General features: G+C 61.7%; 53 protein-coding genes. 26 read left to right on the top strand and 27 right to left on the bottom strand.

Features of this window, described 5'->3' with window-relative positions:
• The coding region (locus tag L6D81_RS26445) for a transposase (RefSeq protein WP_143497295.1) at positions 1-115 on the top strand (115 nt) is incomplete at its 5' end.
• Between the two features lie 56 nt (positions 116-171).
• On the opposite strand, the gene rho is transcribed toward L6D81_RS26445, so the two are convergent.
• From rho to L6D81_RS26430, 3 genes are all read right to left on the bottom strand, one after another.
• The gene (gene rho, locus L6D81_RS26440) at positions 172-1,431 is read right to left on the bottom strand and encodes a transcription termination factor Rho (protein ID WP_007951825.1); all 1,260 of its coding nucleotides are present in this window, start codon (positions 1,429-1,431) and stop codon (positions 172-174) included.
• A 250-nt stretch (positions 1,432-1,681) separates the two neighbouring features.
• A complete protein-coding gene (gene trxA, locus L6D81_RS26435) occupies positions 1,682-2,011 on the bottom strand; it encodes a thioredoxin TrxA (protein WP_003206727.1) in 330 nt (109 codons plus the stop codon).
• A gap of 120 nt (positions 2,012-2,131) precedes the next feature.
• The gene (locus tag L6D81_RS26430; protein WP_236182555.1) at positions 2,132-2,839 is read right to left on the bottom strand and encodes a FadR/GntR family transcriptional regulator; all 708 of its coding nucleotides are present in this window, start codon (positions 2,837-2,839) and stop codon (positions 2,132-2,134) included.
• A 256-nt stretch (positions 2,840-3,095) separates the two neighbouring features.
• Here L6D81_RS26430 and L6D81_RS26425 point away from each other — a divergent pair, with 256 nt between their 5' ends.
• The 5 genes from L6D81_RS26425 (at position 3,096) to ppx (ending at position 7,632) form a co-directional block, all read left to right on the top strand.
• Positions 3,096-3,881 carry a transporter substrate-binding domain-containing protein gene (locus L6D81_RS26425; RefSeq protein ID WP_064379930.1) on the top strand — a complete coding sequence of 262 codons (786 nt, stop codon included), beginning with the start codon at positions 3,096-3,098 and terminating at the stop codon, positions 3,879-3,881.
• Between the two features lie 21 nt (positions 3,882-3,902).
• The gene (locus L6D81_RS26420) at positions 3,903-4,583 is read left to right on the top strand and encodes an amino acid ABC transporter permease (protein ID WP_039765327.1); all 681 of its coding nucleotides are present in this window, start codon (positions 3,903-3,905) and stop codon (positions 4,581-4,583) included.
• A complete protein-coding gene (locus L6D81_RS26415) occupies positions 4,580-5,230 on the top strand; it encodes an amino acid ABC transporter permease (RefSeq protein ID WP_007951832.1) in 651 nt (216 codons plus the stop codon). Before L6D81_RS26420 ends, L6D81_RS26415 begins: the two co-directional genes overlap by 4 nt.
• Positions 5,217-5,954: an amino acid ABC transporter ATP-binding protein gene (locus L6D81_RS26410; protein ID WP_064600296.1), complete on the top strand. Its 738-nt coding sequence runs from the start codon at positions 5,217-5,219 to the stop codon at positions 5,952-5,954. The genes L6D81_RS26415 and L6D81_RS26410 overlap by 14 nt, the downstream gene beginning before the upstream one ends.
• 175 nt (positions 5,955-6,129) lie before the next feature.
• On the top strand, positions 6,130-7,632 hold the full coding sequence (gene ppx / locus L6D81_RS26405) for an exopolyphosphatase (protein WP_236182554.1): 1,503 nt from the start codon (positions 6,130-6,132) through the stop codon (positions 7,630-7,632).
• Positions 7,633-7,698: 66 nt separating this feature from the next.
• Here the strand turns inward: ppx and ppk1 are convergent, their stop codons facing one another.
• Together ppk1 and hemB are read right to left on the bottom strand one after the other, a co-directional pair.
• Complete coding sequence (gene ppk1, locus L6D81_RS26400; RefSeq protein ID WP_236182553.1) at positions 7,699-9,924, bottom strand: polyphosphate kinase 1; 2,226 nt, start codon at positions 9,922-9,924, stop codon at positions 7,699-7,701.
• Between the two features lie 18 nt (positions 9,925-9,942).
• Complete coding sequence (gene hemB / locus L6D81_RS26395; protein ID WP_007951836.1) at positions 9,943-10,956, bottom strand: porphobilinogen synthase; 1,014 nt, start codon at positions 10,954-10,956, stop codon at positions 9,943-9,945.
• A gap of 208 nt (positions 10,957-11,164) precedes the next feature.
• Here hemB and L6D81_RS26390 point away from each other — a divergent pair, with 208 nt between their 5' ends.
• The gene (locus tag L6D81_RS26390; protein ID WP_236182552.1) at positions 11,165-11,821 is read left to right on the top strand and encodes a DedA family protein; all 657 of its coding nucleotides are present in this window, start codon (positions 11,165-11,167) and stop codon (positions 11,819-11,821) included.
• Here L6D81_RS26390 and L6D81_RS26385 read toward each other — a convergent pair.
• Positions 11,802-13,037, bottom strand: coding sequence for a sterol desaturase family protein (locus L6D81_RS26385; protein WP_236182551.1), 1,236 nt, complete (start codon positions 13,035-13,037; stop codon positions 11,802-11,804). The two genes, L6D81_RS26390 and L6D81_RS26385, sit on opposite strands and share 20 nt — an antisense overlap.
• Positions 13,038-13,152: 115 nt before the next feature.
• On the opposite strand from L6D81_RS26385, the gene elbB reads away from it, so the two are divergent.
• Complete coding sequence (gene elbB, locus L6D81_RS26380) at positions 13,153-13,821, top strand: isoprenoid biosynthesis glyoxalase ElbB (RefSeq protein ID WP_236182550.1); 669 nt, start codon at positions 13,153-13,155, stop codon at positions 13,819-13,821.
• 54 nt (positions 13,822-13,875) lie between these two features.
• On the opposite strand, the gene L6D81_RS26375 is transcribed toward elbB, so the two are convergent.
• Together L6D81_RS26375 and L6D81_RS26370 are read right to left on the bottom strand one after the other, a co-directional pair.
• Positions 13,876-14,331, bottom strand: coding sequence for a YaiI/YqxD family protein (locus L6D81_RS26375; RefSeq protein ID WP_179693319.1), 456 nt, complete (start codon positions 14,329-14,331; stop codon positions 13,876-13,878).
• Positions 14,332-14,440: 109 nt separating this feature from the next.
• Positions 14,441-16,336 carry an FTR1 family protein gene (locus tag L6D81_RS26370; protein ID WP_236182549.1) on the bottom strand — a complete coding sequence of 632 codons (1,896 nt, stop codon included), beginning with the start codon at positions 16,334-16,336 and terminating at the stop codon, positions 14,441-14,443.
• A 151-nt stretch (positions 16,337-16,487) separates the two neighbouring features.
• On the opposite strand from L6D81_RS26370, the gene L6D81_RS26365 reads away from it, so the two are divergent.
• From L6D81_RS26365 to L6D81_RS26345, 5 genes are all read left to right on the top strand, one after another.
• Positions 16,488-17,861, top strand: coding sequence for a COG3014 family protein (locus L6D81_RS26365; protein ID WP_236182548.1), 1,374 nt, complete (start codon positions 16,488-16,490; stop codon positions 17,859-17,861).
• Positions 17,862-18,063: 202 nt separating this feature from the next.
• On the top strand, positions 18,064-19,458 hold the full coding sequence (locus L6D81_RS26360) for a COG3014 family protein (protein WP_236182547.1): 1,395 nt from the start codon (positions 18,064-18,066) through the stop codon (positions 19,456-19,458).
• Between the two features lie 15 nt (positions 19,459-19,473).
• Entirely contained in the window at positions 19,474-19,848 is a 375-nt protein-coding gene (locus L6D81_RS26355; RefSeq protein WP_011336502.1) for a YcfL family putative periplasmic lipoprotein, read from the top strand.
• A gap of 36 nt (positions 19,849-19,884) precedes the next feature.
• Positions 19,885-20,472, top strand: a complete 588-nt coding sequence (lpoB, locus tag L6D81_RS26350) for a penicillin-binding protein activator LpoB (protein WP_007951848.1) — start codon at positions 19,885-19,887, stop codon at positions 20,470-20,472.
• Positions 20,473-20,475: 3 nt separating this feature from the next.
• On the top strand, positions 20,476-21,219 hold the full coding sequence (locus L6D81_RS26345) for a penicillin-binding protein activator LpoB (RefSeq protein WP_236182546.1): 744 nt from the start codon (positions 20,476-20,478) through the stop codon (positions 21,217-21,219).
• A 61-nt stretch (positions 21,220-21,280) separates the two neighbouring features.
• Here L6D81_RS26345 and L6D81_RS26340 read toward each other — a convergent pair whose 3' ends face one another.
• From L6D81_RS26340 to L6D81_RS26330, 3 genes are all read right to left on the bottom strand, one after another.
• Entirely contained in the window at positions 21,281-21,913 is a 633-nt protein-coding gene (locus tag L6D81_RS26340; RefSeq protein WP_064600316.1) for a LysE family transporter, read from the bottom strand.
• Between the two features lie 114 nt (positions 21,914-22,027).
• Positions 22,028-22,609, bottom strand: coding sequence for a mechanosensitive ion channel family protein (locus tag L6D81_RS26335; RefSeq protein WP_236182545.1), 582 nt, complete (start codon positions 22,607-22,609; stop codon positions 22,028-22,030).
• Complete coding sequence (locus tag L6D81_RS26330; protein WP_236182544.1) at positions 22,609-24,519, bottom strand: ATP-binding cassette domain-containing protein; 1,911 nt, start codon at positions 24,517-24,519, stop codon at positions 22,609-22,611. Before L6D81_RS26330 ends, L6D81_RS26335 begins: the two co-directional genes overlap by 1 nt.
• 50 nt (positions 24,520-24,569) lie before the next feature.
• Here L6D81_RS26330 and L6D81_RS26325 point away from each other — a divergent pair, with 50 nt between their 5' ends.
• A complete protein-coding gene (locus L6D81_RS26325) occupies positions 24,570-25,031 on the top strand; it encodes a TIGR02444 family protein (RefSeq protein WP_236182543.1) in 462 nt (153 codons plus the stop codon).
• Here L6D81_RS26325 and L6D81_RS26320 read toward each other — a convergent pair.
• On the bottom strand, positions 25,028-26,194 hold the full coding sequence (locus tag L6D81_RS26320) for an AlgP family protein (protein ID WP_236182542.1): 1,167 nt from the start codon (positions 26,192-26,194) through the stop codon (positions 25,028-25,030). The two genes, L6D81_RS26325 and L6D81_RS26320, sit on opposite strands and share 4 nt — an antisense overlap.
• A 192-nt stretch (positions 26,195-26,386) precedes the next feature.
• Between L6D81_RS26320 and L6D81_RS26315 the strand changes: the two genes are divergently transcribed.
• On the top strand, positions 26,387-27,052 hold the full coding sequence (locus L6D81_RS26315; protein WP_236182541.1) for an FKBP-type peptidyl-prolyl cis-trans isomerase: 666 nt from the start codon (positions 26,387-26,389) through the stop codon (positions 27,050-27,052).
• Between the two features lie 60 nt (positions 27,053-27,112).
• Here the strand turns inward: L6D81_RS26315 and rsd are convergent, their stop codons facing one another.
• From rsd to L6D81_RS26280, 7 genes are all read right to left on the bottom strand, one after another.
• The gene (rsd, locus tag L6D81_RS26310; RefSeq protein WP_236182540.1) at positions 27,113-27,571 is read right to left on the bottom strand and encodes a sigma D regulator; all 459 of its coding nucleotides are present in this window, start codon (positions 27,569-27,571) and stop codon (positions 27,113-27,115) included.
• A 185-nt stretch (positions 27,572-27,756) separates the two neighbouring features.
• Positions 27,757-28,308, bottom strand: coding sequence for a disulfide bond formation protein B (locus L6D81_RS26305; RefSeq protein WP_236182539.1), 552 nt, complete (start codon positions 28,306-28,308; stop codon positions 27,757-27,759).
• Between the two features lie 220 nt (positions 28,309-28,528).
• Positions 28,529-29,767 (bottom strand): heme biosynthesis protein HemY, encoded by a 1,239-nt coding sequence (locus L6D81_RS26300; RefSeq protein WP_236182538.1) that lies wholly within the window; start codon positions 29,765-29,767, stop codon positions 28,529-28,531.
• Positions 29,764-30,906: a uroporphyrinogen-III C-methyltransferase gene (locus L6D81_RS26295; RefSeq protein ID WP_236182537.1), complete on the bottom strand. Its 1,143-nt coding sequence runs from the start codon at positions 30,904-30,906 to the stop codon at positions 29,764-29,766. The genes L6D81_RS26300 and L6D81_RS26295 overlap by 4 nt, the downstream gene beginning before the upstream one ends.
• A 16-nt stretch (positions 30,907-30,922) precedes the next feature.
• Positions 30,923-31,690 carry a uroporphyrinogen-III synthase gene (locus L6D81_RS26290; RefSeq protein WP_236182536.1) on the bottom strand — a complete coding sequence of 256 codons (768 nt, stop codon included), beginning with the start codon at positions 31,688-31,690 and terminating at the stop codon, positions 30,923-30,925.
• Positions 31,687-32,628 (bottom strand): hydroxymethylbilane synthase, encoded by a 942-nt coding sequence (hemC, locus tag L6D81_RS26285; RefSeq protein WP_236182535.1) that lies wholly within the window; start codon positions 32,626-32,628, stop codon positions 31,687-31,689. Before hemC ends, L6D81_RS26290 begins: the two co-directional genes overlap by 4 nt.
• Positions 32,629-32,766: 138 nt before the next feature.
• On the bottom strand, positions 32,767-33,513 hold the full coding sequence (locus tag L6D81_RS26280; protein ID WP_236182534.1) for a LytR/AlgR family response regulator transcription factor: 747 nt from the start codon (positions 33,511-33,513) through the stop codon (positions 32,767-32,769).
• Positions 33,514-33,986: 473 nt separating this feature from the next.
• On the opposite strand from L6D81_RS26280, the gene argH reads away from it, so the two are divergent.
• Positions 33,987-35,381 (top strand): argininosuccinate lyase, encoded by a 1,395-nt coding sequence (gene argH, locus L6D81_RS26270; RefSeq protein WP_236182533.1) that lies wholly within the window; start codon positions 33,987-33,989, stop codon positions 35,379-35,381.
• 59 nt (positions 35,382-35,440) lie between these two features.
• On the opposite strand, the gene L6D81_RS26265 is transcribed toward argH, so the two are convergent.
• Entirely contained in the window at positions 35,441-36,100 is a 660-nt protein-coding gene (locus tag L6D81_RS26265; protein WP_236182532.1) for a glutathione S-transferase family protein, read from the bottom strand.
• Positions 36,101-36,223: 123 nt separating this feature from the next.
• Here L6D81_RS26265 and L6D81_RS26260 point away from each other — a divergent pair, with 123 nt between their 5' ends.
• From L6D81_RS26260 to L6D81_RS26250, 3 genes are all read left to right on the top strand, one after another.
• Positions 36,224-36,508 (top strand): hypothetical protein, encoded by a 285-nt coding sequence (locus tag L6D81_RS26260; RefSeq protein WP_236182531.1) that lies wholly within the window; start codon positions 36,224-36,226, stop codon positions 36,506-36,508.
• 191 nt (positions 36,509-36,699) lie between these two features.
• On the top strand, positions 36,700-36,945 hold the full coding sequence (locus tag L6D81_RS26255) for a TIGR02647 family protein (protein WP_007951883.1): 246 nt from the start codon (positions 36,700-36,702) through the stop codon (positions 36,943-36,945).
• 194 nt (positions 36,946-37,139) lie between these two features.
• Complete coding sequence (locus tag L6D81_RS26250) at positions 37,140-39,983, top strand: class I adenylate cyclase (RefSeq protein WP_236182530.1); 2,844 nt, start codon at positions 37,140-37,142, stop codon at positions 39,981-39,983.
• 6 nt (positions 39,984-39,989) lie between these two features.
• Here the strand turns inward: L6D81_RS26250 and rnk are convergent, their stop codons facing one another.
• From rnk to cyaY, 3 genes are all read right to left on the bottom strand, one after another.
• Positions 39,990-40,400 (bottom strand): nucleoside diphosphate kinase regulator, encoded by a 411-nt coding sequence (gene rnk, locus L6D81_RS26245; RefSeq protein ID WP_007951886.1) that lies wholly within the window; start codon positions 40,398-40,400, stop codon positions 39,990-39,992.
• 128 nt (positions 40,401-40,528) lie between these two features.
• Positions 40,529-40,753: a DUF1289 domain-containing protein gene (locus L6D81_RS26240; RefSeq protein WP_236182529.1), complete on the bottom strand. Its 225-nt coding sequence runs from the start codon at positions 40,751-40,753 to the stop codon at positions 40,529-40,531.
• Positions 40,754-40,757: 4 nt separating this feature from the next.
• Positions 40,758-41,090 carry an iron donor protein CyaY gene (gene cyaY / locus L6D81_RS26235; RefSeq protein ID WP_236182528.1) on the bottom strand — a complete coding sequence of 111 codons (333 nt, stop codon included), beginning with the start codon at positions 41,088-41,090 and terminating at the stop codon, positions 40,758-40,760.
• Between the two features lie 239 nt (positions 41,091-41,329).
• Here cyaY and lptM point away from each other — a divergent pair, with 239 nt between their 5' ends.
• The 6 genes from lptM to L6D81_RS26205 are packed head-to-tail and all read left to right on the top strand — an operon-like array spanning position 41,330 to position 45,937.
• Positions 41,330-41,503, top strand: a complete 174-nt coding sequence (lptM, locus tag L6D81_RS26230; RefSeq protein WP_007951888.1) for an LPS translocon maturation chaperone LptM — start codon at positions 41,330-41,332, stop codon at positions 41,501-41,503.
• A gap of 9 nt (positions 41,504-41,512) precedes the next feature.
• On the top strand, positions 41,513-42,760 hold the full coding sequence (gene lysA, locus L6D81_RS26225) for a diaminopimelate decarboxylase (protein ID WP_236182527.1): 1,248 nt from the start codon (positions 41,513-41,515) through the stop codon (positions 42,758-42,760).
• A gap of 4 nt (positions 42,761-42,764) precedes the next feature.
• Positions 42,765-43,595: a diaminopimelate epimerase gene (gene dapF / locus L6D81_RS26220; RefSeq protein WP_236182526.1), complete on the top strand. Its 831-nt coding sequence runs from the start codon at positions 42,765-42,767 to the stop codon at positions 43,593-43,595.
• A 13-nt stretch (positions 43,596-43,608) separates the two neighbouring features.
• The gene (locus tag L6D81_RS26215; protein ID WP_236182525.1) at positions 43,609-44,334 is read left to right on the top strand and encodes a DUF484 family protein; all 726 of its coding nucleotides are present in this window, start codon (positions 43,609-43,611) and stop codon (positions 44,332-44,334) included.
• A gap of 2 nt (positions 44,335-44,336) precedes the next feature.
• Positions 44,337-45,236 (top strand): tyrosine recombinase XerC, encoded by a 900-nt coding sequence (gene xerC, locus L6D81_RS26210; protein ID WP_007951897.1) that lies wholly within the window; start codon positions 44,337-44,339, stop codon positions 45,234-45,236.
• A complete protein-coding gene (locus tag L6D81_RS26205) occupies positions 45,233-45,937 on the top strand; it encodes an HAD family hydrolase (RefSeq protein ID WP_236182524.1) in 705 nt (234 codons plus the stop codon). The genes xerC and L6D81_RS26205 overlap by 4 nt, the downstream gene beginning before the upstream one ends.
• Positions 45,938-46,002: 65 nt before the next feature.
• Here the strand turns inward: L6D81_RS26205 and sutA are convergent, their stop codons facing one another.
• From sutA to glnK, 4 genes are all read right to left on the bottom strand, one after another.
• Entirely contained in the window at positions 46,003-46,329 is a 327-nt protein-coding gene (sutA, locus tag L6D81_RS26200; RefSeq protein ID WP_007951900.1) for a transcriptional regulator SutA, read from the bottom strand.
• A gap of 102 nt (positions 46,330-46,431) precedes the next feature.
• Positions 46,432-46,857 carry a secondary thiamine-phosphate synthase enzyme YjbQ gene (locus L6D81_RS26195; RefSeq protein WP_039765261.1) on the bottom strand — a complete coding sequence of 142 codons (426 nt, stop codon included), beginning with the start codon at positions 46,855-46,857 and terminating at the stop codon, positions 46,432-46,434.
• Positions 46,858-47,072: 215 nt separating this feature from the next.
• Positions 47,073-48,410 (bottom strand): ammonium transporter, encoded by a 1,338-nt coding sequence (locus tag L6D81_RS26190; RefSeq protein ID WP_236182523.1) that lies wholly within the window; start codon positions 48,408-48,410, stop codon positions 47,073-47,075.
• A gap of 37 nt (positions 48,411-48,447) precedes the next feature.
• Positions 48,448-48,786: a P-II family nitrogen regulator gene (glnK, locus tag L6D81_RS26185; protein WP_002555808.1), complete on the bottom strand. Its 339-nt coding sequence runs from the start codon at positions 48,784-48,786 to the stop codon at positions 48,448-48,450.
• Positions 48,787-49,184: 398 nt separating this feature from the next.
• Here glnK and L6D81_RS26180 point away from each other — a divergent pair, with 398 nt between their 5' ends.
• Positions 49,185-49,445, top strand: a complete 261-nt coding sequence (locus tag L6D81_RS26180) for an accessory factor UbiK family protein (RefSeq protein WP_011336527.1) — start codon at positions 49,185-49,187, stop codon at positions 49,443-49,445.
• Positions 49,446-49,938 lie beyond the last annotated feature (493 nt).

Genomic DNA, 49,938 nt, shown 5'->3' with positions numbered 1-49,938 from the left:
CCAGCTGGAGGGTATCAACAATCGAATAAAGGTCATCAAGCGGATGGCGTACGGTTACCGGGACAGCGAATTCTTTTTCATGAAGATCAAGAGCGTGTTTCCCGGCAATCCGTGATGAACCAAAAAATAGCGCCCCCGAAGGGACGCTATTTTCTGAATCAACCGACGATGTTACTTGCGCTTCATCGACAGGAAGAATTCGTCGTTGGTCTTGGTCGTTTTCAGCTTGTCGACCAGGAACTCGATGGCGGCCACTTCATCCATCGGGTGCAGCAGTTTGCGCAGGATCCACATACGCTGCAGTTCGTCGTCGGCGGTCAGCAGCTCTTCGCGACGGGTACCGGACTTGTTGATGTTGATGGCCGGGAACACACGCTTCTCGGCGATACGACGGTCCAGTGGCAGCTCCATGTTGCCGGTGCCCTTGAACTCTTCGTAGATCACTTCATCCATCTTCGAGCCGGTTTCAACCAGCGCGGTGGCGATGATGGTCAGCGAGCCGCCTTCTTCGATGTTGCGCGCGGCGCCGAAGAAACGCTTCGGTTTCTCCAGGGCGTGGGCATCGACACCACCGGTCAGCACCTTGCCGGAGCTCGGGATCACGGTGTTGTAGGCACGGGCCAGACGGGTGATGGAGTCGAGCAGGATCACCACGTCCTTCTTGTGTTCGACCAGGCGCTTGGCCTTCTCGATCACCATTTCAGCCACTTGTACGTGACGGGTCGGCGGCTCGTCGAAAGTCGAGGCAACCACTTCGCCGCGCACGGTGCGCTGCATTTCGGTCACTTCTTCCGGACGCTCGTCGATCAACAGCACGATCAGGTGAACTTCAGGGTTGTTACGGGCGATGTTCGCTGCGATGTTCTGCAGCATGATCGTTTTACCGGCTTTTGGCGGTGCAACGATCAGACCACGCTGGCCTTTGCCGATCGGCGCACAAAGGTCGATCACACGACCGGTCAGGTCTTCGGTGGAACCGTTGCCGGCTTCCATCTTCATGCGCACGTTCGGGAACAGCGGGGTCAGGTTCTCGAAGAGAATCTTGTTCTTCGCGTTTTCCGGACGATCGAAGTTGATCGTGTCAACCTTGAGCAGGGCGAAATAACGCTCGCCTTCCTTCGGAGGACGAATCTTGCCAACGATGGTGTCACCGGTGCGCAAGTTGAAACGGCGGATCTGGCTCGGCGAGACGTAGATGTCGTCAGGACCGGCGAGGTAGGAAGCGTCTGCGGAGCGCAGGAAGCCGAAGCCGTCCTGGAGAATCTCCAGCACGCCATCACCGGAGATTTCCTCACCGCTTTTAGCGTGCTTTTTCAGCAGGGAGAAAATCACGTCCTGCTTGCGCGAACGGGCCATATTTTCTATGCCCATCTGTTCGGCCAATTCGAGCAGTTCGGTAATCGGCTTTTGCTTGAGTTCAGTCAGATTCATATAGGAATGACGTAATCATTTATGGAGGGGGGAAAATTAAGCTTTTGGCTTAATGAGGCCGCGCCGCGGAGAAGGCGACAGGATCGCGTACTTATTCGAAAAGGAGTGCGTCGGCGACGGCTAGCAGGGGGCAGTGGAGAAACCAGTGCGGGGCCGAATGTACCACCTGAGTTTCGGAGCGTCTAGCCCTGAATACGCAAAAAGCCCCGCAATTTGCGGGGCCTTTTGAGGACAGTCTTTACCGCGACGCTTAGATATTGGCGTCGAGGAAAGCAGCCAGTTGCGACTTCGACAGAGCGCCGACCTTGGTCGCTTCCACGTTGCCGTTCTTGAACAGCATCAGGGTCGGAATACCGCGTACGCCGTGTTTGGCAGGGGTTTCCTGGTTTTCGTCGATGTTCAGCTTGGCAACGGTCAGCTTGCCTTTGTAAGTCTCTGCAATCTCGTCCAGAACCGGAGCGATCATTTTGCAAGGGCCGCACCATTCAGCCCAGTAGTCGACCAGGACAGCGCCTTCGGCCTTGAGTACGTCGGCTTCGAAGCTAGCGTCGCTAACGTGTTTGATCAGATCGCTGCTCATGGAATTCTCCAGGTTGTAAGCAAAAAAACGTGGCCCATCATAGCCGCCCTTCCCTTGTTCAGGAAGCCGCAGATGATTGAGTCTTGCTATGGCACTCGATGAGTTTGGGTATAGCTCAAGTCACGCGCTGGCGGGGGCGATGAAGGAAATTCCGGTGCGCAGGGCCGCGTTGCGCACGTGCTCCTGCATGGCTTTCTGCGCGGCGGCGCAGGCCCGGCGAGCGAGGGCGCGGAGGATCTTGCGGTGCTCCTGCCAGGTTTCCATGGCCCGCTCGGCGCGGATGAACGGTAGTTTCTGGCTCTCCAGAAAGATGTCGGCACTGGCGGTGAGGATGCTCAGCATCGCCTGATTGCCGCTGGCCAGCAGGATCCGCCGGTGAAATTCAAAATCCAGTTTCGCCGCAGCCTCGAAGTCGCCGGCGCGCAGTTGCTCGCGCATGGCGGCAACGTTGTCTTCCAGTTCGTCCAGATCAAGCGTGCTCAGCGTCACCGCCGCCAGCCCGGCCGCGAACCCTTCCAGCGCATAGCGCAACTGAAAGATTTCCAGCGGCGACGCCTGGGCGGCAAACGGCCAGGCCGGAGCGCCCTCGCCGCGCGGCAGTTCCAAAGGCGCCTGCACGAACACGCCTTTGCCCGGCTGGATACTGACCACACCCAGCGCACTCAAGGACGACAACGCCTCACGCAACGATGCGCGACTGACACCCAGCTGAACCGCCAGATCCCGCTGCGAGGGCAACGCATCGCCGGGGCCGAAGCCCTGCTCGGTAATCAGTTTGCGGATCGCTTGCAACGCCACTTCGGGTACGGCGCGGGAGATCGAGTTCATGGTTTTCCAGACGAACCAGGCCAAGGTGCGGCCAGTTGTAAAGCTATTCGAGGCATCAGGCAAGTCGTGCCCCGCCGGGGTTCGGCGGCCCAAGCCGATGCGCTATTGCAGTGCGAAACCCGGGCTGACTGTTCAGACCAGTAAGACCGAGCAAACCCGCTAAACCCGTGGCTTTGCATGGCGAAACCGGCGTTTTGGCACGGCCCATGCTCTGTCCGATCGCAGAATTCACTTCCCGCCGATCCGGAGATTGTCCATGACGAAGCGTTACAGCGCCCTCCTCGCCGCCCTGTTTGCCGGTCTGATGCTCAGCCAGGCCCCCGCCCATGCCGACGGTCTGGACGACGTGGTCAAACGTGGCACCTTGAAAGTCGCCGTGCCTCAGGACTTCCCGCCGTTCGGTTCGGTCGGCCCGGACATGAAGCCGCGCGGCCTCGATATCGACACCGCGAAACTGCTGGCTGACCAGCTCAAGGTCAAACTCGAACTGACCCCGGTCAACAGCACGAACCGCATCCCGTTCCTGACCACCGGCAAGGTCGACCTGGTGATTTCCAGCCTCGGCAAAAACCCCGAGCGCGAGAAGGTCATCGATTTCTCCCGCGCCTATGCGCCGTTCTACCTCGCCGTGTTCGGCCCGCCGGACGCAGCCGTCAGCACCCTCGACGACCTGAAGGGCAAGACCATCAGCGTCACCCGGGGCGCCATCGAAGACATCGAGCTGACCAAGGTCGCCCCCGAAGGCGTGACCATCAAGCGTTTCGAAGACAACAACTCGACCATCGCCGCCTACCTTGCAGGGCAAGTCGACCTGATCGCCAGCGGCAACGTGGTGATGGTCGCGATCAGCGAGAAGAACCCCAAACGCGTACCCGCGCTGAAAGTGAAGCTCAAGGATTCGCCGGTCTACGTCGGCGTGAACAAGAACGAGCCGGCGCTGCTGGGCAAGGTCAACGAGATCCTGACCACCGCCAAGGCTGACGGTGCGCTGGAAAAGAACGCGCAGACCTGGCTCAAAGAGCCGCTGCCGGCCGACCTCTGACCGGCGACGCGGGAGACTTTCATGGCCTATCAGTTCGATTTCTTGCCGGTGGTGGAAAACACCGACCTGCTGCTGCGCGGGGCCCTGTTCACCCTTGAGCTGACGGCCATCGGCGCACTCTTCGGGGTTGGCGTGGGTATCGTCGGGGCGCTGGTACGGGCGTGGAACATCCGCCCGTTCTCGGCGATCTTCGGCGTGTATGTGGAGTTGATCCGCAACACGCCGTTTCTGGTGCAGTTGTTTTTCATCTTCTTCGGCCTGCCGTCCCTCGGCGTGCAGATTTCCGAGTGGCAGGCGGCGGTGCTGGCGATGGTGATCAACCTGGGGGCGTACTCGACCGAAATCATCCGCGCCGGCATCCAGGCGATCCCGCGCGGGCAACTGGAAGCGGCGGCGGCATTGGCGATGAGCCGCTTCGAAGCCTTCCGCCACGTGGTGCTGCTGCCCGCGCTGGGCAAGGTCTGGCCGGCGCTGAGCAGCCAGATCATCATTGTGATGCTCGGTTCGGCGGTGTGTTCACAGATCGCCACCGAAGAATTGAGCTTCGCCGCCAACTTCATTCAATCGCGCAACTTCCGCGCCTTTGAAACTTACGCTCTGACCACCCTCATTTATCTGTGCATGGCGCTGCTGATCCGTCAGTTGTTGAACTGGCTCGGTCGGCGCTACTTGTCGAAAAGCAGCGCAAGGAGCAGCCAATGAGCGACTTCACGTTCTGGGACATCCTGCGCAACCTGCTGACCGGCCTGCAGTGGACGCTGGCGTTGTCGTTGGTGGCGTTCATCGGCGGCGGGATCGTCGGCTTGCTGATCCTGATCATGCGCATCTCGAAAAACCCGCTGCCCAGCAGCATCGCGCGCACCTGGATCGAACTGTTTCAGGGCACGCCGTTGCTGATGCAACTGTTTCTGGTGTTCTTCGGCGTGGCGCTGGCCGGGGTGGAAATTTCACCGTGGATGGCGGCGGCAATTGCCCTGACGCTCTTCACCAGTGCTTATCTGGCGGAGATCTGGCGCGGTTGCGTCGAGGCGATTCCCAATGGCCAGTGGGAAGCCTCATCCAGCCTGGCGCTCAATCCGCTGGAGCAACTGCGTTACGTGATCCTGCCGCAGGCGCTGAGGATTGCCGTGGCACCGACCGTGGGCTTCTCGGTGCAAGTGGTCAAGGGCACCGCCGTGACCTCGATCATCGGCTTCACCGAACTGACCAAGACCGGCGGCATGCTCGCCAATGCCACCTTCGAACCGTTCATGGTCTATGGCCTAGTCGCCCTGGGCTACTTCCTGCTCTGCTACCCCCTGTCCCTCAGTGCGCGCTACCTGGAAAGGAGACTGCATGCCTCTGCTTAGAATTTCCGCCCTGCATAAATACTACGGCGATCACCACGTGCTCAAAGGCATCGACCTGAGTGTCGAGGAAGGCCAGGTGGTGGCAATCATCGGCCGCAGCGGCTCGGGCAAGTCCACCCTGCTGCGCACCCTCAACGGTCTGGAGTCGATCAACGACGGCGTGATCGAAGTCGACGGCGAATATCTCGACGCCGCACGCGCCGACCTGCGCAGCCTGCGACAGAAAGTCGGCATGGTGTTTCAGCAGTTCAACCTGTTCCCGCACCTGACGGTGGGCGAGAACGTGATGCTCGCGCCGCAAGTGGTGCAGAAAGTGCCCAAGGCCAAGGCGCAGGAGCTGGCGCGGCAGATGCTCGAGCGCGTCGGCCTGGGCGAAAAGTTCGATGCCTTCCCTGAGCGCCTTTCCGGCGGCCAGCAACAGCGCGTGGCGATTGCCCGGGCGCTGGCGATGTCGCCCAAGGTGTTGCTGTGCGACGAGATCACCTCGGCGCTGGACCCGGAGCTGGTCAACGAAGTGCTCAGCGTGGTTCGTCAGCTCGCGAAGGAAGGCATGACGCTGATCATGGTCACCCACGAAATGCGCTTCGCCCGGGAGGTCGGGGACAAACTGGTGTTCATGCACCAGGGCAAGGTACATGAGGTCGGGGATCCGAAAGTGCTGTTTGCCGATCCGCAGACGCCGGAGCTGGCGAATTTCATTGGCACCGTCGAAGCGACAGCCTGAAGGATCTTCGGGACTTCTGATCGTTCCCACGCAGAGCGTGGGAACGATCATTGAACGATCAGCGTCCGTAGCGGGCAGGGCTTTTATGCGCAGGATCAAGGGTTTGAACCATGCGCGTTGGCGGCAGCGTTTGATCGTGGCACGATGTCGGGGTTATCGACCGAGACCCCAGACCATGCCGCAATCCCAAGCCAAGAATCTGTCCCTGATCGCCGCGATCGACCTGGGCTCCAACAGCTTTCATATGGTCGTGGCCAAGGCCCAGAACGGCGAAATCCGTATTCTCGAACGGCTCGGAGAAAAGGTTCAGCTGGCCGCCGGCATCGACGATGAGCGTCAGCTCAACGAAGAATCCATGCAGCGCGGGCTCGACTGCCTCAAGCGCTTTGCCCAACTGATCAACGGCATGCCGCTGGGCGCCGTGCGGATCGTCGGCACCAACGCTCTGCGCGAGGCGCGCAACCGTGGCGAATTCATCCGCCGTGCCGAAGAAATCCTCGGCCATCCGGTGGAAGTCATCTCCGGCCGTGAAGAGGCGCGCCTGATCTACCTCGGCGTGTCCCACACCCTCGCCGACACCCCGGGCAAACGTCTGGTCGCCGACATCGGCGGCGGCAGTACCGAATTTATCATCGGCCAGCGTTTCGAACCGCTGCTGCGCGAAAGCCTGCAAATGGGTTGCGTGAGTTTCACCCAGCGCTATTTCAAGGACGGCAAGATCACCCCGGCCCGCTACGCCCAGGCGTACACGGCGGCGCGGCTGGAAATCATGAGCATCGAACACGCCCTGCACCGCCTGACCTGGGATGAAGCCATTGGCTCCTCAGGCACCATCCGCGCCATCGGCCTGGCGCTGAAGGCTGGCGGCCATGGCACCGGCGAAGTGAATGCTGAAGGTCTGGCGTGGCTCAAGCGCCGCCTGTTCAAACTCGGCGATGTCGACAAGATCGATTTCGAAGGCATCAAGCCGGATCGCCGAGCGATCTTCCCGGCGGGCCTGGCGATTCTCGAAGCGATCTTCGACGCCCTAGAACTGCAACGCATGGATCACTGCGAAGGCGCCCTGCGTGAAGGCGTGCTGTATGACCTGCTGGGTCGCCATCACCACGAAGACGTGCGCGAACGCACCCTGACCTCGCTCATGGAGCGCTACCACGTCGACCTGGAACAGGCCGCACGGGTTGAGCGCAAAGCCTTGCACGCGTTCGATCAAGTGGCAGAGGACTGGGAGCTGGAAGACGGCATCTGGCGCGAACTGCTGGGCTGGGCGGCGAAAGTGCACGAAGTCGGGCTCGACATCGCGCACTATCACTACCACAAGCACGGCGCTTACCTGATCGAACACTCGGACCTCGCCGGGTTCTCCCGCGAAGACCAGCAAATGCTTGCCCTGCTGGTGCGCGGTCACCGCCGCAACATCCCCAAGGACAAGTTTGCCGAGTTCGGCGACGACGGCGCCAAATTGATCCGCCTGTGCGTGCTGCTGCGTTTCGCCATCCTGTTCCACCACATCCGTGGCACCCAGGCGATGCCGCAAGTGGCGCTGCATGCCAACGGCAACAACCTCGATGTGGAATTCCCGGAGAACTGGCTGGATGAAAACCAGCTGACCCAGGCGGATTTCGGGCTTGAGGCCGAGTGGCTGACGCGGGTGGGGATTGTCCTGACCGTGCATTGAGTAACGGGCAGGCGCAAAAAAGGCGATCCGGATGGATCGCCTTTTTTATTGTTTTGAGAGCTGCGGTCAGCTGCTGACCGGCAGAATCGGGCTGCCCAGCCGCTCCAGCAACGTCGCCTGCGCGCTGCGCGGGTTCTGGTTGCCGGTTGGCGTGTTGCGGATGTAGCGGCCGTCCGATTGCAGGCTCCAGCTGTGGGTGTTGTCGGTCAGGTACAGCTCCAGCTCTTTCTTGACCCGGGTCAGCAGCTTCTTGCCTTCCACCGGGAAACAGGTCTCGACGCGCTTGTCGAGGTTGCGCTCCATCCAGTCGGCGCTGGACAGGAACATCTGCTCCTCGCCACCGTTGAGGAAGTAGAACACCCGGGTGTGCTCGAGGAAGCGGCCGATGATCGAGCGCACGTGAATGTTGTGCGAAACCCCGGCGATGCCCGGACGCAGGCAGCACATGCCGCGCACCACCAGATCGATGCGCACGCCGGACTGGCTGGCCTTGTACAGCGCGCGGATGATCTTCGGATCGGTCAGCGAGTTGAACTTGGCGATGATGTGCGCAGGCTTGCCGTCGAGCGCGAATTGCGTCTCGCGGGTGATCATGTCGAGCATGCCCTTCTTCAGGGTGAACGGCGCATGCAGCAGCTTCTTCATGCGCAGCGTCTTGCCCATGCCGATCAACTGGCTGAACAGTTTGCCGACGTCTTCGCACAGGGCGTCGTCGGAAGTCAGCAGGCTGTAGTCGGTGTACAGACGGGCGTTGCCGGCGTGGTAGTTACCGGTACCGAGGTGCGCGTAACGCACGATCTCGCCCTGCTCGCGACGCAGGATCAACATCATCTTGGCGTGGGTCTTGAAGCCGACCACGCCGTAGATCACCACCGCACCGGCCGCCTGCAGACGGCTGGCCAGTTGCAGGTTGGATTCTTCGTCGAAGCGCGCACGCAGCTCGATGACGGCCGTCACTTCCTTGCCGTTACGCGCGGCGTCCACCAGCGCATCGACGATTTCCGAGTTGGCGCCGGAGCGGTACAGGGTCTGGCGCACGGCCAGAACATGCGGGTCCTTGGCGGCCTGGCGCAACAGGTCGACCACCGGGGTGAACGACTCGAACGGGTGCAGCAGCAGGATGTCCTGCTTGCTGACCACGCTGAAAATGTTCTCGCTGTTTTGCAGCAGTTTCGGGATCTGCGGCGTGAACGGCGTGTATTGCAGCTCCGGATGGCTGTCCAGACCGGTGATGCTGAACAGACGCGTCAGGTTCACCGGACCGTTGACCTGGTACAGCTCGGTCTCGCTCAGGTTGAACTGTTTGAGCAGGTAGTCCGACAGGTGTTTCGGGCAGGTATCGGCGACTTCCAGACGCACGGCGTCGCCGTAACGACGCGAGAACAGCTCGCCACGCAGGGCGCGGGCCAGGTCTTCGACGTCTTCGGAGTCGAGCGCAAGGTCGGCGTTGCGGGTCAGGCGGAACTGGTAGCAGCCCTTGACCTTCATGCCCTGGAACAGGTCATCGGCGTGGGCGTGGATCATCGACGACAGGAACACATAGTTGTCGCCAGGGCCGCCGACTTCTTCCGGCACCTTGATGATCCGCGGCAGCAGACGCGGCGCCGGGATGATCGCCAGACCGGAGTCACGACCGAAGGCGTCGATACCCTCGAGCTCGACGATGAAGTTCAGGCTCTTGTTCACCAGCAACGGGAACGGGTGCGTCGGGTCGAGGCCGATCGGGGTGATGATAGGCGCGATTTCGTCGCGGAAATAGCGGCGCACCCAGGTCTTGAGCTTGGTCGTCCAGTTGCGCCGACGGATGAAACGCACCTGATGCTTTTCCAGCTCCGGCAGCAGGATGTCGTTGAGGATTGCGTACTGACGGTCTACGTGACCGTGCACCAGCTCGCTGATGCGGGCCAGTGCCTGATGCGGTTGCAGACCATCGGCGCCGGCCTGTTCGCGGGCGAAGGTGATCTGCTTCTTGAGGCCGGCAACGCGGATTTCGAAGAATTCGTCGAGGTTGCTGGAGAAGATCAGCAGGAACTTCAGCCGCTCCAGCAACGGGTAGGACTCGTCCAGCGCCTGTTCCAGCACGCGGATGTTGAACTGCAGTTGCGACAATTCACGGTGGATGTACAGGCTGCTGTCATCCAGGCCGGGAATCACGATCGCCGGAACCGCCGCGGCAGGCTCGGTTGCCGGCGCGGGTGGCGCAGGCTCCAGTTCCGGCGGGGTTTCGGTGATCTGCTCGACCACCGGTTGAGCTTCTTTTACGGCAACTTCAGTGAGTCCTTCGGTATTCATCGAATGTTCCTGGGAGGGCTATTTCTGCTCTCGTAACAATTGAGCGGCACGGACAGCAAAGTAAGTCAGGATGCCATCAGCGCCGGCACGTTTAAAGGCGGTCAGGGATTCGAGGATCACGCCTTCGCTCAACCAGCCATTCTGGATCGCCGCCATGTGCATGGCGTATTCGCCGCTGACCTGATAGACGAAGGTCGGCACTTTGAAGGCATCTTTTACCCGGAACAAAATGTCCAGGTACGGCATGCCGGGCTTGACCATGACCATGTCCGCGCCTTCAGACAAGTCCGCGCCCACTTCGTGCAGCGCTTCATCGCTGTTGGCCGGGTCCATCTGATAAGAAGCCTTGTTCGCCTTGCCCAGGTTCGCGGCCGAACCCACGGCATCACGGAACGGGCCGTAATAGGCGCTCGCGTACTTGGCCGAGTAGGCCATGATCCGCACGTTGACGTGACCGGCCAGCTCCAGCGCTTCACGGATCGCCTGAATGCGGCCGTCCATCATGTCCGAAGGGGCTACCACCTGGGCGCCCGCAGCGGCGTGGGACAACGCCTGTTTGACCAGTGCATCGACGGTAATGTCGTTCTGCACGTAGCCCTCTTCGTCGAGAATGCCGTCCTGACCGTGTGTGGTGAACGGGTCGAGGGCGACATCGGTGATCACGCCCAGCTCCGGGAACCGGTCACGCAGGGCACGGGTGGCGCGCTGGGCGATACCTTCGGGATTCCACGCTTCGGCGGCATCGAGGGATTTGAGTTCAGGCGGGGTGACCGGGAACAGCGCCAGCGCCGGAATCCCCAGTTCGACCCATTTGGCAGCCTCTTCAAGCAGCAGGTCGATAGTCAGGCGCTCGACACCCGGCATCGAAGCCACCGCTTCGCGGCGGTTTTCACCGTCGAGCACAAATACCGGCAGGATCAGGTCATCGACCGTCAACACATTCTCACGCACCAGCCGCCGGGAAAAATCATCACGACGATTGCGACGCAGGCGGGTGGCAGGGAACAGACGGTTGGCTGGGGTAAAGCTCACGGCAGACTCCTGAGCCCGCGCAAACGGGCGAGCGTGACAGTTATAGATGGCCATTATGACGGTCGTATGACAGTTATGTGCACCCCTGCGACAGGCAGTCGCTTTCCATTGTCCGTGTAGGAAATCTTCACGTCGAGACACATTTCGACACTTTCCTGAATGTGTCCGAAGGGTTAGGCTGCGCGTTCATTTCGCCAGCACCCAGACAATGCTCCAACAATTTCTGCATGACTTCGGCTACTTTGCCCTGTTTCTCGGGACATTTTTCGAAGGCGAAACCATCCTGGTACTCGCGGGCTTCCTCGCGTTCCGTGAATACATGGACATCAAACTGGTGGTGGTCGTGGCATTCTTCGGCAGCTATGCCGGCGATCAGCTGTGGTACTTCCTGGGCCGCAAGCACGGACGCAAATTGCTGGCGCGCAAACCGCGCTGGCAGATGATGGGCGACCGCGCGCTGGAACACATCCGCAGGCACCCGGACATCTGGGTCCTGAGCTTTCGCTTCGTGTACGGCCTGCGCACGGTGATGCCGGTGGCAATCGGCCTGTCGGGCTATCCGCCAGGACGCTATCTGCTGCTCAACGGTATCGGCGCCGCGATCTGGGCCACCGCCCTGGCTGCTGCCGCCTACCATTTCGGCGCCGTGCTCGAAGGCATGCTCGGCAGCATCAAGAAATATGAGCTGTGGGTGCTGGGCGCGCTGCTGGTGCTCGGCCTGGGCCTGTGGCTGCGTCGCCGGTTCAAGAACGCCCGGCTGGCGAAAAAGGTCTACGAGGAAGAACAGGCCGAGCTACTGGCCAAGGCCGAACGGCACAAAGCCGAAATGACCAACGCCGCCGGCCCTAAGACGCCAGCCGAGTAAGTCGCTGGCGGCAGCCATACAGCCCGATGCCGCTGAGCAGGCTGTAAATGAGCAGGCCGACCCATATCCCCGGGCTGGCCGGCCAGAGCCCGAACTGCGGCGCCAGCCACACCAGCGGCAGGTTCGATGCCAGCCGCAACACTTCCAGCTTCGCCGCCCACGGGCGATTCTCCAGGGCCACGCCCAACACGAACAAACCGAACGCCACCGCGCCCCAGCCCAGCACCAATGCTCCGGTAGGCAGACTGTGTTCCAGATTCATCAGATAACTGCCCAGCGCCACATAGACGCCAAACTGCAACCCCACGTACCACTGCTGACGGCTGTCCAGCGGCACTTCGAATTTGCGGAACTGACTCAAGTCCCGCTTGCTCATCGGGTACTTCGCCGCGACGTCCGCCGGCCGCCAGCCGGTACGCATGAACCAGATCCGGATCTTGTCCCACGTACGCTCGGCCCGGCGCGCATCGTCCCACAGCTGCGCGTAGAACTGCAGGTTGGCCCACAACGGATTCCAGCTCGCCAATGGCGTGGTCACGCCGAAAATCACCGGCTCGTTGTCGTCCTCTTCCTGGAACGAGCCGAACAGACGGTCCCAAATAATGAACACCCCGCCATAGTTGCGATCCATGTAGAGAGCGTTCTGTGCATGGTGGGCCCGATGATTGGACGGCGTGACGAAGCACCACTCGAACCAGCCGAGCTTGGGAATGTGCCGGGTATGGACCCAGAACTGATACAGCAGATTCAGCGCCGCAACGCTGACGAACACCAGCAAAGGCACCCCGAACACGGCCATCGGCAGGTAGAAGATCCAGCTCAACAGAAACCCGGTGCTGGTCTGGCGCAAGGCCGTGGAAAGGTTGTAGTCCTCGCTCTGGTGATGCACCGAATGCGCCGCCCAGAGAATGTTCCGTTCATGGCCCAGGCGATGCAGCCAGTAATAGCAGAAGTCATAGAAGACAAAGGCAAACACCCAGACCCAGACACTGTCCGCCGACAACCTGACCAGCGCCAGATGCTCCAGGGCAAACGCATAGGTCACCAGGCCCACGCCCTTGGTCAACAGGCCGGTGGTGGTCGACAACACCCCGGTGCTGATGCTGTTCACCGCATCGGCCAGGCGATAGTTGCTCATCCCGCGCCAGCGGTCGGCGATGAGCTCCGCCGCAATCAACACGAAGAAAAACGGTACCGCATACAGGATGAAGTTCATGACGCGCCCTGGTCGGAATCTGTAGCACAGATCCTAGGTGTAGCCGCGGCTTGATCCTATGGCAACGAACGACAAATTAGAGGACATTTAACGCCATGAATCTGGAGAGAAACCCATGAGCAAAAAAGTTGCAGTGATCCTGTCCGGTTGCGGCGTGTACGACGGCGCCGAGATTCAGGAGAGCGTCATTACTCTGCTGCGCCTCGACCAGCGCGGTGCCCAGGTGCAGTGCTTCGCCCCGAACATCGCGCAATTGCATGTGATCAATCACCTGACCGGTGAAGAAATGCCCGAGTCGCGCAACGTGCTGGTGGAATCGGCTCGCATCGCCCGGGGCGACGTCAAGGATCTGCGCGAGGCCGATGTCGAGGACTTCGATGCGCTGATCGTGCCAGGCGGTTTCGGTGCGGCGAAGAACCTGTCGAATTTCGCCATCGAAGGCGCTGGCTGCACCGTGCAGCCGGAGGTGCTGGCGCTGGCCGAAGCCTTTGCCGAAGCGGGCAAGCCTGTTGGTTTGATCTGCATCTCGCCGGCGCTGGCCGCGAAAATCTACGGCCCCGGCGTGACCTGCACCATCGGCAACGACGCCGACACCGCCGCCGCCATGAACAAGATGGGCGCCACCCACGAAGACTGCGCGGTGACCGACATCATCGAAGACAAGGCGCGCAAACTGGTGACCACCCCGGCCTACATGCTGGCGCAGTCAATCAGCGAAGCGGCTTCGGGGATCAACAAACTGGTGGATCGGGTGCTCGAGCTGACTCACGAAAACGACGCCTGACCGGAGACCGTGATCGTTCCCACGCTCCGCGTGGGAACGATCAACGGGTGACGATCAAACCTGACGCGCCAGGCGCGTCAGGATCCGGTCCAGCGCATTGGCGAACGCCTGCTTCTCGCGCTCACCGAACGGCGCCGGGCCGCCACTGACCTGGCCCTGCTCGCGCAGGTCGGTAAACAGGTTGCGTGTCGCCAGCCGCTCACCCATGTTCTGCGCGTCGAACTCCTTGCCTCGCGGATCCAGCGCCGCCACCCCCTTTTTCACCAGCCGGTCGGCCAGCGGAATGTCGCTGCAGATCACCAGTTCGCCCGGCACCGCGTGTTCCACCAGATAATCATCCGCCGCATCCGGGCCGCTCGGCACCACGATCAGCTTGACGATCGCCAGCGCCGGTTTGCTCTGCGGCTGCCCCGCCACCAGCACCACTTCGAAGCGGCGCTTGAGGGCGAACTTGACTACCAGCTCCTTGGCCATTTTCGGGCAGGCGTCGGCATCGATCCATACGCGCATCATGATTTCCTCAATCCAAAAACATCGCGGCCAAGCCACGCTCGCACAAGGTCATACACAATCCCTGTGGGAGCGGGCTTGCCCGCGGAGTGAGCGCAGCGAATGCTGTTCAAGCAGCCATGCGGCGCTTTTCAGCCACCCAACTGCGGCCATAAAGCACGATGATCGCCACAATCGCCACGGCCTGCGCCGTCAGCGAATAGGCGTCGGCATGAATCCCCAACCAGTCGAAATCGAAGAACGCCACCGGCCGCGTGCCAAAGACCCCGGCTTCCTGCAACGCCTTCACGCCGTGACCGGCGAATACCACCGACAACGCGCAGAGCAGCGCCGCGTTGATGCTGAAGAACAGCGCCAGCGGCAGTTTCGCCGAACCGCGCAGGATCACCCACGCCAGACCGAACAGCAGCACCAGCGCCGTCGCACCGCCAGCGAGTACCGCGTTATGCCCGGCGGGACCGGCCTGCAGCCACAGGGTTTCGTAGAACAGGATCACTTCGAACAGCTCGCGATACACCGAGAAGAACGCCAGGATCGCGAAACCGAAACGCCCGCCTCCGCCAACCAGACTCTGCTTGATGTAATCCTGCCAGGCCGCCGCGTGCCGACGGTCGTGCATCCACACCCCGAGCCACAGCACCATGACGCTGGCGAACAGCGCCGTGGCGCCCTCGAGCAGTTCACGCTGGGAGCCGCTGACATCGATCACGTACGCCGCCAGCGCCCAGGTCCCGAGGCCGGCGAGCAGCGCCAGCCCCCAGCCGACGTTGACGCTGCGCACCGCCGATTGCTGGCCGGTGTTGCGCAGGAACGCGAGGATCGCCGCCAACACCAGAATCGCCTCCAGACCTTCGCGCAGCAGAATCAACAGCCCGGAGATGTAGCTCAGCGACCAGCTCAGACCGTCGCTGCCCAACAGGCCGGCGGATTCCTTGAGTTTGGCCTTGGCCGCGTCGAGACGCTGCTCGGCCTGCTCCACCGGCAAGCCGTCCTGCAGCGCTTGCCGATAGGCCATCAGGGATTTTTCGGTGTCCTTGCGTACGTTGGCGTCGACGTTGTCCAGCGAGCTTTCGACCAGTTCGAAGCCTTCCAGATACGCCGCCACCGACAGGTCATAGGCTTGATCGTGCTCACCGGCACGGTACGCCGCCAGGCTCTTGTCCAGGGTCGCGGCGGTGTAATCGAGCAATTGCGCCGGGCCGCGCTTGACCTGCGGCGGCTGCGCCCGTTGCGCCCGGAAGATCGCGGCGGCTTGGGCGCCCTCGGCAGCCTGCACTTCGGCCGGGGTCTGGCGGGCCAGATCGGCGATGTTGTAGGTCTTGTCGGATTTGGCCGTGGCCGGATCGGCGCTGAACTGCGCGATGTAGGTCGCCAGATCCCAGCGCTGACGGTCGTCCAGTTGATCGGCAAAGGCCGGCATGTCCGTGCCTTCGACGCCCTGGCCGAGGGTGCTGTAGATCGCGTACAGGCTCAGGTGATCCATCCGCGCCGCGTCGCGCAGATTGGCCGGCGCCGGCGTCATGCCGAGACCCGCCGGGCCGTCGCCGGCACCCGTGTCGCCGTGGCACACCGAGCAGTTTTGCGCATACAGCGGCGCACCACGGGCAGGGTCGGGGGTGATGATCGGGGCCTGACTGACTTCATAAGCCACCGCCAGTTTCGCCCCCAGTTGCCGGGCCTGACGGGCCACGTCCGCGCCATCCTGTTTCGCCGTGATCGCGGCGTGCAAGGCGCTGACACCCTGTTCCAGCGCCGCTTTCTCCGGTTTGGCCGGCAGGCCGGCGATCAGCCCTTGCAGCACCTGGGTGAATTCCAGTTGCTCACGATATTCGCCGTCGTCGATAACCTTGCCGGCCTCGACCGTCGGCGGGTAATCGGCGCTGATGTAATCGAGCAGGTGCAGCGCTTGTGGCGCGCCTTCCACGGTGTCGGCCAGCAGATTGAAGCTGCCCAGGGCGCACAGCGGAAACGCCAGCCAGGCCAGAAATCGGGACGCGGCAGTCATGAATGAGTCTCAAGTGGAAATGCGAAGTTACATATTGTTCACTTCGAGCGCGATTCCCTCAAGCTTTCTCTCCAATACCCGGCACATGGCCACTGCCCACCCCTATAATCCTTCACCTTTCGCCTCTCTGCTCCAGGAAGAGCTGCACTCCATGCGCCAACGCCTGCTACTCCCGGTATTAATCAGCACGATCCTGCAACTGAGCGGCTGCGCGGCTTACCGCAATTACGACCTGGAAATGCAGCAAACCAACGACCGGCTGATGCTCGGCGACTATCAGGGCGCCCTGGATGTGCTGGAGTGGCACAACCCGTGGGAAGACAAGGACCTGCTCTACTACTTCGAGAAGGGTTCGATTCTCAGCTTCGCCAACGCACGCCCGCAGAGCCAGAAAGCCTGGCGCAGCGCAGACCGGATGGTGTTCCAGCGCGAAGAAGCCGTGCCTTCCGCCCCCATGAAGCTGCTCAACCGGTTTGCCTATGAAATGGGCACCATGCTGGTCAACGACAAGCTCAGCCGCTACGAAGGCTACGACTACGAAAAGGTCATGCTGACTACGCAGATGGCCCTCAACCAATTGGGCGAAAGTGATTTCGACGGCGCACGGGCAGACATCAAGAAGACCCACGAACGTGAAGCACTGATCGCCCGCCAGCGGGAGCGCCAGTATGAAGAGCTCGAGGAACAGGCCAAAGGTCAAGGCATCGTCGTGCAATACAAGGATCTGCAGGGCTATCCCGTCACCACCCTGGACGCGCCAGCGGTGATTGAACTGAAGAACGGCTACCAGAGTGCTTTCAGCCATTACCTGGCCGGTTTCACCTATGAAGCGCTGGGCGAACGCGGCCTGGCCGCGCCGGGTTATCGCCAGGCGATCGAGTTGCGCCCGAACACACCCTTCCTCGAACAGGCGCTGCGCAATCTCGACCAGCCGCCGCCCAAGGCCGATGAGAGCGACGTGCTGATCGTCGTTCAGAGTGGCCTGGCACCTGCCCGCAGTTCGGTGAGCGTGCCGATCCCGGTGCGGCTCAATGAAAATCTGGTCATCACTGCACCGATCTCGTTTCCCATTCTGGTGCCGGACACCGTCACACCAGCGTTCGACCACATCCTGGTGGATGGCCGCAAACGACCGCTGACCGTGATCAACAGCGTCACCGACATGGCGTTTCGTACGCTGCGCGATGACATGCCGGCGATCATTTCCCGGGCGATGTTCCGCGCCAACATGGCCGCCATTGCCCAGGCCCAGGAAAACGAACGCAATCCGGCCAAGGCCTCATTAGTTGTCACCGAGCACGACCCTTTTGAGGAGGCCGACACCAGAACCTGGCGCACGCTTCCCGACAAGACATTGGTGGCACGCATACGGCTGAAGAAAGGCGATCATCAATTCAATGCGCCCAATGCACCCGGAGCGTCATCGGTCACCCTGCGCATCGATCGCGAACACCAGTTGGTCAACCTGCGAGTTCTGAGAGATATCGCCAACGTAATCGGCGATGCCAGACTGCCGGATAAGTAATGGCACCCAACTAACCAGTGCAATTAAAAAGCTATTACATAGCCAGCATCGCCCGCTTATAATGCCGCGCCCGCGCTATCGCGATGCGGCATTAAAGCTCCTCTTTTTATGAGGAATTGGCAGGAGGCCAGCGCCACTGCCGATCGGTCCCAGCAGCCCGACCCGCACCCGAGGCTGTCGCTACTCATGGAAGAAGTACCCCATGGCATTTCGCGCCCCCACCCTGATTGCGCTCAGCGCTGTCACCCTGCTGTCCGGCTGTTCGGCGTTTCGCAACTACGATTCCGAACTGGCCCAGACCAACCAGCAACTGGCCACCGGCAACGTCGACGCCGCCCTGACCTTGCTGGAAAAGAACAACACCGGCCCGGACAAGGACCTGCTCTATTACTTCGAGAAGGGTGAACTGCTGCGCGCCAAGGGCGACCTGTCCGGCAGCCAGAATGCCTGGACCAGCGCCGACCAGGTGGTGGGCAAGTGGGAAGATTCGGTCAAGCTCGACACCGACAAGTACCTGGCTCAGTTCGGCAGCTTCCTGGTCAACGACAAGGTGCGCCGCTACGAAGGCTACGACTACGAAAAGGTCATGCTGACCACGCAGATGGCCCTGAACCTGCTGGCGGTCAATGATTTCGACGGCGCCCGTACCGCGATCAAGAAGACTCACGAACGTGAAGCGGTGATCGCCGACCTGCGCGACAAGGAATACCTCAAGAGCGAAGAGGAAGCCGAGAAAGAAGGCATCAAGACCCAATACAAGGACTTGCAGGGCTACCCGGTCGCCAGCCTCGACGCACCGGAAGTGGTCGGCCTGAAAAACAGCTACCAGAGCGCGTTCAGCCATTACCTGGCCGGTTTCGTCTATGAAGCCCTGGGCGAAAAAGACCTCGCTGCGCCGGGCTATCGCAAGGCTGCCGAACTGCGCCCGAACACGCCGCTGCTGGAGCAGGCGCTGGTCAACCTCGACAAACCGGTCAAGAGCGATGACAGCGACATCCTGATCGTGGTGCAAAGCGGTCTGGCGCCGGCCCGCGATTCGATCCGCGTGCCGTTGCCGCTGCCAATCTCCAACAACGTAGTGATTACTCCGCTGTCGTTCCCGATCATCAAGCCTGACACCTCCACCGCGACGTTCGCGCAGATAGGCGTCGATGGCCAACAGGTCGACCTGACCGCACTGAACAGCACCACCGCCATGTCCCGTCGCGCCCTGCGCGATGACATGCCGGGGATCATCCTGCGCACCACCGTGCGCGCGATCACCAAAGGTGTGGCGCAGAAGAAGATCAACGAAACCAACCCGCTGGCGGGTCTGGCGGTGGGTATTTCTTCAGCTGTGCTCGAAGGTGCCGATACCCGTACGTGGCGCACCCTGCCGGACACCACACAAGTGGTCCGTCTGCGCTTGAAGAAAGGTGAGCACCAAGTCACTCTGCCGAGCGCCGTCGGTGGCTCTCAGGTCAAGGTCACCGTCGATCAGCGTTATCAGGTGATCACCCTGCGCGCCGTCGGCAATCAGGTGTTCGCCGCAGGCCTCGCCGCCCACGTCACCCCGAGCGCTGGCGCCACCGCCGTGGCCAGCCTCAAACAACCTTAAGAACGGAGTCTTTGCATGCGCTTCAAACTCATCGCCGTCGCCGCCCTCGCCCTGCTGGCGAGCGGCTGCGCCACCCCGCCACCACCGGAGCCGGGCAGTGCCGCGAGCAAGGTCGTGGCCATGGGCCCGCAGAAACACATCGTGGTCGGCGCGATGCGCGTGGCCCGCGAAAACGGTTTCATGACCGTCAACGTGCAGTTGAGCAACACCCTCAACAGCAACAAGACGTTCTACTACCGCTTCGCCTGGCTCGGGCCGGAAGGTTTCCCGATCGCCGAAGAAGAAGTCTGGAAGAGCCAGATGATGTACGGCGCCCAGACCAGCTTCATCCAGGGCATCGCCCCGACACCCAAAGCCGTGGACTTCCGTCTGGAACTCAAGACGCCTTAAGCCCGACACCCCATTCCCGATTCAGAGAGCATTCCCATGTTTGCACGCTTTTCCTTCATCGCCGTCCTCGCCCTGCTGGCCAGCGGTTGCGCCAACACTTCGCCGACCCTGGGCAGCAAGAACATCAGCTACGGCGACACCAAGGCCGTTGAAACCGTGACCAACGAATTCGGCTCCACCGACCTGCAGATGATCGCCGAGTCGATGACCCGTTCCCTGGCCCAGTCCGGCATTCTGCAGGGTCGCCCTGTGGTGCAGGTCTACGACGTGAAGAACAAGACCAGCGAATACATCGACACCCGCGAAATCACCACCAGCATCAAGACCCAGCTGATGAAGTCCGGCACCGCCCGTTTCGCCAGCGACAACACCGCGATGCAGAGCCAGGTCGACCAACTCAAGCTGCAAAACCAGAGCGGCCTGTACAAGAAGAGCACCGTGGCCAAGACTGGCAACATGATCGCCGCCAAATACCGTCTTGAAGGCTCGATCAGCTCGATCGTCAAGCGCAGCAGCGACTACAAGGACGTCTTCTACAAGTTCAGCCTGCAACTGATCGACGTTGAAAGCGGTCTGGCCGAGTGGATGGACGAAAAAGAGATCCGCAAAACCACGGAGCGTTAATCGATGCGCACATGGATTGGCATGATGGCCCTGGCTTGCGCGTTCAGCGTGCAGGCGGCCCCGAAAGTCGCGGTGACGGATCTGGCGTACCAGGAACGGGTGGAGCAATACATCCACATCGTTTCGTCGAAGAGCAATTACCGCGAGGGCTATTACAGCGCCAGCGGTTCTTCGAGCTACAACGAGTTCGAAGCCAACACCAGCTACATCGAGCAGGCCGAGCTGCGTAAATTCACTGGCGATATCAAGGGTGAAATCCTGCGCACCGGGATGTTCCAGCTGGTGCAGGGCACCCCGTACACCGCCTCGTCCAAGGGTGACATCTACGATGTGATCAAGCGGATCAAGGCCGGCAACTTCAAGGGCGCCGACTACGTGCTGTTCGGCACCGTGTCGGACATCGACTTCACCCAGGACGTCAACGAGCTGGCGAACACCGACAGCTATTCCGCCGTGCTGGGCCTGACGCTGGTGGCCGACTTCAGCCTGATCAACACCAAGACCTACGAAATCACTTCGGCCTTTACGGCGATGGGTGAAGCGCAGGACACGAAACTGGTGAACCACCGCGATATCAAGATTTCGCTGAACCGCCCACGGGTGGTGCGCGACGTCTCGAAGGCGCTGGGCGAAGACGTGGCCGGACAGCTGAGCATGCAGCTCGGCGGTGGCGGTTATGAGCAGCCGCGCGAGCCGCAGCAACGCAATAATCTGCCGCGTGATACGGCGCCGGTGATTCTGCGCTGATCGACCGCCGGAAACGAAAAAGGCGACCTGCAAAGGTCGCCTTTTTTAATGCCTGTACGCTTTACGCGGCCGCTTTGCGCAGTGTGGCCATGAACGCCGCCGCGCCAATGAACAGGCCGGCAAACGTGCGGTTCATGCGTCGCTGCTGGGTCGGGGTACGCAACAGGCGCAATACCTTCGACGCCAGACCGGTGTAGCCGGCCATGACAATCAGGTCGACCGCGATCATGGTCACGCCGATCACCACATACTGGATCAGCAGTGGTGCATGCGGATTGATGAACTGCGGCAGCACCGCGAGCATGAACACCAGAGCCTTGGGGTTGCTGATGTTCACCAGAAAACCACGGAACACCAGCGCCAGCGGCTTGCCGATCGGCCGAACCGCCGCGTCGTCACTCATGTCCATCGGCAGGGCGCGCCACTGCTTGATCGCCAGATAAACCAGATAGGCAACACCGAACCATTTGATCGCGTGAAAGGCCGTGGCCGAGGCGGTGAGGATCGCGCCGACACCGGCACCCACGATGGCAATCTGCACAGCCAGGCCGATCTGCAGGCCCAGGGCATTCCAGTAGCCGCGCCAGAAACCGTATTGCAGGCCGCTGGACATCGACGCAATGGCGCCGGCACCCGGAGAAAGACTGATCACCCAGCAGGCGGCAAAAAACGCCAGCCATGTTTGAAGCTCCATCGCACACCTCGACTCGGACTCGTGACAATCCTCAAAGCTAATGCGGATTTGGCTGGATGACTACCGATTTTTTGCAGGATGTTGCGGCCGCCGACCAACGCAGCCGGCGTCCGGTCACTTTTCGAAACCGCTGGAAGGGAAGACATCCGTGCCGCGCCAGCGTCGCACCGAACGCTGGAAGAACAGGCTGTTGGGCACTTGCACCATGGCGCTCCCGGTGCCGAGCTCTTCGGCTTCGATCAACGTGGTGTAGAGCAGATTGATCGCCACCACCCGACCTTTGACGCCCGGTTTGTCGGTGGTGTCCACCAATTCGACCACGTCGCCGAGACGGAACGGGCCGACGGTGAAAATCAGAATCGCGCAGAGCAGGTTCGACAGCACACTCCACATGGCGAAGAACGCGACCGCCGCCACCGCGACGAAGCCCGACAGCGCAGTCCAGAGCACCGTGGCCGAGACCCCGAGGCGTTCCAGCACGAAGATCAGCGCACTGCCCATGATCAGCCAGCGCAGACCGCCGCGCAGCGGCATCAGCAGCTGCGGCGGCAACGGATACTTTTCGCCCAGGCCGGTCAGGAACCGGGCGACGACGCGCTGAGCGACGTAGCCGGCCAGCAGAATCAGCAGAATCTGCACGCCGAGCCAGATCGGCTCGACCCACATCGCCGGCAATGGAAGTCTGAAGGCTTCCATCAGGACAACGCCTCCAGCTCCGCCTGCATGCTTTCCAGCGTTTCCAGAGCTTGCATCCACGCTTCTTCAAGCTCGCCTTCGCGGACTTTCAGCCTGGCCTGCTCGGCCAGCAGGTCACGCAGTTCGTTCTTGCGCGCCGGGTCGTAGAGGTCGCTGTCGCCAAGACTGGCATCGACCTTGGCCAGTTTCTCGTGCAGCTTGCCGAGCTCGGCTTCGAGTTTATCGGCTTCGCGCTTGTGCGGTGCCAGCTGCTGACGCAACGCAGCGGCGGCCTGGCGCTGGGCCTTCTTGTCGGTCTTGTCCGGGTTGACCGGCGTGTTGCTGACCGGGGCGTTACGCTGACGGTACTCGACCAGCCAACGGGCGTAGTCTTCAAGGTCGCCATCGAACTCCTCGACCTTGCCATCCGCCACCAGGAAGAAGTTGTCGGTGGTGCTCTTGAGCAAATGCCGATCGTGGGAAACCACCAGCACCGCGCCGCTGAACTCCTGCAACGCCATGGTCAGCGCCAAACGCATTTCCAGGTCGAGGTGGTTGGTCGGTTCGTCGAGCAGCAACAGGTTCGGCCGTTCCCAGGCGATCAACGCCAGGGCCAGACGGGCCTTCTCGCCACCGGAGAAATTCAGCACCGGCTCGTCGATCCGCGCACCCCGGAAATCGAAACCACCAAGGAAGTCGCGCAGGGTCTGCTCGCGTTCGGTCGGCGCCAGACGCTGCAAATGCAGCAACGGGCTGGCCTTGGCGTCCAGCGAGTCGAGCTGATGCTGGGCGAAGTAACCGACCACGGTGTTTTCACCGCGAGTCAGACGTCCGGCCAGCGGTTCGAGCTCGCCGGCGAGGTTCTTGATCAGGGTCGACTTGCCCGCACCGTTGGGGCCAAGCAAGCCGATCCGCGCGCCGGGGGTCAGTTGCAGCTTGACCTTCTCCAGCACGGTTTTCTCGCCATAACCCAGACGTGCATCGGACAGGTCGATCAGCGGGCTGGAAATCTTGGTCGACTCGCGGAATACGAAGTCGAACGGCGAATCGACGTGGGCCGCCGACAGCTCCTCCATCCGCTCCAGCGCCTTGATCCGGCTCTGGGCCTGACGGGCCTTGGTGGCCTGGGCCTTGAACCGGGCGATGTAGCTTTCCATGTGCGCACGCTGCGCCTGCTGCTTCTCGTAGGCCTGTTGCTGCTGGGCCAGACGCTCGGCACGGGCGCGTTCGAACGCGGTGTAGCCGCCACGGTAGAGCGTCAGTTTGCGCTGATCGACGTGGGCCACGTGATCGACCACTTCATCGAGGAAATCCCGGTCGTGGGAAATCAGCAGCAAAGTGCCGGGGTAACTTTTCAGCCACTCTTCGAGCCAGATGATGGCGTCGAGGTCCAGGTGGTTGGTCGGTTCGTCGAGCAGCAGCAGGTCTGATGGGCACATCAAAGCCTGCGCAAGGTTCAGACGCATCCGCCAGCCACCGGAGAAATCTCCTACCTGACGATCCATCTGCTCGTTAGTGAAACCGAGACCGGCGAGCAGCTTGCGCGCCCGCGCATCGGCGGTGTAGCCATCGGCGCTGTCCAGTTCGGCGTGCAGGCGGGCCAGCGCGGTGCCGTCGTGGGCCTCTTCGGCCGCTGCAAGCTCACGCTGCACTTCGCGCAGACGCAGGTCGCCGTCGAGCACATAGTCAACCGCCAGGCGTTCGAGCGTGTCGACCTCCTGGCGCATGTGGGCGATACGCCAGTCGGCCGGCAGCAGGCTGTCGCCCGAGTCCGGGTGCAACTCACCGCGGAGCAGGGCGAACAGGCTGGATTTGCCGGCGCCGTTGGCACCGATGAGGCCGGCTTTGTGGCCGGCGTGCAGGGTCAGCTCGGCGTCTTCTAGCAGACGTTGCGGGCCACGCTGTAAAGTCAGGTTCTGAAGTCGGATCATAATGGCGGCGGAGTCTACCAGCTTCGTCCGCAACTGGCGCGAGTAGCACGATGTCCTCTGACCTGTGGAGCTTTGCCCTTGCCGTCTACGCCCGTCCCGGCGTGGAGGATGCCTGCCTGCGTCTGCAATCGACCGGGGCCAATGTATGCCTGATGCTGTGCGGTTTATGGCTGGAACAACGCGATGCCACCTGCAACGAGGCGCGAGCCCGGCAACTTGTTGAACTGACAGAGCCTTGGGACCGGGAGGTGGTGCAACCGTTGCGCACACTGCGCATGCAGTGGAAGGCGCTGGCCGAAACCGATCCGGTGCTCAAGGGAATGCGCGAGCAGATCAAGGGACTGGAACTGGAAGCGGAACGTGCGCTGCTGTCTCGACTTGAAGGAGTTGCGCAGGGCTGGAAGCGTCATTCGAAGGAGTCGAGTGACTGGCTGCAAGTGCTGGCCGGCCCGACGGCCAACCTGAACCGCGACGCGCTGCAAGTGCTGCGCGTCGCGGCGACCGGCGCTTAGGAAGCGCTGGACGGGTTGCTGGCGACGCTCGACACCGGCGCCGACGATGGCGTGGTTGCGGTGGTCGAGGTAGTGGCGGCGGGTGCTGGTGCAGCGGTCGCAGCCGGAGTTGCCGGTGCGGCAGGTTTGGCCGCAGGAGCAGCGGTCGGTTTTGCTGCCGCTGGTTTGGCGGCAGCAGGCTTGGCAGCGGCAGGTTTTTTTACCGCAGGTTTCGCTGCTGGCTTGGCGGCCGGTTTAGCGGTGGTCGTTGCAGGCTTGGCGGCGGCAGCCGGTTTGGCGGCGGGTTTGGCCGCAGCTTTTACCGCAGGCTTGGCCGCTGGTTTCGCTGCTGCTTTAGCAGCGGGTTTTGCCGCAACCGGTTTGGCAGCGGTTTTCGCCGCAGGCTTGGCAGCAGCTGTTTTGGCGGCTGGTTTAGCGGCGGCTTTAACGGCTGGTTTTGCTGCCGGCTTGGCGGCTGCTTTGGCAACTGGCTTGGCAGCAGGTTTCGCAGCGGCAGTACTCGCTGAAGCCGCTTTCGCAGCAGCAGTTCTCGCCGCAGGTTTGGCGGCTGGTTTTGCAGCAGCTGACTTGGCGGCAGCTGGTTTGGCTGCTGTGGTTTTGGCCGCAGGTTTAGCAGCGCTGGCGGCTGCGGGTTTCTTCGCGGCTGGTTTTGCAGCGGCTTTCACTGGCGCTTTTGCAGGGGCTTTTGCAGGAGCCTTGGCCGGTGCTTTTGCAGCAGGTTTGGCGGCTGCTTTTTTCTCAGGTGCCGCTGCCGGTTTGGCCGAACGCAGGGACAACGCCTTGCCGACGGCCTCTTGAACACGACCGACACCCTGAGCCAGTTTCAGGCTTTCCTGGGCATCGCGCTTGAGTTGCAGGATGTAGCTGCGGGTATCGGACTGACGTTCCTTCAGCGCATCGAGCAGGTCTTCGAGTTCCTTCACGGCAGCCTTGGCCTTGGTCTGCGCCTTGGCTTTACCGGCTGCTGCTGCGTCCTGCAATTTGGTGCGGGACTTGTGCAGTTTTTCTTGCGCCTTGCCGCGTTGCTTTTCCAGTTTGGCGAGCAGTTTTTCAGCATCAGCCAAGGCTTGGGAGCAAGCGTTTTCCAGATGCTCGAGCAGGCTGCCCGAGAGTTGTTGGAGTAAGTGCAACGGAGTGTTTACAGGCTTCTTGGTGGCCGACATGGTTTACCTCCTGGCTGACGTGAGTGCGGCTCATACTAGACCTCTGCTGCTACCGCCGCTAGGGCATGTTGACAGTATCGAAAGCACTCGGTTGCAGGCTTGCGTAAAACTTCTGCGCATTGGCAAAAGCAGTTCACCGTTGCAGACGTTCGCGCTGGCATAATCCACCGCAATTCAGGACGGAGAGTGCCCATGTCGCGCTACCTTTTTTTATCCCTCTGCATGATTTTTTCCGTGGCTCAGGCCGACGAAAAAACCACCTCGAATGATGCCCATGATCTGGCTTACAGCCTGGGCGCCAGCCTCGGTGAACGGCTCCGCCAGGAGGTGCCGCAGCTCCAGATCCAGGCGTTGATCGAAGGCCTGCAACAGGCCTATCAAGGCAAGCCGCTGGCACTGAGCGAAGCACGCATCGAGCAGATTCTGGCCGATCACGAATCGCAGACAGCCGAGCAGGCGGCGATGCCTTCGACTGAAGCCGCGATGGAAAACGAGCGACGTTTTCTCACCGCCGAAAAAGCCAGGCCGGGTGTGAAAGAGTTAGCCGACGGCATCCTGCTGACCGAGCTGACGCCGGGGAATGGCGCGAAGGCCGGTCCTGATGGAAAAGTGCAGGTGCTATACATCGGCCGGCTGCCGGATGGCTCCGTGTTCGATCAGAACAGCCAGCCGCAGTGGTTCAATCTCGACAGTGTGATCGCAGGCTGGCGCACCGCGCTGCAGAACATGCCGGTAGGCGCGAAGTGGCGCCTGGTGATCCCATCGGATCAGGCTTATGGCGCCGACGGGGCCGGCGACTTGATCGCGCCGTTCACGCCGCTGGTGTTCGAAGTGGAATTGCGCGGCGCGACCAGTTGATCGCCCAATAAAAAACGGTGCGCCTGGGGCGCACCGTTTATGTGTCTTGCGAGGTTAGGTTCAGGCCTGAACCGAATCCTCTTCCTTGTGTGCGGTATGCAGCACTTCAATCAGGCAGTCTTCCAGCTCGAAGCGCTCATGAAGCAGGCCGCCCAGCTCCTTGAATTTCTCCGCAACGCATTTGCCTTCATCGCAGAGGTCGTTGAACGCGAGCAGTTTTTCGGTGATGACATCGATCCGCGGATAGATCGTCTCGGCCAGTTCCAGACCGCGCTTGTCGTTGAAGGCCTTGGCCTCGCTCGTCAGCTGTTCGTAGATCTCGAAGTGCCCGGCCGAGACATAATCGACCAGCACGCCGCAGAATTCCTGCAAGGGCTTTCTATCCTCGGACAGCGCTTGAGGTTTGGCACCCAGCTTGTCATAGGCAGCGATCAACTCCTCACGCTCCTGGAGCCAGCGGTCGATCAGCAGATGAACTCCACCCCAACGTTCCTGAGCATTCTGACAACTTTCGAGCATGGCGATCTCTCTTCCCTTGTGGGTCATGCTGCCCTACACCCGCGCCTCTTCTTGTGGCTATTGCTTTGAGAGGCGGCCAGGCAGAGCGTCATCGAGCAACATAATTCCAATGACACATGCGGGCCAGATTATGCCCGCACGCCTATGGCTTCAAGGTACGCAGGAGAGAAAGTTCATACAAGTGTTTAATCCCTGACCAGCGCCGGGTGCGACGGTTGGCCGCTGAGCGGTCGCTGCAGAGCCATCCAGACCAGCCGCAGCAACTGGTAAGCGGCGAGGATCGACATCCCCACGAAAAACAGCAGACTCCACTCAGGAATACTCAGATCGAACAGAGTCCAGGATAATTCCGTGCAATCGGCAGAGTCGTAGAACATCCGCCTCAGTGCGCATAACCATGGCAGGCTGCTGAACATTTCCTGAGGATCGGGCGTGCAATGCGCCAGCCTCTGCAGCGAATCACCTTGCAACAACACTTGCCGCCATGCCGCCGTCATACCGCCGAGACTGCTCAGCGACACCATTATCCAATACAGCGACAGACCGAAACGCTGTGGTCCATGGATCGCCGCCACACCACAAAAAACGGTGAGTGCGCTCATGAACAGACGCTGGACCAGGCACAGACTGCAGGGCACCAGACCAATTGCGTATTCCAGGTAATAGGAAGCTCCCAGGGCCAGAATCCCCGCAGTGAAAGCCATAAAGAACAGGGAACGTGAGCAGGCCAACGACATGGCTTATCCGTAACAATAAAGACAGGCAGTTACGGTAGAGGAAAGGGCCTTGGGCTTTCAAGGCGAGTCGCTGACGACACTTCACCAGAAGTGTAGGGAAATCCCGACAGACATCGAAGGATTCGGTGTAGTCCACTGTAGGATTTTACTTGGGAAGGGATTCGCCGGTAACTATTCAGTCACCGGGAAAGAAAAGGAGGAGCACGCTCCTCCTTTCTGATCACGCTCGAACCGCTACAGGTAATGGCGCAGCCAGCAATCGTTCATCCAGCATACCGAGCCCTTCCTGGAACAGCAGATTGCTGCGTTCGGTATCGCCGAGCCGGGCCAGCAGGCGCGCCAACTCGGCGCACGCTTCCGGATTGCGCTGCACTCGCAGGCTGCTTTCCAGATAATCCCGCGCCTTGCCCCACAGACTGGCTTGCAGGCACAAACGCCCCAGCGTCAGTAGCAGGCTGGCATCGCCCGGATGATCCTTGAGCCAACCTTCGGCCGTCTGCAACTGACGTGCTGGATCACTGCCGCGCACCAGACCGTAAAGGCGCGCCAGATGGCTGTCGTACTTGCGCTTGAGCGCCGTGCGCAACACCTCTTCCGCTTCGACCTGAGCGCCCAGCTGACGCAGTTGCTCGGCGTAGGCCAGCACCAGCGCCGGCTCCTGGCGCTGGGCAGACGTCAGTTGCTGCCAGGCACGGTTGAGCGATTGCAAACCGACCGTGCCATCTTCTTCGCGCCGGGCGGCCAGGGACAGGTTTTCTCCCCAGGCGCGGCGCTCCAACTCGATCAGTTCGGCCGGTGGCAGGACTTTGTCCTTGCGCAGCTCCGGCAATAGCTGGATCACGGACGACCAGTCACCGCGCTGCTGATGCAGACGCTGCAACTGGCGCAAGGTCTGGGCATTGTGCGGATGGCGCTCGTGCATCGCTTGCAAGGTGACCAGCGCCCCATCGGTATCGCCACGATCGGTCTGCAACTGCGCATGGCTGAGGGCGATCGCCAGCTCGGCCTGCGGCTGACGTTCAAGGGCGCGCTCCAACAGGCGATCGCTTTCCTCATAGTTGCCTTGCTCGTTGGCGGCCCGAGCGGCACCCAGGTAATACAGCAACGGCTGACGCTCGGCTTCGGCGGCCCGGTACAGGTGACGCTGGGCACTGGCCCAGCGGCCTTCGGCCAGGTCGAGCTGACCATGCTCGATTGCCACCTGCACGCGACGGCTGCGGTTGCGCCGCGACCAGGGATTGACCACGCCACCGGAGGTCAGCACCAGCTCGACCAGTGCCTTGATGCCCCAGACCAGCAGCCACAACACCGCCACCACTGCCAGGGTCGCCCACAGGCTCGATTCATAACGAAAGCTTTTGTAGGCGACCAGCACGTAACCGGAATGCTCGGCAATCGCCAGGCCCAGCGCCGCCGTTGCCGCGATCACCAGAAACACGATTACATACAGGCGCTTCATGGTGTCGCCTCCTGCGCGGTGCTGGCGGCCGGTTTGGCGAAGGGTTTCACCGAGTCTTCGGCGTTGACGTTGCGGCGCTCCAGATACGCCTGCACTGCGCTCAACGTTGCGGCGAGATCCGGCGTATTGACGGTCACCGGTTGTTTGCTCAACTCCACGACCTGCTCAAGCATGATTTTGCTCTGCGGGTTGTCCGGGTTGAAGTTGCCCGTGAGGACGTCACGCGCCTCCGCCAGGGCCTGGGTGTACACCGGCGCCTGACCGTTGAGCGCGGCCCATTGCGCCTGTTCGAGCGAAAGGCTGAGGGCCAGACGCACCTGGCTCAGGCTCTGGCCGGCAAGCAGCGGCCGGACGTTTTGGTCAGCGTTGAAATCGATGCGGATGTAGCGCGAGATCTGATCCCACCACTGCGCCCAGCGACTGGCGCCGTCGCCATCGGCGGTCAGACCCAGCAGCGAATCGCCGCGATCCTTGTATTCCGGCGCCAGCTCGGTGAGGCCGACGACCTGATCGCGCAAGGCGCCCAGGCGCAGGAACAGCCCGGTGCGATCCGGCTGCTCGGTGCTGCGCAGCGCTATCAGGGTTTTCGCCACTTGCTCGCGGGCGGCGAACGAGCCGGGGTCATTCTGCTCGCGCAGGATTTCATCGGCACCCTGCACCAGCGCCTGGGCGCTGCTGATGTCCTGCAGGGCGGAAAGACGCAGGCTGGCCAGACGCAGCAAATGCTCGGCCTCGGCCAGACGCCAGTCCTTGCGGCTGGCGCCGAGGACGGTTTCCAGACGTTGATTGAGGCGTTGCTGATCGCCCTGAAGTTGGGTCACCAGACGCTGGCGATCGGCAAGTTCATCGGCGCCGGGCAATTGCCCGAGACGCTCGGTCAGTCGTTGCTCATTGAGCTTCAGGGTCTGGGCCTGATCGCTCAACGCCTGCACCTGACTCAACTGATTCTGCGTATTGGCCTGCAGGTGTCGCACCTGCCAGACACCCCAGCCACCCACCGCAACGCCGGCGGCGCCGAGCAGCAGTGCGAGAATGGCCAATCCGTTGCCTCGGCGTGGTTCGGCGGCCGGTGGCAGTGCATCAACCGGCGCATCGATCACAGGTTGAACGTCATCTTTAGGCAAGGCTGTTTCGCTCACGTATCCATCCTTTGCATTAGAGAACGGGCCCGGGATGCTCCCGTAACGCCGTCAGCAAGGCCGCGGCACTGGCGCCGCGACAATCCACAACTGTTCGGGCCCCGGCGGCAGTGGCCTGCTCGGCAACCCTTGGGCTTGGAACAAACAACGGCAACTGCGCAAGCACAGGCCAGGTATCGCCGGCCAGTTGGCGCAGGTGCTCGAAACCCTGTCCACTGCTGACCACCAGCCCGTTCAGGCGTTCCGCTGCAATCCTGCGGGGCAGCTCCTGCGACGGATAGTCCGGCAGGTCGCGACGGTACAACTCCAGATATTCGACACTAGCACCAAGCGCGCGCAGGCGCTCGGCCAGCAGCTCGCGTCCGCCCTCCCCGCGCAGGATCAACACCTGCGAGCCGGGCACCGCCACCGCCGCCAGCAATCGCGGCAATTGCAGCAAGGCTTCGCTGTCGTCCCCCGCATCGGGGAAACTCACATCCAGCCCCCGATCGCGAAGGATAGCGGCGGTCGCCGCCCCCACGCTGAACCACGGCATCGTCGGATCAGCCAGCCCCAGAGCGTCGAGTAAACCCACCACGATACGCGCCGCCGGCTTGCTGACCACGATCACCGCGCTGTAACGCGGCAGTTGCGTGATCGTGCGGCGCATTGTGTCAGAGACCGGCAGTGGCGCAATTTCCAAAAGCGGCAGACAGCTGCTGAAAAACCCTTGTTCGGCCAGCACGGCGGCGAGCGCCGAGCAGTCTTCCGCCGGGCGCGTCAGCAGCAGGCGCCAAGTGGTCACTCGTGACCTGCCTCGCCGTAGACTGCCTTGAGAATATCGTCGGCGCCCTGGCCGAGCAGGTCTTCGGCAACCTGCACACCCAGCGTCTCGGCTGCCGCACGCGGTGCACGAGCGTGTGCGCTGAGCAGCTTGCCGCCGCTCGGTTCGCCCACCAGACCGCGCAGCCACAACTGATCGCCTTCGAGCACGGCGTAGCAGGCGATCGGCACTTGGCAGCCGCCATTCAGATGTTTGTTGAGGGCACGCTCGGCGGTGACACGGTCAGCGGTGTCGGCGTGATGCAGAGGCGCAAGCAAGGCATGGATTTCCGTGTCGGCGCTGCGGCATTCGATACCGACGGCGCCCTGGCCACCGGCCGGCAGGCTGTCGTCGACGCTGATGGCCGAGGTGATGCGTTCTTCGAAACCGAGACGGATCAGGCCCGCTGCCGCGAGGATGATCGCGTCGTACTCGCCGGCGTCGAGCTTGGCCAGACGGGTGTTGACGTTGCCGCGCAGGAAACGGATCTCGAGATCCGGACGGCGCGTCAGCAACTGCGCCTGACGCCGCAGGCTCGAGGTGCCGACGATGCTGCCGGCAGGCAACGCATCGAGGCTGGAATACGTATTGGAGACAAACGCGTCACGCGGATCTTCGCGCTCGCAGATGCAGAACAGACCGAGGCCTTCGGGGAAATCCATCGGCACGTCTTTCATTGAGTGCACGGCGATGTCGGCTTCGTTTTCCAGCAGCGCGGTTTCCAGTTCCTTGACGAACAGGCCCTTGCCGCCGATTTTCGACAGGGGCGAATCGAGCAGCTTGTCGCCGCGACTGACCATGGGCACCAGCGTCACCAGCAGGCCCGGGTGGGCTGCTTCCAGACGGGCTTTGACGTATTCGGCCTGCCAGAGGGCCAGAGCACTTTTGCGGGTGGCGATGCGGATTTCGCGAGAGGACATGGATCAATCCGTACTGAATAGATACGGCGGATAATAACAGCTCAGCCAAATCCACTTTGACCTGAATCAGATACGGCGTGGCCTCCCTGGCCTGCGATGCCTGGTGAAAGGAACGAAGAACCGCCCGGAGCCTGCGGACTAAAGCCCCTGCATCATTTTGCGAACGCCCGCCACATGCCGGCGGCTGACGATCAGCGCATCACCGTTCAGGCCCTTGAGAAACAACTGGAAGTGGCCCAGCGGCGTGCGTTGCAGTCGCTCAATGCGATCGCGGGCCACCAGTGCATTGCGATGGATCCGCACGAAGCGCTCGCCGAATTCGTCTTCCAGCGCCTTGAGTGGCTCATCCAGAAGGACTTCGCCACCTTCATGGCGCAAGGTCACGTATTTGTGGTCGGCAATGAAGTACACCACCTGATCCAGCGGGATCAGTTCGATGCCTTTGCGGGTGCGGGCGCTGATGTGGCTGCGCGGGCCGTTACCGCTTTCGGCGGCAGGACGGGTCAGGGCCGAGAGCTGGGCCCGGTTGGGACGTTCAGCCCGTTTCAGGGCGTCATGCAGATGTTCGGTTCGCACGGGTTTCACCACATAGCCCACGGCGCTGGCCTGCAGGGCTTCCACGGCAAATTCATCGGGACCTGCGCAAAACACCACGGCCGGCGGGGTTTCGCGTTCGCACAGACGGGCAGCCACCTGCAGGCCATCGAGGCCCGGCATGCGGATATCGAGCAGCACGATATCCGGCTTGTGGCTGTCGATCAGTGCCAACGCTTCTTCACCATTGGTGGCGCTGGGCTCCAGGATTGTGTAGCCCTCGAGCTCGCTCACCATTCGGCTGAGTCGCTCGCGGGCCAGTGGTTCGTCATCAACGATCAGGACATTCATATTGCGCTGGATTCCTGCGTGAGTCTCGCACAAGGATAGCGTAGACAAGTGGAGTGACGTCCGTCACCGCGATCCACGCTAAGACTAGCGGGAGCGCCAAAAAGTGCCGTACGTCGGCCGGCAATATTTGCCGACACCCGCAACGTACCGCCCGACGCCCGTCGCTGACTGCGTTTTACGCAGGGTATGCCAGTGGCCAATACACCCACCCCTCTCTCTTCTTATAGTCGGTGGCCGGATCTTTGCCCGATCCGTGGCCACCCGACCCCTATGTCCTACTGTAGACGCTCGTCGGGCCGATATTGCTCAATCGGAAAATATCCTTGCGCAAATCCCCCGAAGACGCCGACGACTATGACGGAGCGAATGAGAAAAAAACGTATCGACCAGTGTCAGCGACAGGATTGGCAACCCTGTTATTATCCGCGCCAGCGTTTCACGCCTTCTTTCTTCAAGCCGATACGAGCGAATTCATGAGCACTGACAAGACCAATCAGTCCTGGGGCGGCCGCTTCAGTGAACCCGTCGACGCCTTCGTCGCCCGCTTCACCGCCTCCGTCACTTTCGACCAGCGCCTGTATCGCCACGACATCATGGGCTCGATCGCCCACGCCACCATGCTGGCCAAGGTCGGCGTGCTGACGGATGCCGAGCGCGACAGCATCATCGATGGCCTGAAGACCATCCAGGGCGAAATCGAGGCCGGCCAGTTCGACTGGCGCGTCGACCTCGAAGACGTGCACATGAACATCGAAGCACGCCTGACCGACCGCATCGGCGTCACCGGCAAGAAGCTGCACACCGGCCGCAGCCGCAATGACCAGGTCGCCACCGACATCCGCCTGTGGCTGCGTGACGAGATCGACCTGATCCTCGGCGAGATCACCCGCCTGCAAAAAGGCCTGCTGGAGCAGGCCGAGCGCGAAGCCGCCAGCATCATGCCGGGCTTCACCCACCTGCAAACCGCTCAGCCGGTGACCTTCGGGCACCACATGCTGGCCTGGTTCGAAATGCTCAGCCGCGATTACGAACGCCTGGTCGACTGCCGCAAGCGCACCAACCGCATGCCGCTGGGCAGCGCCGCGCTGGCCGGCACCACTTACCCGATCGACCGCGAATACACCGCGCAACTGCTGGGCTTCGACGCCGTCGGCGGCAACTCGCTGGACAACGTGTCCGACCGTGACTTCGCCATCGAATTCTGCTCCGCCGCGAGCATCGCGATGATGCACCTGTCGCGTTTCTCCGAAGAGCTGGTGCTGTGGACCAGCGCGCAGTTCCAGTTCATCGATCTGCCGGACCGTTTCTGCACCGGCAGCTCGATCATGCCGCAAAAGAAAAACCCCGACGTGCCGGAACTGGTGCGCGGCAAGACCGGCCGTGTGTTCGGCGCCCTGATGGGCCTGCTGACCCTGATGAAAGGCCAGCCGCTGGCCTACAACAAGGACAATCAGGAAGACAAGGAACCGCTGTTCGACGCCGCCGACACTCTGCGCGACTCGCTGCGGGCCTTTGCCGACATGATTCCGGCGATCAAGCCGAAACACGCGATCATGCGCGAGGCGGCGCTGCGCGGTTTCTCCACCGCCACAGACCTGGCCGACTACCTGGTACGCCGTGGCCTGCCGTTCCGTGACTGCCACGAGATCGTCGGTCATGCCGTGAAGTACGGCGTGGACACCGGCAAGGATCTGGCCGAGATGAGCCTGGAAGAACTGCGCCAGTTCAGCGACCAGATCGAGCAGGACGTGTTTGCCGTGCTGACCCTGGAAGGCTCGGTGAATGCCCGTGACCATATCGGCGGCACTGCGCCGGCGCAGGTCAAGGCTGCCGTGATTCGCGGTCAGGCGTTGATCGCCAGCCGCTGAAAGCATCGCGGGCAAGTCGAATGCTCGACTTGCCCGCGAACTGGCTTCAAGACAAGTTTCTACTTTTTGGCTGCGATCATCGCCAAAAACGCCGGCATCGCCGCATCCTTGTCCGCGGCAATCTTCTGCACGTGCGGGTTCTGCTCAAGCCGCTCCAGCAGCGCCCTGGCCTTCGGCATCTCCGCCAGCAAATCCAGACCGAACAGTTTGTGCCCCACCGCAGCTGCCAGCGGCACGCTGTAGAGGAAGTACAAATCCGCAATGCTCAGGCTGTCGCCCGCCACATACGGGGCGAACTTGCCGTGACGGCCCAGCGCCGCAAAACCCAGCAGCAATTCAGCCTTGGTTTTTTCCTTGATCGCCTCCGGCAACGCCGTACCGAAGAACGCTTCGCCGTAACAGGCACGGGCCGGCAGCTCGATGTACAGCTCGATTTCCTTGGCCACCGCCAGCACTTGAGCACGGGCAAACGGCTCGGTCGGTAACAGCGGGGTACCCTTCTGGGTACTTTCGAGGTATTCGAGCATCACCATCGTTTCATTGATGTAACCACCTTCGCCCCCCAGCACCGGCACCTTGCCGCGCGGGCTGATGGCCAGGGACTCCGGCGTTGGCGTCGGGTAGAACGTGACCTCTTCGAACGGCAGGCCTTTTTCCAGCAGCGCCAGTTTGACCATGTTGTAGTAGTTGCTGACAGAGAATCCATAGAGCTTGAACATCACATAGCCTCCAGGCCGTGCGGGGTGGGCAGTGCCTGTTTATAGATCGCCCCGGGGATTCTCGCCAGCAGCATCACGCCGCTGAATGCGGGTAAACTGGCGCCTTTCCCTGAGGAGCCTGCCATGAGCGAGCCGACTGACATCGACAATGATGACGAAGCGTTCACCGAATCGACGCTGATCGAAGCGATCGAGAACCAGATCGAAAGCGACAACCCGCCAGCGGCCAAGGCAACCTTCAACAAGCTGACCCTGGTCGGTTACGAGCGTGACGACATCCTGAATCTGATGGCCCACGTGCTGGCCTACGAAATCGACGCGATGCTCGACGACGACCGCGCGTTCGACAGCGAGTGGTACGAGACGGCGCTGCGCGCCCTGCCGGAGCTGCCACCGGAAAAGCAGTAAACGGCCCCGCCCTGTGGGAGCTCGCCTGCTCCCACACAATTTGTCACCCATCTGCGCGGCCTTCTGCCGCCCCCTGACTACACTGGAATCCACCCTGGGACAAAAACCCTGACACGCGCACTGGACAGCCCGCGCCGGCAGGTTCACCTTAGGGGCGCTGTCGTCCAATTCCTAGAAAGTCTGGAGTCCTTATGTCGCTTACCCCTGAGTTGGTTGCCGAACTGGAAGTCCTTGCACTCTTCAACCTGGACAGTTCCCAGGAAGGTCTGAAAATTCATCAGACCGCTGCCCCGAAGCACATTGCCGCCGCACAACGTCTGTTCGAAAAAGAACTGACCGACCAGCCTGACGGCGGTTACCTGACCAGCCTCGGTCGCGATGCCGCACAAAACGTGCAAACCGTACTGACGATTCTCAAAGAGCAGCAAACCGCCTGATCCTCCCGACTTTGCCCACGGAAACCCCTGCCACGGGATTTCCGCGGGCCAGCCAAGAACATCGCCCATCGCCACGCGATAGAAATCTGACGTCAAAAAACAAATTCAGCTTAAAACTCCTGCCGCTCAGGCGCTAAACTCCCGGACACCCGAGACCCCTTGCCTCCGAGCCCTGCGCGCCGGTTTGAGCCGACATGACCCGCACCCATGAAATCCGCCCCGACCTGGACGAAGGCATCGACCGCAAGGTACTCAGCCAGTTACGCGCACGCTTTCTCAAACTCAACGCAGGCCGCCTGAACCGCGCGCGGGAAGGCCTGTCGACGCGCCAGCAAAGTGTGCTGACGCTGCTGCCGCTGTTTTTCCACGTCAATCATCCGCTGCTGCCCGGCTATGTCTCGGGCAGCACGCCGGCCGGGCTGTCGAATTACGAACCCGACGCCGACGCGCTTGCCGAAGCTCAGCGCCTGACGCGCTCGTTCTCCCACAAGCCGCGTCACGGCAGCAATCCGCCACGGCCGATCCACGGGTTGTTCCTGATGGGCAGCCTCGGCACGCTTGCCCAGGCCGACCAGAGCGACATGGACGTGTGGGTCTGCCACGCCCCCGACCTGAGCGACAGTGAACTGGCCGAGCTGCGTAAAAAATGCCAGCTGCTCGAAACCTGGGCTGCCAGCCAGGGGGCCGAGGCGCACTTTTTCCTGATCGACCCGGTGCGTTTTGTCAAAGGCGAACGCGACACCCAGCTCAGCTCCGAGGATTGCGGCACCACTCAGCATTACTTGCTGCTGGACGAGTTCTACCGCACCGCAATCTGGCTCGCCGGACGCACGCCGATCTGGTGGCTGGTGCCGATTTACGAAGAACGTGCCTACGACGCGTACACCCACACCCTGATTTCCAAGCGTTTCATCCGCAACGATGAAACCCTCGACCTGGGGCCGATGGCGCACATTCCGCCGGGCGAGTTCGTCGGCGCCGGGCTGTGGCAACTGTTCAAGGGCATCGAATCGCCTTACAAGTCGGTGCTCAAGTTGCTGCTGACCGAGGTCTACGCCAGCGAACATCCCCATGTGCGGTGCCTGAGCCTGCGCTTCAAGCAGGCGGTGTTCGCCAATCGGCTGGACCTCGACGAGCTGGATCCGTACATGGTGGTTTACCGGCGGATCGAGGAATACCTCACTGCGCGCAATGAGCCGGAACGCCTTGAGCTCGTGCGGCGGGCGCTGTACCTCAAGGTCAACCGCAAGCTCACCGGCAACAGCCGCACCCAGAGCTGGCAGCGCTCGCTGCTGGAAAGACTGGCCAGCGAATGGCACTGGGACCAGCGGCAACTGGCGCTGCTCGACAGCCGCAGCCAGTGGAAAGTCCGCCAGGTCAGCGCCGAGCGCCGGGCGCTGGTCAACGAGCTGAATTACAGCTACCGCTTCCTGACCCAGTTCGCCCGTACCGAACAGACCGTCAGCCTGATCAACAAGCGCGACCTCAACGTTCTCGGCCGGCGGCTGTATGCCGCGTTCGAACGCAAGGCCGACAAGGTCGAGTTCATCAATCCCGGTATCGCCCCGGACTTGGCCGAAGACACCCTGACCCTGGTGCAATCGCCGAACAAAAAGGAACCGGGCCAGACCCAGTGGGGCCTGTACAACGGCAGCCTGACGGCGCTGGAGTGGGAACACTTCGCGCCGATCAAGCGCAGCCGCGAGTTGCTGGAACTGCTGACCTGGTGCCACCGCAACGGCGTGATCGACAGCAGCACCCGACTGGCCCTGCACCCCGGCACCAGCGACATGAGCGAATTCGAGCTGTTCAACCTGCTCGGCAGCCTGCAACAGAGCATCGCCCTGCCCTTGCCGACCGTTGCCGAAGAACCGCTGCTGCGCGCCGCCGTACCGAGCGAGGTGTTGATGCTGGTGAATGTCGGGGTCGATCCGCTCAAGCATCACCGCGACCTGAACATCCTGATGACCACCGAACGCACGGACTCGCTGAGCTACGCCGGCGTGCGCGAAAACCTGGTGCTGACCCTGGATCAGGTCACGCTCAACAGCTGGAACGAAGTGCTGGTCAACCGCTTCGACGGTCCGCATGCCCTGATGGACTGCCTGCGCGATTACCTCAACAACCTGCCGCGCGGACCGCAACAGCCGTCGCTGCGGGTGCGTTGCTTCTGTCACAACCGCGCGCAATTCATTGCGCGCCGGGTGGAAGAAATCATCGACACCGCGCAGACCCTGTTGCTCAGCGACCTGAATCACCGCTACCTGATTCAGGTTCAGCAGCATTATCACGTGCTGGAACTGGTGCCGGGCCAGGTCAGCCATGTGGCCCTCGCCACCCTGCCGGCGCTGTTCGATTACCTGGGCGAGGAGCAACCGCGCTACAGCCCGTTGCACCTGGACCCGATGGCGCTGGAAGACCACGACCTCGCACTGATCCTGCCGATGGGCCAGCCTGAATGCATTCAAGTGTTCTACCGGATCACCGAAAAAACCGCCGAGCTGTACGTACTCGACGAGTTCAATGCGCTGTGGCAACAACACTTGCCCTATCACGACGAGCAAAGCCTGTTAGTCCCATTGCAGCGGTTCCTGCAGTCGATCCAGTTCCGGCGCGAAGCATCGCTGCCGATGGATTCCAGCCACGCCGCCAGCCTTGAAATCTTGTATTACCAGTTATTGCCATCAGGCCCGGGACGCGCGCGACGGGTCGAAATGCGCCCGGCACCGCAGACGCCGGCCAACAAACCGTTCTACGACGTGCAGGCGATCGTCGGTAAAGCCGCCCCCGGCGAGGTGCAGGTCACGCTGTATTGCAATCAACGGGAATTCAGCGAGCTGGAACATGGCGACCAGCTGTTCAGCGTGGTCGCTCGGGAGATCGTCGGGCAGCGCCGGGAAACCGAGCGCTACCGCTGCTACATCACCGACCTGGACCTGTCGGGCGTGATCGGTGACGGGCAGAGTTCAAGCAATCTGTATCTGCGCTACAAGGCCGACCTGGAACGCTCTCTGAACGAGGCCCTCGAGCAGGTCTGAGGCGGGTTACTCCGGGAAATCACCGCCGTTGGCCGGCTGCGATTCGACTTCGAGCAAGGTCAGTTTCAGGGTCTTGCCGCCCGGGGCCGGCCAGTCGATGTGCTGACCGACTTTCAGGCCCAGCAGCGCACTGCCGACCGGAGCCAGGATCGAGACTTTGCCTTCGTCGGCGTTGGCGTGCTTCGGATAGACCAGGGTCAGGTGGTAGTCCTTGCCACTGCTCTCTTCACGGCAGTGCACACGGGAATTCATCGTCACGACATCGGCAGGCACTTCATCGTGACCGACCAGGGTATCGGCGCGGTCCAATTCGGTTTGCAGCGCAATCACGCCCGGCAGCGTGTCATCCAGGCTGTCGATCAGGCGCTCCAGACGTTGCACGTCCAGACGGGTAAGGGTGATGGAAGGTGCGGTCATGATCCGGGCAGACTCCTTTCTTCTGCACACAAAAAAAGCAAAACCCCGCCAAAAAAGACGGGGTTTTCACCAGGCCTCGATGGGTTGAGGCGTTTCCGGACACTAACACAGCTCAAAAAATATACAAGCTACGCTCCGGCGAGCTGCCGGCGCTGAGCCGCTTGCGCGCAAATCACCCGGCGGCGCTCGTCATCGGCCGAGCGCCACTCGCGGATGTCTTCGACAGGGCGCATGCAACCGAGGCAGACCTTCTGCTCATCCAGCCGGCACACGCCGGTGCACGGCGAAGGCACGGCCGGGCTGACGTTGCTGTAGAGCGGCTTCGGCGGACGGGCGGGCGCGGTGTCAGTCACGAAATCACAGGCCTTCGAAGTCGAATTCGGTGCCGGCCTGCTGCCTGACGATGCGCTCAAGCATTTCGCCCAGCTGTTCTTCGCTCTTGTCGCACATCCAGCGTTCGCTCTCTTCGTCGTAGTCGAAGTGGAAACCGCCGGACACCGCGGCCAGCCACAGCTGACGCAACGGTTCCTGACGACTGAAGATCAGCTGGGTGCCGTTCTCGAACTTGACGGTCAGCACACCGGCCGAGTTCTCCATGTCGATGTCCAGGTCGCTGTCGTCGAAGATGTCTTCCAGTTTTTCCTGGGTTTCATCGACCAGATCGTGGAAACGGGCTTCGGACAAACTCATTGCGGCAACCTCAAAAAATGTCTGATCAGGCTCAAGCGCCGCAAGATACGGACGCTGCCGGCCGATTGCAAAGGATAACGACCAAGCGCCCTGCCCGGCGACGAAATATCCATCCGCCACGCGGGAAAAGTTTCCGCGCCGCAGCCCGAGCCCCGCCGGACGGGAGTTCCGTCGCATAGGCAAGCTGCCGGGTGGCCGGTATACTCCGGCGCAATTAACGCATTTTCAAGGATTTCGCCATGAAGCGCCTGATCTCTTCCCTTGCTGCGCTCGTCGCGGTTGCCTGCCTTGTTTCGGCTTGTGGTCAAAAAGGCCCGCTGTACCTGCCCGATGAAGATCAGGACCCGGCCGAGCAAGCCCAGTCTTCGCAAAAGCAGCCTGTCTCCAAGGCACACAAGCACGACGTTTACTAAGGGATCGCCATGGACGCTTTTAACTACCGTGGCGGGGAGCTGTTCGCGGAAGGTGTGGCGCTGTCCGCCATCGCCGATCGCTTCGGCACTCCCACCTACGTCTACTCCCGCGCCCACATCGAGGCCCAGTACCTGGCCTACGCCGATGCGCTGGCCGGCATGCCGCACCTGGTGTGTTTTGCGGTCAAGGCCAACTCCAACCTCGGCGTCCTGAATGTCCTGGCCCGTATCGGCGCCGGTTTCGACATCGTCTCCCGTGGCGAACTGGAACGTGTTCTGGCCGCCGGCGGCAGCCCGGACAAGATCGTGTTCTCCGGCGTCGGCAAGACCCGTGACGACATGCGCCGTGCGCTGGAAGTCGGCGTGCATTGCTTCAACGTCGAATCCACCGACGAGCTCGAGCGCCTGCAAGTGGTCGCCGCCGAACTGGGCGTTCGAGCGCCGATCTCGCTGCGCGTGAACCCGGACGTCGATGCCGGCACCCACCCGTACATTTCCACCGGTCTCAAAGAGAACAAGTTCGGCATCGCCATCGCCGACGCCGAAGACGTGTACGTGCGTGCCGCGCACCTGCCGAATCTGGAGGTGGTCGGCGTCGACTGCCACATCGGTTCGCAACTGACCACCCTGCCGCCGTTCCTCGATGCCCTCGATCGCCTGCTGGGTCTGGTCGATCGCCTCGGCGACTGCGGCATTCACCTGCGCCACATCGATCTCGGTGGCGGCCTGGGTGTGCGTTATCGCGATGAAGAGCCGCCACTGGCCGCCGATTACATCAAGGCTGTACGTGAGCGTCTGGTCGGTCGTGATCTGGCGCTGGTGTTCGAACCGGGCCGCTTCATCGTCGCCAACGCCGGCGTGCTGCTGACTCAGGTCGAGTACCTCAAGCACACCGAGCACAAAGACTTCGCCATCGTCGACGCGGCCATGAACGACCTGATCCGCCCGGCGTTGTACCAGGCCTGGATGGACGTGACCCCGGTCAAGCCGCGCGAGACCGCTGCGCGCACCTACGACATCGTCGGCCCGATCTGCGAAACCGGCGACTTCCTCGCCAAGGAACGCGAACTGGCGCTGGAAGAAGGCGATCTGCTGGCCGTGCATTCGGCCGGTGCCTATGGTTTTGTGATGAGCTCCAACTACAACACCCGCGGCCGTGCCGCCGAGGTGCTGGTGGATGGCGATCAGGCCTTTGAAGTGCGTCGCCGCGAAACCGTGGCCGAGCTGTTTGCCGGCGAAAGCCTGCTGCCGGAGTAACCCCATGCTGCTGCGTTTTACCAAGATGCACGGCCTGGGCAACGACTTCATGGTTCTCGACCTGGTCAGCCAGCACGCGCATATTCAGCCCAAGCACGCAAAAATGTGGGGCGACCGGCACACCGGCATCGGTTTCGACCAGTTGCTGATCGTCGAAGCGCCGAGCAATCCGGATGTGGATTTCCGGTACCGGATCTTCAATTCCGACGGCTCCGAAGTGGAGCAGTGCGGCAACGGTGCGCGCTGCTTCGCCCGCTTCGTGCTCGACAAGCGCCTGACCGCCAAACGGCAGATTCGCGTCGAGACCAAGGGCGGCATCATCGAACTGGACGTGCGTAACGACGGCCAGATCGGCGTGAACATGGGCGCCCCGCGCCTGGTGCCGGCGGATATTCCGTTCCAGGCGCCGGAGCAGGCCCTGAGTTATCAGGTCGATGTCGACGGTAAGCCCGTCGATCTGGCCGCGGTGTCCATGGGCAACCCCCATGCGGTGCTGCGAGTCAGCGATATCAACACCGCACCGGTGCATGAACTGGGGCCGAAAATCGAACACCATCCGCGCTTTCCGGCGCGGGTCAACGTCGGTTTTCTCCAGGTCATCGACCGCCATCGCGCGCAACTGCGCGTGTGGGAACGTGGCGCCGGGGAAACCCAGGCCTGCGGTACCGGTGCCTGCGCTGCTGCTGTAGCGGCGATCAGTCAGGGGTGGATGGATTCGCCACTGCTGATCGACCTGCCGGGCGGGCGTCTGTCCATCGAGTGGGCAGGCCCCGGCCAACCGGTGTTGATGACCGGCCCGGCAGTGCGCGTATACGAAGGACAAGTGCGTCTTTGAGTGAGCAGAAGCCATGACCGATAAGCCTCAGGTACCCGCCCGACAGTCCGGTGAATCAGCGTCCGAGAGCCTGGAGGCGGCAGCCGTTGCCGCGTACCTGGAGGCTCATCCGGACTTCTTCGTCGAGCATGAAGATCTACTGCCGTCCCTGCGCATCCCTCATCAGCGCGGCGATACCGTCTCGCTGGTCGAGCGCCAGATGGCCATCCTGCGCGACCGCAACATCGAGATGCGGCATCGCCTCTCGCACTTGATGGACGTGGCCCGGGACAACGATCGCCTGTTCGACAAGACCCGTCGCCTGATCCTTGCACTGATGGACGCTGCCACTCTGGAAGACGTGGTGATCAGCGTTGAAGACAGCCTGCGTCAGGATTTCCAGGTGCCCTTCGTCAGCCTGATCCTGCTCGGCGACAACCCAGCCCCGGTCGGCCGCTGGGTCACCCACGCCGACGCGCAAACTGCCATTGGCGGATTGCTCACCGAAGGCAAGAGCGTCAGCGGCAGCCTGCGCGAACATGAACTGGACTTCCTGTTTGGCGAAGAGCAGCGCAAGCAGATCGGCTCCACCGCCGTGGTCGCCGTCAGCCATCAGGGCATCCACGGAATTCTGGCTATCGCCAGCCGTGACCCGCAGCATTACAAGAGTTCGGTCGGCACGCTGTTCCTCAGCTACATCGCCGAAGTCATGGGTCGCGTGCTGCCACGGGTCAACAGCTCCCTGCGCTCGGTACGCTGACCATGGAACGACAACTGGACGCTTACTGCGAACACCTGCGCAGTGAGCGGCAGGTGTCGCCGCACACGCTGTCGGCCTACCGACGCGACCTCGACAAAGTCCTCGGCTGGTGCAACAAACAAAACATCGGCAGCTGGCAGGCCCTGGACATCCAGCGCCTGCGCAGTCTGATCGCCCGCCTGCATGCCCAGGGTCAGTCCTCGCGCAGCCTGGCGCGCCTGCTCTCGGCGGTGCGCGGGCTCTATCACTATCTGAATCGCGAAGGCCTCTGCGATCACGATCCGGCCACCGGTCTGGCCCCCCCCAAAGGCGAGCGCCGCCTGCCAAAAACTCTCGATACCGACCGCGCCCTGCAACTGCTCGAAGGGGCCGTGGAGGACGATTTCCTGGCTCGGCGTGATCAGGCGATTCTGGAGCTGTTCTATTCTTCCGGGCTGCGCCTGTCAGAGCTGACCGGGCTCAATCTCGATCAGCTCGATCTGGCCGACGGCATGGTTCAGGTGCTCGGCAAGGGCAGCAAGACGCGCCTGTTACCGGTCGGCAAAAAGGCTCGGGAAGCACTGGAGCAATGGCTGCCGCTGCGGGCGCTGACCAACCCGGCGGACGATGCCGTTTTCGTCAGCCAGCAAGGCCGACGCCTCGGCCCGCGCGCGATACAGGTTCGGGTCAAACTCGCCGGCGAGCGCGAACTGGGGCAGAACCTGCACCCGCACATGCTGCGACACTCCTTCGCCAGCCATTTGCTCGAGTCCTCTCAGGACCTGCGAGCGGTGCAGGAACTGCTCGGCCACTCGGACATCAAGACCACCCAGATCTACACCCACCTGGACTTCCAGCACCTGGCGGCGGTCTACGACAGCGCCCATCCACGGGCCAAACGCATGAAAGGCGACGATTCATGAGCATCCAGTTGATCACCTTCGACCTCGACGACACCCTGTGGGACACCGCCCCGGTGATCGTCAGCGCCGAAGCGGTTTTGCGCGAATGGCTAAGCGAACATGCGCCGAATCTGGGCGCGGTACCGGTGGAGCATCTGTGGTCGATCCGCGAGCGGGTACTGACCAGCGAACCGGGTCTCAAGCATCGCATCAGCGCACTGCGGCGGCGGGTGCTGTTCCATGCGCTGGAAGAGGCCGGGTACGCCCACGGCGAAGCCTCGGATCTGGCGGACAAGAGTTTTGAAGTGTTTCTGCATGCGCGGCATCAGATCGAGGTGTTCCCGGAGGTCGAACCAGTTCTGGAAACCCTCGCCAAACACTACGCTCTCGGCGTGGTCACCAACGGCAATGCGGATGTACGTCGTCTCGGGCTGGCGGATTACTTCAGGTTTGCGCTGTGCGCCGAAGACATCGGCATCGCCAAGCCGGATGCGCGACTGTTCCACGAGGCTTTGCAGCGCGGTGGCGTGAGCGCCGAAGCGGCGGTGCATATCGGCGATCATCCAGGGGATGACATCGCCGGAGCGCAGCAGGCCGGTTTGCGAGCGATCTGGTTCAACCCCGCCGGCAAGGTCTGGGAAGCGGAGCGCCTGCCGGATGCCGAGATTCGCAGCCTGAACGATCTGCCCGCGGTACTCGCCCGCTGGAACAGCCGCAGCTAGATTTCTTCTGCCCATGAAAAAGCCCGCAGCGACGGCGGGCTTTTTCAGCAAGCAAACGGCACGCCTCAGATAGGGCGGCTGCCATACTTGTTGTCCGGCTTCTTGGGCGGATCGGCGACCACGTTGGCCTCCACTTCCTGAACCTTGCCACCGCGCGCAAGGAATTCTTCCATGGCCTTGGCCAGGGCGTCGCGCTCCTTGTTCTTGGCTTCGATGCTCGGCAACTCGTCGACCGACACCGCAGCCTTGGCTTTACCTTTGGCAGCCGGGGCCGGCGTATCGTCACCGCCATCGTCTTCAGCAACGTCTTCCGCTGCTGCTTCCAGACCGTCTTCGGCCTCGTCTTCGTCGCCTACTTCGAGGTCGTCGTTTTCCAGATCATCGTCGCTCATGTTCTACCTCATGACTTGCGAAAAGCAGATTAGTTATAGACCAGCTTTGGCGACTGTCGAAAGCCGCCGGAAAAAAATCGGTAACCGTTGGTGACCAACGGTTCATGCCCCTTCACCGTGCAAGGTGGCGAGGACTTTACGGGCACCGCCATGGTCACGGTGCTCGCCCAGGTAAACGCCTTGCCAGGTACCCAGTGCCAGTCGACCCGCCGTTACCGGCAAACTGATCTGACACCCCAGCACGCTGGCCTTGAAGTGCGCCGGGAGGTCGTCCAGGCCTTCGTCGTTATGCTCATAGCCGTCTGTTCCTTGTGGGATCAGACGATTGAAAAATCGTTCGAAGTCGCGACGTACCGCCGGATCGGCGTTCTCGTTGATGGTCAACGACGCCGAGGTATGCTGCAGCCACAAATGCAACAGACCGACCCGGCATGCCTTGAGTTCAGGCAGGCCGGCGAGCAACTCATCCGTCACCAGATGAAAGCCCCGGGGCCTTGCCCGCAGGGTTATCAGAGTCTGTTGCCACATACAGTTCTCCGCACGTTCGGGGCGCATTCTAGCGCGCTCTGGAAAAAAACAAAGGCCCTAATATTCCTTCAATGATGTAAGCCTTTGACCGCAGAAAAACACTCGTCGTAAACACGACCAAAGCAGTACGAAAAATCCTTTCAGCTGTATCAGGAAAGACAAATTCCAGACAAAAAAATGCCCGGCAAGCCGGGCAAGTTTTTGGCGGCGCGTGCTTACAGGTTGTAGCCGCGCTCGTTGTGTTGTGCCAGGTCCAGGCCGACCGATTCTTCTTCCTCGGTCACGCGCAGCCCCATCACGGCATCCAGTACCTTCAGGATAATGAAGGTGACGATCGCGGTGTAGATCACGGTGAAGCCGACGCCTTTGCACTGAATCCAGACTTGTGCGGCGATGTCGGTGACGGTGCCGAAGCCACCCAGCGACGGTGCGGCAAACACACCGGTCAGGATTGCGCCGAGGATACCGCCGATACCGTGCACGCCGAAGGCGTCCAGGGAATCGTCATAACCGAGTTTGCGTTTCAGGGTGGTGGCGCAGAAGAAGCACACCACGCCCGCCGCCAGGCCGATCACCAGGGCGCCCATCGGGCCCACGGTGCCAGCGGCCGGCGTGATCGCCACCAGACCGGCAACGACGCCGGAGGCGATACCCAGTGCGCTGGGTTTGCCGTGAGTGATCCACTCGGCGAACATCCAGCCCAGTGCGGCAGCGGCAGTCGCGATCTGGGTCACCAGCATCGCCATGCCGGCGGTGCCGTTGGCGGCGACAGCGGAACCGGCGTTGAAGCCGAACCAGCCAACCCACAGCATCGCTGCGCCCATCAGGGTGTAACCCAGATTGTGTGGCGCCATCGGCGTGGTCGGGAAGCCTTTGCGCTTGCCCAGTACCAGGCAGGCAATCAGACCGGCCACACCGGCGTTGATGTGCACCACGGTGCCGCCGGCGAAGTCGAGTACGCCCCAGTCCCACATCAGGCCGCCGTTGCCGGACCAGACCATGTGCGCGATCGGTGCATAGACCAGGGTGAACCAGATGCCCATGAAGATCAGCATCGCGGAGAACTTCATCCGCTCAGCGAACGCACCGACGATCAGCGCCGGGGTGATGATCGCAAAGGTCATCTGAAAGGTGATGAACACCGCCTCGGGGAACAGCGCCGCCGGGCCGGTCAGGCTCGCTGGCGTGACACCGGCCAGGAACGCCTTGCCAAAACCGCCCACGAACGAGTTGAAGTTGACGACGCCCTGCTCCATGCCGGTGGTGTCGAACGCGATGCTGTAGCCATAAATGACCCACAGCACGCTGATCAGACCGGTAATGGCGAAGCACTGCATCATCACGGAAAGAATGTTTTTCGACCGAACCATGCCGCCGTAGAACAGCGCGAGACCGGGAATGGTCATGAACAGCACAAGGACAGTAGAGGTGAGCATCCAGGCGGTGTCGCCGGAGTTCAGGACTGGGGCTGCCACTTCGTCTGCCGCCATGGCCAGGCCGGGCATTACGATAGACAACAGGGCTCCTAGCCCTGCGAATTTACGCAGAGTCATATTGTTTTCTCCTGGGGCGTTGGGTTTGTGGCGGCGTTTAGATCGCGTCGGTATCGGTTTCGCCGGTACGGATGCGGATCGCCTGTTCCAGATTGACCACGAAGATCTTGCCGTCACCGATCTTGCCGGTGTTGGCAGCCTTGGTTATCGCCTCGATAACCCGATCCAGATCCTTGTCGTCGATGGCAACGTCGATTTTTACCTTGGGCAGAAAATCGACCACGTACTCCGCGCCGCGATACAGCTCGGTGTGACCCTTCTGCCGACCGAAGCCTTTGACTTCAGTAACGGTAATGCCCTGCACGCCGATTTCGGACAGCGACTCGCGCACGTCGTCCAACTTGAACGGCTTGATGATGGCAGTGACTAGCTTCATGAAACTCTCTCCCGAATTGGTGGACTTGCCCCAGGAAAACAAACCCGACTCAAGTCTAAGCGCAGTGCCTGGCTTTGTAACGCTTCGTTGTCGACGCCAGCTAACCGCTCCAGACGAAACTCCCCGCTCCGTCTGCCGCACTGCATTCGTCACAGCGACTGCATCAGTGCATGGGTCAACGGTGACTAAGCAGAAAGCTTGCCATCTCGCCAAAAACCACTGATTTCAATCCCTTGGCGGCTGCCGCAGATGCCATCACCCAAATGGCACTCGGGATACGCACAACAACGGTGCGCAGCCGTGCATCCCGTTGCGCGAAAAGCGTGCATCCGTGCCTGCGCCAATGACTATAGACACTGCGTGATACACTGCCGGCCATTGTTTCCAGGACATATCCCATGCTCGCGCCCAAAGACTTCCTCGACGCCCTGAGCGGCACCGCTTCCCGCCTGTTCAGCGGCGACACGCCGTTGCCAAAAGCCGAAATCGAAAGCCAGTTCAAGATGCTGCTGCAAAGTGCCTTCAGCAAACTGGACCTGGTGAGTCGCGAAGAGTTTGACAGTCAGATGGTGGTACTGGCGCGCACTCGCGCCCGGCTCGAGAGCCTTGAGGCGAAGGTGGCGGAGCTGGAAGCGAAGCTGACGCCGCCGGCTGAATAACACCTCGTTTCTTTGTGACTGCGGCCCCCTGTGGGAGCGGGCTTGCCCGCGAATGAAGGTCGGAACGACCTTCCCGCCATCAGGATTCGCTGCCGAATCTCGGCAGAATCCTACAGCTTGCAACCCCGCCATCCGATTGCGTCGTGAAGTCCTGATTCCTAAGCTCACCCAATGCTGAATGTTCAGCACTGGGTTTGGCGACCCGGAAAGCTTAAGGCGCACGACAACCATGATGGCGGCTATTGTTTACCGCCACATCGAGTCATGGCGGTTGTGCGTGGGAGACCTTCGGGTCTGCCGGGTTCCTTTTGCTCCGGTTCGCCAACCCGCGTACGACTGCCACCCAATTGTTTGGCGACAATTGAGGGGACTGTCAGATATTTTGTGTGCGGGCCGGTAACGGCCTGCCGTCAGGCAGGCCGTGCTTTTACCAGGTTGGCCTGATAAATCGATCTCCGTACAGAATCGCAAATTGATTCATCGCACTTTTCCA

It is taken from the genome of Pseudomonas sputi (assembly GCF_021603585.1).
Lineage (GTDB): Bacteria > Pseudomonadota > Gammaproteobacteria > Pseudomonadales > Pseudomonadaceae > Aquipseudomonas > Aquipseudomonas sputi.
The sequence above is the reverse complement of the archived record's forward strand: the minus strand, read 5'-3'. Positions and strand labels throughout refer to the sequence as shown.

Excerpts from the sequence above, each read along its gene's own strand:
- rho (WP_007951825.1), bottom strand. The coding sequence starts at position 1,431 with ATGAATCTGACTGAACTCAAGCAAAAGCCGATTACCGAACTGCTCGAA.
- trxA (WP_003206727.1), bottom strand. The coding sequence starts at position 2,011 with ATGAGCAGCGATCTGATCAAACACGTTAGCGACGCTAGCTTCGAAGCC.
- L6D81_RS26430 (WP_236182555.1), bottom strand. The coding sequence starts at position 2,839 with ATGAACTCGATCTCCCGCGCCGTACCCGAAGTGGCGTTGCAAGCGATC.
- L6D81_RS26425 (WP_064379930.1), top strand. The coding sequence starts at position 3,096 with ATGACGAAGCGTTACAGCGCCCTCCTCGCCGCCCTGTTTGCCGGTCTG.
- L6D81_RS26420 (WP_039765327.1), top strand. The coding sequence starts at position 3,903 with ATGGCCTATCAGTTCGATTTCTTGCCGGTGGTGGAAAACACCGACCTG.
- L6D81_RS26415 (WP_007951832.1), top strand. The coding sequence starts at position 4,580 with ATGAGCGACTTCACGTTCTGGGACATCCTGCGCAACCTGCTGACCGGC.
- L6D81_RS26410 (WP_064600296.1), top strand. The coding sequence starts at position 5,217 with ATGCCTCTGCTTAGAATTTCCGCCCTGCATAAATACTACGGCGATCAC.
- ppx (WP_236182554.1), top strand. The coding sequence starts at position 6,130 with ATGCCGCAATCCCAAGCCAAGAATCTGTCCCTGATCGCCGCGATCGAC.
- ppk1 (WP_236182553.1), bottom strand. The coding sequence starts at position 9,924 with ATGAATACCGAAGGACTCACTGAAGTTGCCGTAAAAGAAGCTCAACCG.
- L6D81_RS26390 (WP_236182552.1), top strand. The coding sequence starts at position 11,165 with ATGCTCCAACAATTTCTGCATGACTTCGGCTACTTTGCCCTGTTTCTC.
- L6D81_RS26385 (WP_236182551.1), bottom strand. The coding sequence starts at position 13,037 with ATGAACTTCATCCTGTATGCGGTACCGTTTTTCTTCGTGTTGATTGCG.
- elbB (WP_236182550.1), top strand. The coding sequence starts at position 13,153 with ATGAGCAAAAAAGTTGCAGTGATCCTGTCCGGTTGCGGCGTGTACGAC.
- L6D81_RS26375 (WP_179693319.1), bottom strand. The coding sequence starts at position 14,331 with ATGCGCGTATGGATCGATGCCGACGCCTGCCCGAAAATGGCCAAGGAG.
- L6D81_RS26370 (WP_236182549.1), bottom strand. The coding sequence starts at position 16,336 with ATGACTGCCGCGTCCCGATTTCTGGCCTGGCTGGCGTTTCCGCTGTGC.
- L6D81_RS26365 (WP_236182548.1), top strand. The coding sequence starts at position 16,488 with ATGCGCCAACGCCTGCTACTCCCGGTATTAATCAGCACGATCCTGCAA.
- L6D81_RS26360 (WP_236182547.1), top strand. The coding sequence starts at position 18,064 with ATGGCATTTCGCGCCCCCACCCTGATTGCGCTCAGCGCTGTCACCCTG.
- L6D81_RS26355 (WP_011336502.1), top strand. The coding sequence starts at position 19,474 with ATGCGCTTCAAACTCATCGCCGTCGCCGCCCTCGCCCTGCTGGCGAGC.
- lpoB (WP_007951848.1), top strand. The coding sequence starts at position 19,885 with ATGTTTGCACGCTTTTCCTTCATCGCCGTCCTCGCCCTGCTGGCCAGC.
- L6D81_RS26345 (WP_236182546.1), top strand. The coding sequence starts at position 20,476 with ATGCGCACATGGATTGGCATGATGGCCCTGGCTTGCGCGTTCAGCGTG.
- L6D81_RS26340 (WP_064600316.1), bottom strand. The coding sequence starts at position 21,913 with ATGGAGCTTCAAACATGGCTGGCGTTTTTTGCCGCCTGCTGGGTGATC.
- L6D81_RS26335 (WP_236182545.1), bottom strand. The coding sequence starts at position 22,609 with ATGGAAGCCTTCAGACTTCCATTGCCGGCGATGTGGGTCGAGCCGATC.
- L6D81_RS26330 (WP_236182544.1), bottom strand. The coding sequence starts at position 24,519 with ATGATCCGACTTCAGAACCTGACTTTACAGCGTGGCCCGCAACGTCTG.
- L6D81_RS26325 (WP_236182543.1), top strand. The coding sequence starts at position 24,570 with ATGTCCTCTGACCTGTGGAGCTTTGCCCTTGCCGTCTACGCCCGTCCC.
- L6D81_RS26320 (WP_236182542.1), bottom strand. The coding sequence starts at position 26,194 with ATGTCGGCCACCAAGAAGCCTGTAAACACTCCGTTGCACTTACTCCAA.
- L6D81_RS26315 (WP_236182541.1), top strand. The coding sequence starts at position 26,387 with ATGTCGCGCTACCTTTTTTTATCCCTCTGCATGATTTTTTCCGTGGCT.
- rsd (WP_236182540.1), bottom strand. The coding sequence starts at position 27,571 with ATGCTCGAAAGTTGTCAGAATGCTCAGGAACGTTGGGGTGGAGTTCAT.
- L6D81_RS26305 (WP_236182539.1), bottom strand. The coding sequence starts at position 28,308 with ATGTCGTTGGCCTGCTCACGTTCCCTGTTCTTTATGGCTTTCACTGCG.
- L6D81_RS26300 (WP_236182538.1), bottom strand. The coding sequence starts at position 29,767 with ATGAAGCGCCTGTATGTAATCGTGTTTCTGGTGATCGCGGCAACGGCG.
- hemC (WP_236182535.1), bottom strand. The coding sequence starts at position 32,628 with ATGTCCTCTCGCGAAATCCGCATCGCCACCCGCAAAAGTGCTCTGGCC.
- L6D81_RS26280 (WP_236182534.1), bottom strand. The coding sequence starts at position 33,513 with ATGAATGTCCTGATCGTTGATGACGAACCACTGGCCCGCGAGCGACTC.
- argH (WP_236182533.1), top strand. The coding sequence starts at position 33,987 with ATGAGCACTGACAAGACCAATCAGTCCTGGGGCGGCCGCTTCAGTGAA.
- L6D81_RS26265 (WP_236182532.1), bottom strand. The coding sequence starts at position 36,100 with ATGTTCAAGCTCTATGGATTCTCTGTCAGCAACTACTACAACATGGTC.
- L6D81_RS26260 (WP_236182531.1), top strand. The coding sequence starts at position 36,224 with ATGAGCGAGCCGACTGACATCGACAATGATGACGAAGCGTTCACCGAA.
- L6D81_RS26255 (WP_007951883.1), top strand. The coding sequence starts at position 36,700 with ATGTCGCTTACCCCTGAGTTGGTTGCCGAACTGGAAGTCCTTGCACTC.
- L6D81_RS26250 (WP_236182530.1), top strand. The coding sequence starts at position 37,140 with ATGACCCGCACCCATGAAATCCGCCCCGACCTGGACGAAGGCATCGAC.
- rnk (WP_007951886.1), bottom strand. The coding sequence starts at position 40,400 with ATGACCGCACCTTCCATCACCCTTACCCGTCTGGACGTGCAACGTCTG.
- cyaY (WP_236182528.1), bottom strand. The coding sequence starts at position 41,090 with ATGAGTTTGTCCGAAGCCCGTTTCCACGATCTGGTCGATGAAACCCAG.
- lptM (WP_007951888.1), top strand. The coding sequence starts at position 41,330 with ATGAAGCGCCTGATCTCTTCCCTTGCTGCGCTCGTCGCGGTTGCCTGC.
- lysA (WP_236182527.1), top strand. The coding sequence starts at position 41,513 with ATGGACGCTTTTAACTACCGTGGCGGGGAGCTGTTCGCGGAAGGTGTG.
- dapF (WP_236182526.1), top strand. The coding sequence starts at position 42,765 with ATGCTGCTGCGTTTTACCAAGATGCACGGCCTGGGCAACGACTTCATG.
- L6D81_RS26215 (WP_236182525.1), top strand. The coding sequence starts at position 43,609 with ATGACCGATAAGCCTCAGGTACCCGCCCGACAGTCCGGTGAATCAGCG.
- xerC (WP_007951897.1), top strand. The coding sequence starts at position 44,337 with ATGGAACGACAACTGGACGCTTACTGCGAACACCTGCGCAGTGAGCGG.
- L6D81_RS26205 (WP_236182524.1), top strand. The coding sequence starts at position 45,233 with ATGAGCATCCAGTTGATCACCTTCGACCTCGACGACACCCTGTGGGAC.
- sutA (WP_007951900.1), bottom strand. The coding sequence starts at position 46,329 with ATGAGCGACGATGATCTGGAAAACGACGACCTCGAAGTAGGCGACGAA.
- L6D81_RS26195 (WP_039765261.1), bottom strand. The coding sequence starts at position 46,857 with ATGTGGCAACAGACTCTGATAACCCTGCGGGCAAGGCCCCGGGGCTTT.
- L6D81_RS26190 (WP_236182523.1), bottom strand. The coding sequence starts at position 48,410 with ATGACTCTGCGTAAATTCGCAGGGCTAGGAGCCCTGTTGTCTATCGTA.
- glnK (WP_002555808.1), bottom strand. The coding sequence starts at position 48,786 with ATGAAGCTAGTCACTGCCATCATCAAGCCGTTCAAGTTGGACGACGTG.
- L6D81_RS26180 (WP_011336527.1), top strand. The coding sequence starts at position 49,185 with ATGCTCGCGCCCAAAGACTTCCTCGACGCCCTGAGCGGCACCGCTTCC.